The 55,279-nt window shown below is 58.5% G+C and carries 60 protein-coding genes and 2 tRNA genes (2 of these 62 running past the window's edge); 31 read left to right on the forward strand and 31 right to left on the reverse strand.

Annotation, left to right across the window (positions count from 1 at the left end; translation table 11 throughout):
- The 3 genes from AABB31_RS07245 to AABB31_RS07255 form a co-directional block, all read right to left on the reverse strand.
- Positions 1-327 carry the start of a hypothetical protein gene (locus AABB31_RS07245; RefSeq protein ID WP_342078773.1) on the reverse strand. The gene continues 528 nt to the left of window position 1, outside the view, so only the first 327 of its 855 coding nucleotides appear in the window; it begins with the start codon at positions 325-327; the stop codon falls past the left edge of the window.
- A 155-nt stretch (positions 328-482) separates the two neighbouring features.
- Positions 483-559: transfer RNA gene (locus tag AABB31_RS07250), tRNA-Arg, on the reverse strand.
- A 178-nt stretch (positions 560-737) separates the two neighbouring features.
- The gene (locus tag AABB31_RS07255; protein ID WP_342078772.1) at positions 738-1,481 is read right to left on the reverse strand and encodes a MipA/OmpV family protein; all 744 of its coding nucleotides are present in this window, start codon (positions 1,479-1,481) and stop codon (positions 738-740) included.
- 117 nt (positions 1,482-1,598) lie between these two features.
- On the opposite strand from AABB31_RS07255, the gene AABB31_RS07260 reads away from it, so the two are divergent.
- From AABB31_RS07260 to AABB31_RS07280, 5 genes are all read left to right on the forward strand, one after another.
- On the forward strand, positions 1,599-2,390 hold the full coding sequence (locus AABB31_RS07260; RefSeq protein ID WP_342078771.1) for a 23S rRNA (adenine(2030)-N(6))-methyltransferase RlmJ: 792 nt from the start codon (positions 1,599-1,601) through the stop codon (positions 2,388-2,390).
- Positions 2,391-2,396: 6 nt separating this feature from the next.
- Positions 2,397-2,831: a TerB family tellurite resistance protein gene (locus AABB31_RS07265; RefSeq protein ID WP_342078770.1), complete on the forward strand. Its 435-nt coding sequence runs from the start codon at positions 2,397-2,399 to the stop codon at positions 2,829-2,831.
- Positions 2,828-3,577 carry a PhnD/SsuA/transferrin family substrate-binding protein gene (locus tag AABB31_RS07270; protein WP_342078769.1) on the forward strand — a complete coding sequence of 250 codons (750 nt, stop codon included), beginning with the start codon at positions 2,828-2,830 and terminating at the stop codon, positions 3,575-3,577. Before AABB31_RS07265 ends, AABB31_RS07270 begins: the two co-directional genes overlap by 4 nt.
- Before the next feature lie 88 nt (positions 3,578-3,665).
- Positions 3,666-4,436, forward strand: coding sequence for an amino acid ABC transporter ATP-binding protein (locus AABB31_RS07275; protein ID WP_342078768.1), 771 nt, complete (start codon positions 3,666-3,668; stop codon positions 4,434-4,436).
- A gap of 22 nt (positions 4,437-4,458) precedes the next feature.
- Positions 4,459-5,181: a transporter substrate-binding domain-containing protein gene (locus AABB31_RS07280; protein WP_342078767.1), complete on the forward strand. Its 723-nt coding sequence runs from the start codon at positions 4,459-4,461 to the stop codon at positions 5,179-5,181.
- 62 nt (positions 5,182-5,243) lie between these two features.
- On the opposite strand, the gene AABB31_RS07285 is transcribed toward AABB31_RS07280, so the two are convergent.
- On the reverse strand, positions 5,244-6,317 hold the full coding sequence (locus AABB31_RS07285; RefSeq protein ID WP_342078766.1) for an FAD-dependent oxidoreductase: 1,074 nt from the start codon (positions 6,315-6,317) through the stop codon (positions 5,244-5,246).
- A 114-nt stretch (positions 6,318-6,431) separates the two neighbouring features.
- Between AABB31_RS07285 and AABB31_RS07290 the strand changes: the two genes are divergently transcribed.
- The 5 genes from AABB31_RS07290 (at position 6,432) to AABB31_RS07310 (ending at position 10,993) form a co-directional block, all read left to right on the forward strand.
- Positions 6,432-7,316, forward strand: coding sequence for an ABC transporter permease subunit (locus AABB31_RS07290; protein WP_342078765.1), 885 nt, complete (start codon positions 6,432-6,434; stop codon positions 7,314-7,316).
- Complete coding sequence (locus AABB31_RS07295; RefSeq protein ID WP_342078764.1) at positions 7,313-8,119, forward strand: amino acid ABC transporter permease; 807 nt, start codon at positions 7,313-7,315, stop codon at positions 8,117-8,119. The genes AABB31_RS07290 and AABB31_RS07295 overlap by 4 nt, the downstream gene beginning before the upstream one ends.
- Before the next feature lie 65 nt (positions 8,120-8,184).
- Positions 8,185-8,868: a type 1 glutamine amidotransferase gene (locus AABB31_RS07300; RefSeq protein ID WP_373635578.1), complete on the forward strand. Its 684-nt coding sequence runs from the start codon at positions 8,185-8,187 to the stop codon at positions 8,866-8,868.
- Positions 8,865-10,217 carry a glutamine synthetase family protein gene (locus tag AABB31_RS07305; RefSeq protein WP_373635579.1) on the forward strand — a complete coding sequence of 451 codons (1,353 nt, stop codon included), beginning with the start codon at positions 8,865-8,867 and terminating at the stop codon, positions 10,215-10,217. Before AABB31_RS07300 ends, AABB31_RS07305 begins: the two co-directional genes overlap by 4 nt.
- The gene (locus AABB31_RS07310) at positions 10,214-10,993 is read left to right on the forward strand and encodes a hypothetical protein (protein WP_342078763.1); all 780 of its coding nucleotides are present in this window, start codon (positions 10,214-10,216) and stop codon (positions 10,991-10,993) included. Before AABB31_RS07305 ends, AABB31_RS07310 begins: the two co-directional genes overlap by 4 nt.
- On the opposite strand, the gene AABB31_RS07315 is transcribed toward AABB31_RS07310, so the two are convergent.
- Positions 10,984-11,424 (reverse strand): GFA family protein, encoded by a 441-nt coding sequence (locus AABB31_RS07315; protein ID WP_342078875.1) that lies wholly within the window; start codon positions 11,422-11,424, stop codon positions 10,984-10,986. The genes AABB31_RS07310 and AABB31_RS07315 overlap by 10 nt on opposite strands.
- A 121-nt stretch (positions 11,425-11,545) precedes the next feature.
- Between AABB31_RS07315 and AABB31_RS07320 the strand changes: the two genes are divergently transcribed.
- Positions 11,546-12,850, forward strand: a complete 1,305-nt coding sequence (locus AABB31_RS07320; RefSeq protein WP_342078762.1) for an FAD-binding oxidoreductase — start codon at positions 11,546-11,548, stop codon at positions 12,848-12,850.
- A gap of 79 nt (positions 12,851-12,929) precedes the next feature.
- Positions 12,930-14,117 carry an aminotransferase class I/II-fold pyridoxal phosphate-dependent enzyme gene (locus tag AABB31_RS07325; RefSeq protein WP_342078761.1) on the forward strand — a complete coding sequence of 396 codons (1,188 nt, stop codon included), beginning with the start codon at positions 12,930-12,932 and terminating at the stop codon, positions 14,115-14,117.
- Positions 14,118-14,127: 10 nt separating this feature from the next.
- On the opposite strand, the gene AABB31_RS07330 is transcribed toward AABB31_RS07325, so the two are convergent.
- The 5 genes from AABB31_RS07330 to phaC form a co-directional block, all read right to left on the reverse strand.
- Complete coding sequence (locus tag AABB31_RS07330; protein WP_342078760.1) at positions 14,128-15,087, reverse strand: LysR family transcriptional regulator; 960 nt, start codon at positions 15,085-15,087, stop codon at positions 14,128-14,130.
- A gap of 76 nt (positions 15,088-15,163) precedes the next feature.
- The gene (phaR, locus tag AABB31_RS07335; protein ID WP_342078759.1) at positions 15,164-15,703 is read right to left on the reverse strand and encodes a polyhydroxyalkanoate synthesis repressor PhaR; all 540 of its coding nucleotides are present in this window, start codon (positions 15,701-15,703) and stop codon (positions 15,164-15,166) included.
- 76 nt (positions 15,704-15,779) lie between these two features.
- Positions 15,780-16,511, reverse strand: coding sequence for a class I SAM-dependent methyltransferase (locus tag AABB31_RS07340; protein WP_373635580.1), 732 nt, complete (start codon positions 16,509-16,511; stop codon positions 15,780-15,782).
- A 203-nt stretch (positions 16,512-16,714) separates the two neighbouring features.
- Positions 16,715-17,164 carry a phasin family protein gene (locus AABB31_RS07345; protein ID WP_342078757.1) on the reverse strand — a complete coding sequence of 150 codons (450 nt, stop codon included), beginning with the start codon at positions 17,162-17,164 and terminating at the stop codon, positions 16,715-16,717.
- Positions 17,165-17,312: 148 nt separating this feature from the next.
- On the reverse strand, positions 17,313-19,109 hold the full coding sequence (gene phaC, locus AABB31_RS07350; protein ID WP_342078756.1) for a class I poly(R)-hydroxyalkanoic acid synthase: 1,797 nt from the start codon (positions 19,107-19,109) through the stop codon (positions 17,313-17,315).
- 65 nt (positions 19,110-19,174) lie between these two features.
- Here phaC and phaZ point away from each other — a divergent pair, with 65 nt between their 5' ends.
- Entirely contained in the window at positions 19,175-20,449 is a 1,275-nt protein-coding gene (gene phaZ, locus AABB31_RS07355) for a polyhydroxyalkanoate depolymerase (protein WP_342078755.1), read from the forward strand.
- Positions 20,450-20,484: 35 nt separating this feature from the next.
- Here phaZ and AABB31_RS07360 read toward each other — a convergent pair whose 3' ends face one another.
- The 4 genes from AABB31_RS07360 to AABB31_RS07375 all read right to left on the reverse strand — a co-directional run bounded on the left by AABB31_RS07360 (position 20,485) and on the right by AABB31_RS07375 (position 24,332).
- Complete coding sequence (locus AABB31_RS07360; protein WP_342078754.1) at positions 20,485-21,207, reverse strand: alpha/beta hydrolase; 723 nt, start codon at positions 21,205-21,207, stop codon at positions 20,485-20,487.
- Between the two features lie 71 nt (positions 21,208-21,278).
- On the reverse strand, positions 21,279-22,166 hold the full coding sequence (locus AABB31_RS07365; protein WP_373635581.1) for an alpha/beta hydrolase: 888 nt from the start codon (positions 22,164-22,166) through the stop codon (positions 21,279-21,281).
- Positions 22,159-23,496: an MFS transporter gene (locus AABB31_RS07370; RefSeq protein ID WP_342078752.1), complete on the reverse strand. Its 1,338-nt coding sequence runs from the start codon at positions 23,494-23,496 to the stop codon at positions 22,159-22,161. Before AABB31_RS07370 ends, AABB31_RS07365 begins: the two co-directional genes overlap by 8 nt.
- 80 nt (positions 23,497-23,576) lie before the next feature.
- Complete coding sequence (locus AABB31_RS07375; protein ID WP_342078751.1) at positions 23,577-24,332, reverse strand: alpha/beta hydrolase; 756 nt, start codon at positions 24,330-24,332, stop codon at positions 23,577-23,579.
- 90 nt (positions 24,333-24,422) lie between these two features.
- Between AABB31_RS07375 and AABB31_RS07380 the strand changes: the two genes are divergently transcribed.
- Together AABB31_RS07380 and AABB31_RS07385 are read left to right on the forward strand one after the other, a co-directional pair.
- Positions 24,423-25,166 carry an SRPBCC domain-containing protein gene (locus tag AABB31_RS07380; protein ID WP_342078750.1) on the forward strand — a complete coding sequence of 248 codons (744 nt, stop codon included), beginning with the start codon at positions 24,423-24,425 and terminating at the stop codon, positions 25,164-25,166.
- 12 nt (positions 25,167-25,178) lie between these two features.
- Positions 25,179-25,613, forward strand: coding sequence for an MAPEG family protein (locus AABB31_RS07385; protein WP_342078749.1), 435 nt, complete (start codon positions 25,179-25,181; stop codon positions 25,611-25,613).
- On the opposite strand, the gene AABB31_RS07390 is transcribed toward AABB31_RS07385, so the two are convergent.
- Positions 25,610-25,855, reverse strand: a complete 246-nt coding sequence (locus AABB31_RS07390) for a hypothetical protein (RefSeq protein ID WP_373635582.1) — start codon at positions 25,853-25,855, stop codon at positions 25,610-25,612. The two genes, AABB31_RS07385 and AABB31_RS07390, sit on opposite strands and share 4 nt — an antisense overlap.
- A gap of 261 nt (positions 25,856-26,116) precedes the next feature.
- Here AABB31_RS07390 and thrS point away from each other — a divergent pair, with 261 nt between their 5' ends.
- The 5 genes from thrS (at position 26,117) to AABB31_RS07415 (ending at position 30,871) form a co-directional block, all read left to right on the forward strand.
- The gene (gene thrS, locus AABB31_RS07395) at positions 26,117-28,111 is read left to right on the forward strand and encodes a threonine--tRNA ligase (RefSeq protein WP_342078748.1); all 1,995 of its coding nucleotides are present in this window, start codon (positions 26,117-26,119) and stop codon (positions 28,109-28,111) included.
- A 230-nt stretch (positions 28,112-28,341) separates the two neighbouring features.
- Entirely contained in the window at positions 28,342-28,644 is a 303-nt protein-coding gene (locus tag AABB31_RS07400; RefSeq protein ID WP_342078747.1) for a DUF2282 domain-containing protein, read from the forward strand.
- A 67-nt stretch (positions 28,645-28,711) separates the two neighbouring features.
- A complete protein-coding gene (locus AABB31_RS07405) occupies positions 28,712-29,566 on the forward strand; it encodes a DUF692 domain-containing protein (protein WP_342078746.1) in 855 nt (284 codons plus the stop codon).
- Positions 29,563-30,300, forward strand: coding sequence for a DNA-binding domain-containing protein (locus tag AABB31_RS07410; protein WP_342078745.1), 738 nt, complete (start codon positions 29,563-29,565; stop codon positions 30,298-30,300). The genes AABB31_RS07405 and AABB31_RS07410 overlap by 4 nt, the downstream gene beginning before the upstream one ends.
- A 13-nt stretch (positions 30,301-30,313) precedes the next feature.
- Entirely contained in the window at positions 30,314-30,871 is a 558-nt protein-coding gene (locus AABB31_RS07415) for a DoxX family protein (RefSeq protein WP_342078744.1), read from the forward strand.
- On the opposite strand, the gene AABB31_RS07420 is transcribed toward AABB31_RS07415, so the two are convergent.
- Positions 30,865-31,194, reverse strand: coding sequence for an ArsC/Spx/MgsR family protein (locus tag AABB31_RS07420; protein WP_342078743.1), 330 nt, complete (start codon positions 31,192-31,194; stop codon positions 30,865-30,867). The two genes, AABB31_RS07415 and AABB31_RS07420, sit on opposite strands and share 7 nt — an antisense overlap.
- 152 nt (positions 31,195-31,346) lie before the next feature.
- Between AABB31_RS07420 and AABB31_RS07425 the strand changes: the two genes are divergently transcribed.
- Complete coding sequence (locus tag AABB31_RS07425) at positions 31,347-31,556, forward strand: cold-shock protein (RefSeq protein ID WP_342078742.1); 210 nt, start codon at positions 31,347-31,349, stop codon at positions 31,554-31,556.
- Positions 31,557-31,592: 36 nt separating this feature from the next.
- Here the strand turns inward: AABB31_RS07425 and AABB31_RS07430 are convergent, their stop codons facing one another.
- The gene (locus AABB31_RS07430; protein WP_342078741.1) at positions 31,593-31,760 is read right to left on the reverse strand and encodes a hypothetical protein; all 168 of its coding nucleotides are present in this window, start codon (positions 31,758-31,760) and stop codon (positions 31,593-31,595) included.
- A gap of 362 nt (positions 31,761-32,122) precedes the next feature.
- Positions 32,123-32,208 (reverse strand) — tRNA-Leu (locus tag AABB31_RS07435).
- 82 nt (positions 32,209-32,290) lie between these two features.
- Between AABB31_RS07435 and lipB the strand changes: the two genes are divergently transcribed.
- Entirely contained in the window at positions 32,291-32,968 is a 678-nt protein-coding gene (gene lipB, locus AABB31_RS07440) for a lipoyl(octanoyl) transferase LipB (protein ID WP_342078874.1), read from the forward strand.
- 257 nt (positions 32,969-33,225) lie between these two features.
- Here the strand turns inward: lipB and AABB31_RS07445 are convergent, their stop codons facing one another.
- Entirely contained in the window at positions 33,226-34,866 is a 1,641-nt protein-coding gene (locus AABB31_RS07445; RefSeq protein ID WP_342078740.1) for a hypothetical protein, read from the reverse strand.
- A gap of 291 nt (positions 34,867-35,157) precedes the next feature.
- Here AABB31_RS07445 and ctaD point away from each other — a divergent pair, with 291 nt between their 5' ends.
- Entirely contained in the window at positions 35,158-36,831 is a 1,674-nt protein-coding gene (ctaD, locus tag AABB31_RS07450; protein WP_342078739.1) for a cytochrome c oxidase subunit I, read from the forward strand.
- 44 nt (positions 36,832-36,875) lie between these two features.
- On the opposite strand, the gene AABB31_RS07455 is transcribed toward ctaD, so the two are convergent.
- Genes AABB31_RS07455 through AABB31_RS07465 form a run of 3 tightly spaced genes read right to left on the reverse strand, consistent with a single transcriptional unit; the run spans position 36,876 to position 40,217 of the window.
- Complete coding sequence (locus AABB31_RS07455; RefSeq protein ID WP_373635583.1) at positions 36,876-37,682, reverse strand: SDR family NAD(P)-dependent oxidoreductase; 807 nt, start codon at positions 37,680-37,682, stop codon at positions 36,876-36,878.
- Positions 37,682-39,337, reverse strand: coding sequence for an FAD-binding dehydrogenase (locus tag AABB31_RS07460; RefSeq protein ID WP_342078737.1), 1,656 nt, complete (start codon positions 39,335-39,337; stop codon positions 37,682-37,684). Before AABB31_RS07460 ends, AABB31_RS07455 begins: the two co-directional genes overlap by 1 nt.
- A 19-nt stretch (positions 39,338-39,356) precedes the next feature.
- A complete protein-coding gene (locus tag AABB31_RS07465; protein ID WP_342078736.1) occupies positions 39,357-40,217 on the reverse strand; it encodes a bile acid:sodium symporter family protein in 861 nt (286 codons plus the stop codon).
- A 425-nt stretch (positions 40,218-40,642) separates the two neighbouring features.
- Here AABB31_RS07465 and AABB31_RS07470 point away from each other — a divergent pair, with 425 nt between their 5' ends.
- Positions 40,643-41,143 carry a DUF2244 domain-containing protein gene (locus AABB31_RS07470; RefSeq protein ID WP_373635584.1) on the forward strand — a complete coding sequence of 167 codons (501 nt, stop codon included), beginning with the start codon at positions 40,643-40,645 and terminating at the stop codon, positions 41,141-41,143.
- A 35-nt stretch (positions 41,144-41,178) separates the two neighbouring features.
- Here the strand turns inward: AABB31_RS07470 and AABB31_RS07475 are convergent, their stop codons facing one another.
- Positions 41,179-41,640, reverse strand: a complete 462-nt coding sequence (locus tag AABB31_RS07475) for a GatB/YqeY domain-containing protein (protein ID WP_342078735.1) — start codon at positions 41,638-41,640, stop codon at positions 41,179-41,181.
- 160 nt (positions 41,641-41,800) lie between these two features.
- Between AABB31_RS07475 and carA the strand changes: the two genes are divergently transcribed.
- Together carA and AABB31_RS07485 are read left to right on the forward strand one after the other, a co-directional pair.
- Entirely contained in the window at positions 41,801-42,937 is a 1,137-nt protein-coding gene (gene carA / locus AABB31_RS07480) for a glutamine-hydrolyzing carbamoyl-phosphate synthase small subunit (protein WP_342078734.1), read from the forward strand.
- A gap of 82 nt (positions 42,938-43,019) precedes the next feature.
- Positions 43,020-44,924: a glycosyltransferase family 2 protein gene (locus AABB31_RS07485; protein WP_373635585.1), complete on the forward strand. Its 1,905-nt coding sequence runs from the start codon at positions 43,020-43,022 to the stop codon at positions 44,922-44,924.
- On the opposite strand, the gene AABB31_RS07490 is transcribed toward AABB31_RS07485, so the two are convergent.
- Entirely contained in the window at positions 44,878-45,531 is a 654-nt protein-coding gene (locus AABB31_RS07490) for a GntR family transcriptional regulator (RefSeq protein ID WP_342078872.1), read from the reverse strand. The genes AABB31_RS07485 and AABB31_RS07490 overlap by 47 nt on opposite strands.
- 102 nt (positions 45,532-45,633) lie before the next feature.
- Between AABB31_RS07490 and AABB31_RS07495 the strand changes: the two genes are divergently transcribed.
- Both AABB31_RS07495 and AABB31_RS07500 read left to right on the forward strand, forming a co-directional pair.
- Entirely contained in the window at positions 45,634-46,278 is a 645-nt protein-coding gene (locus tag AABB31_RS07495; RefSeq protein ID WP_342078732.1) for a pyrimidine 5'-nucleotidase, read from the forward strand.
- A gap of 42 nt (positions 46,279-46,320) precedes the next feature.
- Positions 46,321-47,511, forward strand: a complete 1,191-nt coding sequence (locus AABB31_RS07500) for a UbiH/UbiF family hydroxylase (protein WP_342078731.1) — start codon at positions 46,321-46,323, stop codon at positions 47,509-47,511.
- 6 nt (positions 47,512-47,517) lie between these two features.
- Here the strand turns inward: AABB31_RS07500 and AABB31_RS07505 are convergent, their stop codons facing one another.
- Positions 47,518-48,645, reverse strand: a complete 1,128-nt coding sequence (locus tag AABB31_RS07505; RefSeq protein ID WP_342078730.1) for an aminotransferase class V-fold PLP-dependent enzyme — start codon at positions 48,643-48,645, stop codon at positions 47,518-47,520.
- A 104-nt stretch (positions 48,646-48,749) separates the two neighbouring features.
- Positions 48,750-49,433: a GGDEF domain-containing protein gene (locus AABB31_RS07510; protein ID WP_373635586.1), complete on the reverse strand. Its 684-nt coding sequence runs from the start codon at positions 49,431-49,433 to the stop codon at positions 48,750-48,752.
- A 223-nt stretch (positions 49,434-49,656) separates the two neighbouring features.
- Here AABB31_RS07510 and AABB31_RS07515 point away from each other — a divergent pair, with 223 nt between their 5' ends.
- Complete coding sequence (locus AABB31_RS07515; protein ID WP_342078728.1) at positions 49,657-50,097, forward strand: RidA family protein; 441 nt, start codon at positions 49,657-49,659, stop codon at positions 50,095-50,097.
- 15 nt (positions 50,098-50,112) lie between these two features.
- On the opposite strand, the gene AABB31_RS07520 is transcribed toward AABB31_RS07515, so the two are convergent.
- On the reverse strand, positions 50,113-50,565 hold the full coding sequence (locus AABB31_RS07520) for an Lrp/AsnC family transcriptional regulator (RefSeq protein ID WP_342078727.1): 453 nt from the start codon (positions 50,563-50,565) through the stop codon (positions 50,113-50,115).
- A complete protein-coding gene (locus AABB31_RS07525) occupies positions 50,562-51,017 on the reverse strand; it encodes an Lrp/AsnC family transcriptional regulator (protein WP_342078726.1) in 456 nt (151 codons plus the stop codon). The genes AABB31_RS07520 and AABB31_RS07525 overlap by 4 nt, the downstream gene beginning before the upstream one ends.
- A gap of 132 nt (positions 51,018-51,149) precedes the next feature.
- On the opposite strand from AABB31_RS07525, the gene ilvC reads away from it, so the two are divergent.
- Positions 51,150-52,172: a ketol-acid reductoisomerase gene (gene ilvC, locus AABB31_RS07530; RefSeq protein ID WP_342078725.1), complete on the forward strand. Its 1,023-nt coding sequence runs from the start codon at positions 51,150-51,152 to the stop codon at positions 52,170-52,172.
- Between the two features lie 92 nt (positions 52,173-52,264).
- Here ilvC and AABB31_RS07535 read toward each other — a convergent pair whose 3' ends face one another.
- A complete protein-coding gene (locus tag AABB31_RS07535) occupies positions 52,265-52,429 on the reverse strand; it encodes a hypothetical protein (RefSeq protein WP_342078724.1) in 165 nt (54 codons plus the stop codon).
- A 128-nt stretch (positions 52,430-52,557) separates the two neighbouring features.
- Here AABB31_RS07535 and AABB31_RS07540 point away from each other — a divergent pair, with 128 nt between their 5' ends.
- On the forward strand, positions 52,558-53,460 hold the full coding sequence (locus tag AABB31_RS07540) for a DMT family transporter (protein ID WP_342078723.1): 903 nt from the start codon (positions 52,558-52,560) through the stop codon (positions 53,458-53,460).
- A gap of 6 nt (positions 53,461-53,466) precedes the next feature.
- Here the strand turns inward: AABB31_RS07540 and glmM are convergent, their stop codons facing one another.
- Both glmM and folP read right to left on the reverse strand, forming a co-directional pair.
- Positions 53,467-54,810, reverse strand: a complete 1,344-nt coding sequence (gene glmM / locus AABB31_RS07545) for a phosphoglucosamine mutase (protein WP_373635587.1) — start codon at positions 54,808-54,810, stop codon at positions 53,467-53,469.
- Positions 54,807-55,279 carry the 3' portion of a dihydropteroate synthase gene (folP, locus tag AABB31_RS07550; RefSeq protein ID WP_373635588.1) on the reverse strand. The gene runs 541 nt beyond the window's last position, so the window shows 473 of its 1,014 coding nt (coding positions 542-1,014); the start codon falls outside the window, past its right edge — the gene reads right to left on this strand; its stop codon occupies positions 54,807-54,809. The genes glmM and folP overlap by 4 nt, the downstream gene beginning before the upstream one ends.

Consider the following 55,279-nt stretch of genomic DNA (forward strand, 5'->3'; position numbering starts at 1 on the left):
GTCCACTGTGGCCCCCGTCTCGATCTCGGGCTCAGCGGTGAGTTCGAGCGCCTCGATCCGGGTCAGATCGATCCGGTAAACGACCGTGAATCCGTTCTTGCACCCCCGCGCGCCGGTCTCGACCAGGATGCCTTCCTTCAGGAAGTCCCGGATCGTCCGCTTGACTGTCGTCTCCCCCAGCTCCGTGTGCCGCTGGATCGTCCCCTTCGAACACCAGATGCCCGAGCCATCATCAGACGCCTTGTCGGCTAGAAACATGATGATCTGCTTGCGCGTCGCACTCCCGAACTTCCGCTCTGCACACGCATTCGCCACACGCCAGCTCATCGGATCGCCTCAAAAGCCGCACAGACGTGCGAAATTTGTACAGGTTTTGTACGAGATTTCGCTCGTTTTCGGAGAATTCGGCGGAAAACGAAACGGGCGTTTCTGCACGCTTCCGCACAACGCCTTGCAAATAAGCCATATTTTTCAGGTGGTTTTGGCGACCCCGGCAGGATTCGAACCTGCAACCTGCCCCTTAGGAGGGGGCTGCTCTATCCAGTTGAGCCACGGGGCCTGTCGCCGTTTTATGGGGTATTCCGGACCCGGGCTTCAAGACCCAATAGGCATTAGCCCGAACACCCGATCAGTATTGCTTTCGGTGACAGACAAGCATGCCAATGTTGCAGGTTGACGAATACCCGTTGCATGCGGCTCAGCCGGAGGCACGCACACCAGCCAACGCGGCGAAATCGCTAAAATCCAAGTGTGATTTTGCGCGTCACCAACAGGCTGCCGGTGAGTTGATCCTCGGATTGGGTGATCGGGCTGTCGGCTGCAGCGTCGCGTAGCTGGTCGTACCGGATTTTGCCCGTCACGCCCCAGGTATCGTTGAAATCATAGGTGGCTTCGGCTTCGATACCCTGGCTCAGGATACCGCCGCCAGCCTCGAACGCGTCCAGACCGCTTGCACCGCTTTCGGCATCAGTCACGCCAAAATAGGTCTGCGCGTAGTCATCACTGCCCCACAACACGCGTGGTCCCGCGCTCAGGGTGATTTGCGAGGTCGGGCGGTAGATGACGTCGCCACCCAGTTCGCCCACAAGGGATTCGTGCCCGATCACGCCGTAGCGCAGATTGGCAAACATCTCAAAACCGGGCTGGGTAAAACGAAGACCACCGCCAAGCTCCAACGACGGGTCGATATCTTCCAGACCGGACAATTCGCTATAGTCATCCGCGCTGCGTTCTTTCACGAAACGCAATGATCCGCCAAAACCAAGGCCCGTGCGCTCCCCGCCGACGCTCAGATCACCGAATTGCAAACGCTCCAACTTGAAACTGCCGGCGACGCCCAACGCGTTATCTTCGGCGCCGAAATATTCCGGCGATGATTTCGGGCCAACCCCAAGCCGGAATGTCACGCCATCACCACCCTCTTGCGCGGCAAGCGGTGCAGGGGCGGCAAGGGCCAGCATCAGGCAGAGTTTTCGGACCATTCCAGATGGCTCCACATTGTTCTGAACCCAACCTACCCCATCCCCGCTTATCCACAAGCCCCTTGGCGGCAGGTCGCTTTAACGTTACCTGCACCCAAAACGCAGGAAAGGGCCGGAATGCTTTCTTATCAGCATGGATTTCACGCCGGCAATCTGGCCGATGTACACAAGCACAGCCTGCTGGCATGGGCGCTTAACTACATGGTGCAGAAAGATAAACCGCTGAGCTATATCGAGACCCACGCAGGCCGCGGGCTGTACGACTTGCAAGATACGCAGGCCCAAAAGACCGGCGAGGCCGCCACTGGCATTGATATTGCCGCCGATTGGTTTTCGGGCGATCACCCCTATCGGGCTGTGCTGACGCGCGTGCGCGATGCAAACGGGCCCAGCGCCTACCCCGGATCGCCGGTTGTCGCCGCCGAGATCCTGCGCCCGATGGACAACATCCATCTGTCGGAGCTGCACCCGAAGGAATATGCCGCCCTGCAGGACAATATGCGGCCATATGGCGGTGTCATCCGGCAGCGCGACGGGTGGGAAATGGCCATGTCAACCTGTCCGCCAGACCCCCGCCGGGGATTGATGCTGATTGATCCATCATTTGAGGTAAAGGCCGATTACGAAACCATCCCCAAGACCATCGCCAAGCTGCACCGGAAATGGCCCGTGGGGGTGATCATGCTGTGGTATCCGATCCTTACCGACGGGCCGCATCGCCAGATGACCAGCGCGTTGCGCGCCCTTCTTGCGGACGGTTTCAAACACGAGGTCACATTTCCCCCTGCCCGCCCGGGACATCGCATGATTGGGTCCGGTCTGTTTGTCCTCAATCCGCCCTATGGTCTGACAGAAGAGGCCGCATCTGTTGCCCGGCTCTTTCAAGATCGGATCAAGACGCCTATGTAGGCTTTCATGTTTGGAGATCTTCTAAAGCGGCTGACCGCACATGAACCTGTTACGCTGCCCGACGCGGATGCTCGGCTGGCCCTTGGTGCCCTTCTTGTTCGGATTGCCCGGACCGATGGTGACTACGCAAAAGTCGAGATAGAGCGCATCGACCGTGCCCTGATGTTGCGCTATGATCTGACGTCATCCGAGGCCGCATCATTGCGTGCCGAATGCGAGGCGCTGGAGGATGAGGCCCCCGACACCGTCCGCTTTACCCGTGCCATCAAGGACGCGGTTGAACATGCCGACAGGCTCGCCCTGGTCGAGGCGATGTGGTCGATTGTTATGGCAGATGGCAAACGCGATGATGAGGAAGACAGCCTGATGCGCATGGTCGTGTCCCTTTTGGGCGTCACCGATCAGGAAAGCCACACAGCCCGGTTGCGTGTCACCGAATGATTGCCAGCCTGCCGATGTATGCGCGCCCCGTAAACCGGGCCGCGCATGACCTGTTGTGGGAACTGATCCGCGACGGCCTGCGCCGGCATGGCATCGCCGCCCCCGACAGGCTTGATCACGACATCAACTATTTCAAAAGCTGGGGCCGCCCCGATCTGGTGCTGGGCCAGATCTGCAACCTGCCCTATCGGGCGGTGTTTCACGACAGTGTCACCCGTATCGGGGCTGCGGACCACAATCTGCCCGGCTGCCCGCCGGGGTATTACAACAGCGTGATTGTGATGCACCAGGACCGCGAACCAACTGGCGCAACACTGCTTCGTTTTGCGTGCAATGATCTGTTGTCGCAATCAGGCCATGTGGCGATGCGAGACTGGGCCGCTGAAAACGGGGTCACCCTGAAACCGCCGATCATCACGGGCAGCCATCACCAGAGTGTTGCAGCAATTGCAAATGGCACGGCCGATATCGCCAGTATTGATGCCAATACATGGATCATGGAATGTGCTGATGGTACCGCCGCAACGCAATGTCGGGAAATCGGCCGCAGCGCCCCCTCGCCCGGCATGACGTTCATCACCCGCAGCGGCGAAGATCCAGCCCCCTATTTCAAAGCAATTTCCGCCGCGATCCACGCCCTGCCGGGTGAGGCGCGCGTAACGCTCAACCTGCGCGGGATCGTCGCCTTGCCGGATGCTGCATATGGGGCGCCTGTGCCGGATGATATGCAAACTGCCCCAGCGTAACTTGGCCCGGTATAATGGGAGCGCATTGCAAAGGCCCCCGAAATAGGCCCTAATCCTCACCGGGATAAATGAACAAAGCTGCCAACACGTGACCGACCCTGCGCCTGTGATCGAAATCCGCGACCTGCATAAGTCTTACGGGGCTTTGGAGGTGTTGAAAGGCGTGGATATCGTGGCCCCTGCCGGCCATGTTGTCAGTCTGATTGGATCGTCAGGATCGGGCAAATCAACCCTGTTGCGCTGCGCCAATCTGTTGGAAGACAGCCAGCAGGGCGATGTGCTGTTCTGCGGCGAGCCGGTCAGCTGGAAAGGCGCGGGGCTAAACAGGCGCCCCGGTGATCATGCGCAAATGATCCGCATCCGCACCAACCTGTCGATGGTGTTTCAGCAGTTCAATCTCTGGGCGCATATGACGATTTTGCAAAACGTGATGGAGGCGCCAGTTACCGTGCTGAAACGCGACAGGGCAGAGGTTGAGGACAAGGCCCGCACCTATCTGGACAAGGTCGGGATCGGGGATAAATGCGGCGCGTATCCCGCGCAGCTGTCCGGCGGCCAGCAACAGCGCGCGGCCATTGCCCGCGCGCTATGCATGGAACCCAAGGCGCTGCTTTTCGACGAACCGACCAGCGCGCTGGACCCTGAACTGGAACAGGAAGTTGTCAGAGTGATCAAGGATTTGGCCGCCGAAGGCCGCACCATGATCATCGTGACCCATGATATGCGGCTGGCCGCAGATGTCAGCGATCATGTTGTCTTTCTACACCAGGGCAAAATCGCCGAAGAGGGCCCGCCTGACGCCGTTTTCGGACATCCGAAAACCGAACGACTGCGCGGATTTCTATCCGCCACACAATAATCATCAAACGGGAGAACGACCGATGAAAAACCTGATCCTTTCCACTGCAGCACTTGCGCTGCTGGGCTCCATGGCAATGGCTGACGGCCATGCCGTTGTGCGCCTTGGCACCGAAGGCGCCTACCCTCCGTATAACTTCATCAACGATGCGGGCGAAGTTGACGGGTTCGAGCGGCAGGTCGGCGACGAGATTTGCGCACGGGCCGAGCTGACCTGCGAGTGGGTGACAAATGAATGGGACAGCATCATTCCCAACCTTGTCTCGGGCAACTACGATGTGATCATCGCCGGCATGTCCATCACCGATGAGCGTGACGAGGTCATCGACTTTTCCGAAGCCTACACCCAGCCTGACCCATCGGCCTATCTGGCCGCGTCAACCGATGTCGATCTGGCCAATGGCGTGATTGCCGCGCAGACCGGCACAATTCAGGCTGCATTTGTGGCGGCCTCGGGTGCAACCCTTCTGGAATTTGCCACACCGGATGAAACCGTTGCTGCCGTCAAAGCCGGTGAGGTTGATGCGGTTCTGGCTGACAAATCCTTCCTTGCGCCCATCGCCGAAGCCGATGGCGAGGTCGTTTTGCTGGAACAGGAAGAACTGATCGGCGGCGGTGTTGGTCTGGGCGTGCGTGAAAGCGACGGCGAATTGCGCGAAAAGCTGAACGCTGCCATCGTGTCGATGAAAGAAGACGGATCGCTGAACGCCCTGATCGCCGAATGGGGCGTGGGCGCCCAGTTCTGAACGGGTCCATATCCGCAAATCAAAGGGTCGCCCACGGGGCGGCCCTTTTTCATGCCGCGCGATCAGAACCGATCCGGACGATAAGGGGCCAACAAGGCCTGATCTGCATTGCTCAGACGCCCGCCGATATCTTTTGAAATCAACTCGCCCATGATCGGTCCCAGCGTGATCCCGGAATGCATGACCGCCACGTATACGCCATCGGCAACGCTTCCGACGATTGGCAAATCATCGGCAGGGACAGGGCGTTCGGCGCGGATGATCTCAGCCCATGCCAGATCGTCCAACCCCGCGAAATGGGTTTGCAGCCGGGCCAAGGCCCCCTCTGCCGCCGCGACCGGGTCTTGCGCGAGGACCTCTGATTGATCGGCCTGATGCGCCACGGCGACCGGCAGCAGGAACTGGCCTGACGGTTCTTGCCTGATCTCGCCACCAGGGGTCGCCAGAATGTGCTGTAACAGATGCGCGTGCGGGGTCGTGCGCAGAATATAGGCAGGGCGCGGCACCAACGGCACGTGGCACTCGATACTTTCAGCGATGGCAGCCGTCCCGGTTCCGGCAGCGATCACAACATGATCCGCCTTGATCAGCCCTTGCGTGGTTTCAACCCCGACCGCCCGGCCAGCCTGCATCCTGATGCCGGTCACGCGAATATTCCTGATCAGCCTTGCGCCCATGTCCTGGGCGGCGGCCAGAAACTGCCCTGCAATCTCGGCCGACGATGCGGCCCCTTCGCGCGGAAAGAACAACGCCCGTCCGGGCCCATTGCGCAAGGCGGGCACAAGAGCCGCGATTTGGGCCGCGTCGTACAATTCCACGGGGTAGTTGAATGCCCGCAATCGCGCGTAAGTCTTATGCATCTGCGCATCAGGCAGATCCCAGCAAAGACAGCCCTGCCAATCCACGCTCAGCGGCAAATCCGACATCGCCCGACGCCATGCGGCAAGGCCTGCGACACGCAGGACATGATGATCTTCATTGATGAAAAAGCTGGCATTGATCCAGCCAAAGGCCGCGCTGGTCGCATCTGCCTGGCCCGCGCTGATCACGATGACGCGCTGCCCGGCCTTGCAAAGCTGAAATGCGGTTGCGGCACCGATGATGCCCGCCCCGACAACAATATGTGTTTGCACCATTTTTGACACCTCTGCCGAAATTCATTTGCGGTCTGACCGCTATACTTGGCCAATGCGTTGACACAGAACATGAATTGATGGACGGATAAACCGTGAGGCGCCACAAGACGATTGATGTTCAGTTTCTGCACAGACCCCAGCATACTTGAAGGCTACCAATGGCTAAGCTGCTACCTGACCACAGGCAAGCACATGTCGATGTATTGGGCGGTCGGCACCGTGCTGTTGTTGCTGGCGATCACCGCACCAACCGCTTTGGCGTTCGGGTTTGGCGGGGCCGCGGCCGCTCGCAGTCATATCCCGCCACTGCGGTGGTTCGGGAAAACCTATATCTCGATTGTGCGCGGGATTCCGGATATTGCGTTCTTTTTGTTTTTCGTCATCGCGCTTGATCAGGCCTTTGAATATCTGCGCCATCAGGTGAAATGCCCCGACTGGTCTGAACCGATCCGGCAAGGCAGCGACTTTGTCGTCTGTGCGGCGGCCAAATTGCCATTGGGCAACGCGCCGCAATGGGTGCATGAGGTTTACGGGTTTTCGCTGGCCATTCTGACATTTGCCATCGTCTTTGGGGCCTTTGCCGCCAACGTCCTGTTTGGCGCCATGCAGGCCGTGCCCAAAGGGCAGCTTGAAACGGCCGAGGCTTACGGCATGTCACGCCGGCAAACCTTCTGGCGCGTTCTGGTGCCGCAAATGTGGGTTTACGCCCTGCCCGGCCTGTCCAATCTGTGGATGGTCCTGATCAAGGCGACGCCCCTGCTGTTTCTGCTGGGGGTCGAAGATATCGTCTACTGGGCCCGCGAACTGGGCGGCGCGAAGCAGCCGCAATTCACCGACTATCCGCATCCAGACTGGCGTATGTGGTACTTTCTGGCGCTGCTGATTTTCTATCTGTGCTTCACCAAACTGTCCGAGGTGGTGCTGGCCAAAATCATGGCGCGCCTGACCCATGGTCAGGCGACCGCAGCGGGCGAAGCCCAGCGCAGGGCAGCCGCATGAGCTGCTGGGAGACAATCATAGACTACGGGCTGCGCAGTCAGGGCATCGGCGAACGCCTGTTGCCCCGCAGTGATTTCACCCTTTGCCAGCAATTCACCCTGATCGGGTCGGGAATGATCTGGAATATCTATTTTGGCATTTTCGCCCTGTGCAGCGGCTTCTTTCTTGCGACAGCCGTCGCCATGGGCAAGGCCGCCAGGCACCCTTTGATCCGCAAGCCTGCGGAGTGGTTCATCTTTATCTTCCGGGGTTCGCCGCTCTTTATCCAGTTCTTCTTTGCGTATTTCGTGTTTCTGAGCCTCAAGGGCGTCTATCCGGTTTTCGGCCCGCTTACCTCGGCCTGGGCTGGCGCGCTGCTGGTGTTGTTTCTGAATACGGCCGCCTATTCGGGTGAAATTTTCTACGGCGCGCTTCAATCCATTCCCAAGGGCGACACGGACGCCGCAGATGCCTATGGCCTGTCGGGCTGGCCGCGCTTTCGGCGGGTGATCTGGCCAACCATGCTGCGCCTTGCCTGGCCTGCCTACACGAATGAGGCGATTTTCCTGTTTCACGCGACAACGCTTGTGTTCTTTTCAGGCTTCCCCGCGCTGCAGCAGCGCGGCGATGCGCTATATTATGCCAATTACTTTGCGGATAAGACCTTTAACCCGTTCATCCCCTATCCGATCCTCGCGGGCTATTTCATCCTGCTGACGCTCTGCGTCATCTGGATTTTCGGGCGGGTCAACAACCGCTTGAACAGGCATCTGCCGCAGGATCGGCGCAAACGGCTGAAACTGCGCCCGCAAGTCATCCGCTAGCGCCTGCTTGCGGTGCTCCACGGATAGGAATAGCGTCAGCTACATTATTGGCTGCTTGGTGATCCATGAGAATCGGGATTTTGCAGACCGGACATGCGCCTGACGCACTGAAACCGGATCACGGGGATTTTGCGACCCTTTTCAAGGCACTGCTCGACGGGCATGGGTTTACATTCACGACGTTCAGCGTCGTTGATATGGAACTTCCAGAGGACCGCGCAGCCTGCGATGGCTGGCTGGTGACCGGGTCAAAACACGGCGCCTATGAGGATCACCCATTCATTCCCCCGCTGGAGGCGTTGATCCGCGACATCTATGACGCGGATATTCCGCTTGTGGGCGTCTGCTTTGGTCACCAGATCATCGCCCAAGCCCTGGGTGGCAAGGTTGAAAAGTTCAGCGATGGCTGGGCGGTTGGGCGCCAAACCTACGATTGGGCAGGCGAACAAGTGGCGCTGAATGCATGGCATCAGGATCAGGTCGTGGCCCTCCCCCCGGATGCCAAGGTGCTGGCCAGCAATGATTTTTGCCAAAACGCGGCCCTTGTGTATGGCCGTAGGGCCTTTACGGTTCAGCCACACCCGGAATTCGACAATCGTTACGTGGCCGGGCTGGCCCGGCATCGTGGCCCCGGCGTCGTCCCCGAACCATTGCTGCAGCAGGTCGCGGACAACCTCGACGCACCAATCGACAATGGCAGACTGGCAGACGACATTGCCCGGTTTTTCAAGGAAAGGCGCGTCGCATGAGCTGGATGACTGCAATCCCCGACGCGGCCAAGACCTATCTGGAAACCAAGCGGCTGGACGAAGTCGAATGCGTTATCGCCGATCTGCCTGGCATCGCCCGTGGCAAGGCCGTGCCAGCCATCAAATGGGACAAGCAGGCCCATTTTCATCTGCCCAATTCGATCTTCTTCCAGACCATTACCGGCGACTGGGGCGAGGCCGCAGGGCCGGATGGTTTTCTGGAACCGGATATGATCCTGAAACCCGATCTTGGGACCGCAACCGCAGCCCCCTGGGCCGGAGACGGGACATTGCAAATCATCCATGACGCCTTTGATCAAAAGGGCGCGCCGGTTCCCTTTGCCCCCCGCAATGTACTGCGCCGGGTGGTCGATCTATATGCGGCCGAAGGCTGGACCCCTGTGGTCGCCCCCGAGATGGAATTCTATCTTGTGGCGCGCAATATCGACCCGGCCAAAGCGATTGAGCCGATGATGGGGCGCACCGGACGCCCGGCGGCTGGCCGGCAGGCCTATTCGATGATGGCCGTTGATGATTATGGCCCGGTGATCGACGATATCTATGAATTTGCCGAAATACAGGGCATCGAGATTGACGGGATCGCCCAGGAAGGCGGCGCCGGACAATTGGAGATCAACCTGCGCCATGGCGATCCGATCCAACTGGCTGATCAGGTGTTCTTTTTCAAACGACTGATCCGCGAGGCCGCGCTGCGCCATGATTGCTTTGCCACCTTCATGGCCAAACCAATCGAGGGTGAGCCGGGATCGGCAATGCACATCCACCATTCCGTCCTTGATACCAAGGGGCGCAATATCTTTACCGGGCCACAGGGTGGTGAAACGGACGCCTTCTTTCACTTTATCGGCGGTCTGCAGGATCACATGCCAAGCGTCATCGCGATCATTGCGCCCTATGTGAACAGCTTTCGGCGCTATGTGCGCGACCATGCAGCACCCATCAACCTCGAATGGGGGCGCGACAACCGCACGACAGGTATTCGTATTCCAATCTCTGATCCATCGGCCCGCCGGATTGAAAACCGTCTGGCTGGCATGGATTGCAACCCCTATCTGAGCATCGCCGCCTCGCTGGCGTGCGGCTACCTGGGGATGAAGAATGAAATCCGCCCTGACAAGCGCTGGAACGGGGATGCCTACGAGTCCGACGATCAGATCCCCCAAGGGCTCTATAGCGCGTTAGAGCTGTTTGACGCCGCCACCGACATCCACGCGGTGCTTGGCCCTGAATTCGCCCGCGTCTATTCGATTGTGAAACGGGCCGAATATAACGAGTTTCTGCAGGTGATCAGCCCGTGGGAACGCGAGCATCTGCTGTTAAACGTATGATCCGCCACGGCCTTGCCATCATCTTGCTGACCTTGATCAGCCAATTGGGCGGCATCGCCTGGCTGGTGGCGATTGTATTGCGGCCGGTTGCCCGTTTCTGGACGGTCTTTGTGCTTGCCTATCTGGGGCTAAGCGTTGGGGCGCATTATGTTGCACCGGGTTTTGGTCGCGTCCCCCTGCCCTGCCTTGATGCGGGTCCGACCCAGATCGCCGTTCTCAACCCGGTCTATTGCGCGCTGAACCGCAATTATGTGGATCCAGCCCTGAAGTCGCATGCGGACGCGCTGGCCGCCCAGATGCATGATGATTTCCCCGGGACCAGAACACGGGCCCTGGATGCGGGTTTTCCATTTGTCGAAGGCTTTCCGCTGCTGCCGCACCTGTCCCATGATGACGGGCAAAAGCTTGATCTGGCGCTTTATTACACGGATCAGGATGGCACTTATCAGCTTGGGCGAGCCCGGTCGCCTATCGGCTATTGGGCATTCGAACAGCCACCCGCCAATGCAGCAACGCTATGTGACGCGGATGGCGGATTTGGCCTGCGCTGGGACATGGACTGGGCCCAGTCTTATATGCGCCCATGGCCACTGGACGAGGATCGGACCGCAGCAGCGCTGGCTTGGCTGGCCAACAACCCCACAGGCACGGATTATGCCGTTTTCGTGGAACCACACCTGGCCGAAAGGCTGGGTGTGAATGCGGATGTCATTCGCTTTCAGGGATGTCAGGCCGCCCGCCACGACGACCATATTCACCTGCAGTTTCAGCCCTGATCACCCGCCAACCGGCTATTTGGCGCGAACCACAAAACACCCGCATCCTGCGGCGCTGTCGGGTCATCGGCGGGGTGTTGAACCCCGTTATGCACCAGCACCTCTAGAAAATCGAAGGGGCTGACACCATCCAGACAGGCAACATTCACGCCGTATTCATTGGGGTTCGAGCGGCGTTGATGATGGGTGTATATCCCGCAGGTCGGGCAAAAATAGTGCTTGGCTGTCTTTGTCCCGAATTGGTACAGCGCCAGATGCTTTTCGCCCTGCAGAAACCGGATACCGTCAAGCGGGGCGGTGACCGCAACAGCGCCGCGCATCCGGCAAAAAGAGCATGTACAGCGGCGCGCAGAACCAAGACCCTCGCTGAGGGAAACTTCAAACTGTACCGCGCCGCAATGGCACGCCGCGGCGAATTGGGTTTGTGACATGTCCATGACGGCGCTCCTGTGCTTTTGCGCAATTTAGTGGAATTTGCGTCGGTTGAAATACCACTGTTTCTTCCGGGTCTGAGGACGCATAATCCCGCTATCGCCGTGGATGGATTGCCAGATGAACCCGCTATATCGTAACGACCGCCCCGGCCAGTTTCCACGCAGCTGGTATGCAGCCAGCACTGACATACCCCCTGAACGCCCCCCGCTGCATGGCGCAACAACGGCCGATGTCTGCGTCATTGGCGCAGGCTATACCGGGCTGTCCGCCGCGCGCCATCTGGCCGCTAGGGGGATGGATGTGGTTGTGCTGGACGCGCATCGCGCGGGGTTTGGCGCCTCGGGGCGCAATGGCGGGCAGGTTGGGACGGGTTTCAATATCTCGCAACAAAGGCTCGAGGCGAAGTACGGGGGCGCGCTGGCCAAGGATCTGTGGCTGCTGGCCGAAGAGGCAAAGCAGGACCTGCGGGACTTTTGCACAGCACATGCCCCCGATGCCCGCTATATGCCCGGGGTTGCCCATGGGTGTTATAGCAAAGCCGAGGCCGCCGAAGAGACCGCCATCGCCGAACATCTTGCAACGCATTACAACTATCCTCATATCAGCTCGCTCGATAAGGATGGCTTTGCCGATATCGTCAAATCCCCCCGCTATCAGGGCGGCACGCTGGATATGGGCGCGGGGCATCTGCATCCGCTGCGTTACGCCTTGGCGCTTGCCCGCGCGGCCGAGGCCGCAGGCGCCCGGATTTATGATCGGTCCGAAGTGCATGATGTGGCACCGGGCGATCCGTCTGAAATCAGGACAAATCGCGGCCGGGTCCATGCAAGCCATGTGATCTTTGCGGGCAACGGATATCTGCCACATATCAACCGGCCCATTGCCGCCAAGGTCATGCCAATCAACAGCTTTATCTGTGCCACGGCACCGCTGGGCGACAAGGCCGCCGAAATACTGACCCGCGACATCGCCGTGGCGGACAGCAAGTTCGTGGTGAATTACTTTCGGCTGTCCGAGGATCACAGGCTGCTCTTCGGAGGGCGGGAAAGTTATACCATCGCCTTTCCAAAGGATATCCAGACCGCCCTGATCAATCGGATGACGGGTCTCTTTCCGCAGCTTGACGGGGTCAAGGTCGACTACGTCTGGGGCGGAACCCTTGCCATCACGATGAGCCGCCTGCCCGCCATTCAACGGGTTGGGCCAAATATGGTGTCGGGCGCCGGATTTTCCGGCCACGGCGTGGCGCTATCGGGTCTTGCGGGCAAGGTCATGGCCGAGGCTGTTGCAGGTCAGGCGGGCCGGTTCGATACGCTGAACGCATTGCAAATACCCAACTTCCCGGGCGGCGCAGCCTTTCGTGGGCCGCTGCTGACCCTTGCGATGACATGGTACGCGCTGCGGGACCGGCTGGGAATATAGCCGGCCCGCATGCCCATCATAGATTTGTTACGTCACCCATGTTAGGCTTATCCAAAATACACATTCAGGAAAGCCGAACATGCAGCCAGTACCGAACGTTTATGACGCCGAACCCATCCCGCCAGCCGCCATGGCGGAGGTTACACGCATCCTCAGCACGGGCGATTTGTTTCGCTACACGTCTGACGCCTCGCCTGTCGCGCTGCTAGAGGCCGAGTTTGCCGCATTGCTGGGCGCAAAATACGCGCTGGCTGTATCGTCCTGCTCGGCCGCGCTGTTCTTGTCGCTCAAGGCGTTGGGGCTGCCACGGGATGCCAAGGTGCTGATCCCTGCCTTCACCTTTGGGGCCGTGCCGTCGGCGGTTGTGCATGCTGACTGCGTGCCAGTGTTGTGCGAATGTGGCGACACTTACCGGCTTGATATGGATGACTTCGCCGCAAAACTGCCCGATGTGGATGCGGTGATCATCAGCCATATGCGCGGACATACATCCGACATGGACAGGGTCATGCAGCTTTGTGATGCCGCCAATATCCCGGTGATCGAAGACGCGGCACATTCGCTTGGCACCACCTGGCATGGCCGGAATATCGGCACTATCGGCAAGGTCGGATGTTTCAGCTTTCAATCCTACAAGCTGCTGAACGCCGGCGAAGGCGGCATCATGATCACGGATGATGCCGATCTGATCGCACAGGCCGTCATCATGTCCGGCGCCTACGAGCATAACTGGAAAAAACACCCCGTCCTGGCAAGCGCGTTTGCGAAATGGCAGAACAAGCTGCCGCTTTATAATCAGCGGCTTAACACAGTTTCAGCCGCGATCATTCGGCCGCAACTGGATGCGCTGGCCTCTCGCGTCAGCAAAGGCAGGCGCAACCACGATCATGTTGCCGCACAACTCAACACCTCGCCCTGGCTCTCGGTCCCGGACAAAATGGCAGCAGAGCGGCGGGCGCCTGACTCAATTCAGTTCAACCTTGTCGGCCTGACAACGTCACAAATCGCAGCATTTGCGACCGCCGCCGGGGATGCGGGCCTGAAAGTGCAGGTCTTCGGCCAAAGCACAGATAATGCGCGGGCGTTCTGGAACTGGCAGTTTCTCAAGCACATCCCTGATCTGCCAAAGACCCGCGCCATGCTGATGCGCGCCTGCGATGTGCGGCTTCCCGCGCGGCTAAGTCTGGCAGAGTGCGATATCATCGCAGCGGTCATTCTGGAGGCCGTCAGCGATGTGATGACGCCGCCCAAAGCCTACGGGACCTAGGGTCCTGACCCTAGTAAATCCGCAACCCATCTTTCAGCCATGGATAGCTCTGCCCGGCCGGATCAACGATCATATCCCGCAAAAGCGGTTTGATCCGGGCGGTGATTTTCTTGGGCATTTCACCCAGGATATCCTGCCGGGCGGTCAGGGATATCGTGCGCGACAATGGTGCGAATGGCAGCGGCCAGAGATCAACGGCCTCGCGGAACCGCCCCGCCCGCAGCCATCCCAGCGGGGTCAGGATTGTCCAACCGGCCCCTTCGGCGACCATCGCCATGATGGCGTGATAACTATCAAGCTCGAACCGATGGGTCAGACGCAGGTTCTGCCGCGCCAGATGACCCGCGATGACGCGCCCCATATGGTGGCGCGTCGTGTATTGGATCAGCTGTAGCCGGCGCAGCTGGCGGGCCACATCGCCGGGCGCAATCATGCCTTTGGGGGCCGCGACCACAAACGGCTCTTCCATCAGTTGATGTACTTCCATCCCGGCAAGCGACTGGCCCATATCAGCGGCAACGATGACATCCAGCGCCCTGCTGTCCAACAAATCGAACAGGCGATGTGACGCCCCGGTTTCCAGCAGGAACTGGCAATTCTTCAGTTCCGTGCTGAGCTTGGTCAGCAATCCGGGTGTGACATCGGCATCAAAATCCTCGATCATGCCCAGCCGGAACCGGGTCAGCCGGCTGAAATCCGCCATGGCCAGTTCGGCCTTGGCCTGATCAGCCTCATTCAGGATCGTGTTGGCCCGGCGCAGAAACATCTCGCCCGCAGGGGTCAGCGTGACGGGCCGTTCACCGCGGTTAAGCAGGGTGGTGCCAATAGCCCCTTCCAGATTTGTGATTTGCTGGCTGACGGTTGCGGCAGAACTGCCAAGACGGCGGGCCGCAGCAGAGATTGACGCCTCTTCCGCCGTCGCCACGAAGACTTCAACACCCCAAAGCGTTATTTTTCCGGTGGTCGCCAATACATGCTCCCTCGGGCCGCAGGATTAGCCTGCTGCGATGCGCCTTGGCGCATCACGGCTGGGCAGTCAGCCAATCCTATTTCCCCATCTTGGAAAGTTTTTCCTGCAACGCGGATAGTTGGTCCTTGATTGCATCAAGATCATCGTCGGATTCTTTCGTGGCATTATTTGCGCCCGGGATCAGACCGCCGGTCATCGCCTTGAAGAATGCCTCTTGCTGCGCGCGCATTGCATCAAACCCTGGCATGTTTGCCATTGGGTTCGCCTTGCCCATATTCTCCATCGCCTTGGATTGCCCTTCGCGCAACATCTCAAAACTGGCCTGCAGAAACTGCGGCACCACGGATGCAGCCTGACTGGTATAGCTGCGGACCAGATCGGTCAGCACATCAACAGGCAATACACTTTCGCCGCGGCTTTCGTGTTCTGCGATAATCTGCAACAGATATTGCCGCGTCAGATCATCCCCCGATTTCAGATCGACGATCTGCACTTCGCGTCCTTCGCGAATGAAAACGGCGATATCTTCCAAGGTGACATAGTCGCTCGTCTCGGTATTATAGAGACGCCGGCTTGCGTAGCGCTTGATCAGCAGGGGTTTATTCGTGTCTGCCATGGCCGGTCCCTCCCAAGGCATGTTGCGGTGCAGAGAAGCCTAGGCTGCGCCTGCACAAAAAGAAAGGGGGTGCATGTCACGAAGGTACCAACGTCACAATGATTTCAGGGCTATGTGGCGTCAGCACGCTGCGATCCCAATCGCCATGGACCATCTTGACCGCCAATCCTGCCTTGCGCGCGAGGGCCGTCAGCCGCGCAAGATCAGCAAAGCGCAGGGTGCTGTGCGACACAAGTTTCCGCCCCCCGACCTGATAGGTCGAGGTGAATGATACCAACTCACCCGCCACGGCAACCAGATCATGTTCTTCGGTGACAACGCCCCCATCCGACATCGTCAATTGCCGCCGCGTGGTTTCAGGAACCCATCTGGTCCATACGCGGGCGGCGGGATTGCGGGTCTCGAACACAAATCGTCCGTCGGGCATAAGCAGGTCGCGAATGCGGACAAAAGCGGTCTCGATTTCGGCATCGGCGATCAGGCACTGGAATGCATGCCCGGTCATAAAGATCAGATCAAACGGCTGATCCACACAATCGCTCAGCGTCCCGCAGACCCAGGTCACAGTCTCGCCCGATGGCCGGCGCCGCCCGTAGTCAAGCATGGGCCGGGCCGGATCAAGCCCGGTGACATCATGGCCCTGCCGGGCCAGCGCGCGGGCAACCAACCCCGTCCCACATCCGACTTCCAGCACACGGGCCGGGCGGCTATGCGGCAGGCTCAGATAATAGTCGCGATCAGCGCTCCACCCGTTGAACGCATCGTAGATCTCGACAAGTGCGGGATCGGTATAGTGCAGGTCTGGCATGGCGTCAGAATGCGCGGCGGGATGACAAAAAGATACAGTGATCGCGCAGCGATCTCATCTTGGTTGCGCAATCGTCACCTAGGGTCAGAACCCAGTCAGGCGGTGGATCGGGTGCGGTCTTGCAGCACAACAAAAAACGGTCCGCGATGCGGACCGTTTTAAGAAAATCAAACCCTCAGGGAGGCAGGGCGATTTAAAGTCACTTACTTGGCAGCTGCAGTTGCTTTCTTGGCAGCAGCAGTCACTTCGTTTGTTGCTTTTTTCGCAGCAGCAGTCATGTCCTCGGACATGTCTTTGCCAGCAGCCAGAACCAGTTCCATGGTCTGTGTCTGCACTTTTTTCGCGATTTCAGCGAAAGCAGACATGTGCTCGGCAGCGGACTCAGCTTGTGCAGATGCGAAATCTGTCATTGCTTTGGCGTAGTCAGCAGGCTCTGCCTTTGCTTTGGACATGGCTTCCACTTTTGCCAATGTGTCCTGTGTCCACTTTGCAGACAGCTCGGCAGATTTGCCAGCAGCGTCGATTGCAACTGCGGACATTTTTTCAGCAAGCGTTGTCTGGTTCTTGAACTGCTCTTCCATTGCCTTTGTGTCGACAGGGAAGGCGCCCATCATGTCTTTGAATACAGCGGTGAAATCTTGTGTCTTAGCCATTGTCGTAACCTTTCAGGTGTGTGAGTGCGGAGCCCCCTCCGCGTTTCATTCTCTGACAACAATATGCATGCTGCAGCGCAGCATTTCAAGTGTTTTTTCTGCATTGCAGCATAATTTTCTGCGTCCGCGAAAAGCGCTGTGGGAACAGCTACTTAGGCATCACATAAGTTCCCGGTGCAGGCGCCAGAACCGGATGATCGTCACCGCCGGGTTCCCGTGCGGCAACTTTTTTGCCCGCTTTTCCGGACAACCACGAATCCCAGCGCGGCCACCAAGATCCCTCATGTTTGTCTGCGGCGTCGTACCAGTCATCCACGGTCAACCCCAGTTCCGGGTTGGTATAGTGGCCGTATTTGTTCTTGGAGGGCGGGTTGACGATACCGGCGATATGTCCTGATTCCGACAGGATGAAAGTTTTGTCCTTCGCCCCCATCTTCTGCACACCTGCATAACTGCTTTTCCAGGCGGCGATATGATCTGTCTCGCATGCGATCGCACAAAGTGGGACGGTCACTTCCGACAATTTCACTGTCGTCCCGCATATCTCGAACCCGTCCGTTGCGAACCGGTCATCCTGGCACAGGCCGCGCAGATATTCGACGGACATCTTCGCGGGCAGATTGGTGCTGTCGCCATTCCAGTAAAGCAGGTCAAAGGCCGGCGGCGCCTTGCCCATCATGTAGCTTTTGATTGCTGGCCCATAAATCAGGTCGTTGGACCGCAGAAACGAAAATGTCCGCGACATGAAAAAGGAATCGAGGATACCTTTCTCTTGTACTTCCGCCTCAATCCCGTCGACGAAATCATCATCAAGAAAGACCCCCACCTCACCCCGATCTGAAAAATCGGTCAGTGTCGTAAAAAACGTGGCGCAATTGACCGATGTGTCCTTGCGCTGTTTCATCAGCGCCAATGTCAATGACAAGGTGGTTCCCGCAATGCAGTAGCCGACCGCATTCACCTTTTTGACGCCGCAAATCTTCTTCACTTCACCGATGGCCGTCAGATAGCCATCTTCGACATAATCCGACATCGAGGTCTCGCGGTAACCGGGATCCGGGTTCACCCACGAGACGACAAAGACAGTGTGTCCCTGATCGACAAGCCACTTGATCATGCTGTTCTGCGGTTTCAGATCAAGAATGTAGAACTTGTTGATCCAGGGCGGGAAGATGATCAGAGGGGTCGTATGCACCTTGTCGGTGGATGGGGCATATTGGACCAACTCGAACAGGTGGTTGCGAAACACGACCGATCCCGGCGTCGTGGCCAGATTTTCGCCGAGGCGAAAGGCCTTTTTGTCGGCAAGTGTGACCACCAGATCGCCGTCATTCGCCTCTAGATCGGCGATCAGGTTCTCGAGCCCGGCCACAAGGCTTTCGCCTTCGGTTTCGGCGGCAAGGGCAAGCGCCTCGGGGTTGGTCGGCAGAAAATTGGTGGGGCTGATCATGTCCACAAGCTGCTGGCTGAAATAGCGCAGGCGTTTCTTTTCCTCCGAATCCATCGTCTCGATATCATCGACAGCTTGCTGCACTGCAGCGGCATTCATCAGGTATTGCTGCTTGATGAAATTGAAGTACGGATTGGTGTTCCACAACTCATGCGCGAACCTGCGATCTGCGGGTGTCTCGTCGGTTGGTGGTTCAAGCTTGCCTTGCGCAAGAAGATGCTGCGCCTCGACATAATGCTTGACCGACTTTCCCCAGAACTCCACCTGATGTTCAATCAGCTTGGCAGGATTGTGCATCATTTCAGTCATATAGGCGGTTGCCGCCTTGATATACAGCTCCTGACTGGGTCCCTGCAGCGGTGCGGGAACCTGACGCGATTGTCCCATGGCCTTCAACAATCGCTGGGTCAGATCCTCGACCTTTGCCAAATTGGCCTCGAGTTTTGTAACATTGTGGCTGGAAGTAACATCACCCGCTAAATCGTTTGTTGTCATATTAACCTTCCTGTGCCTATGCTGCACACGCAGCATTCCCTGCGCGCCTGTGATCGGAGTTCGTGATGAAGTATATGATGACCTATGACCTGATGGAAAGCGCGCGCAACACAAACCAGTGGCTGGGCGCGACCGCCCACGCCTTTGCATCCTACCCGATGATGTCCTGGGGCGCCAATCCGGCGATGGATTGGCTGAAAGCCTGGGGCGAGGTGACGGAGCGCACCTTTGCCCGCATGGTCGTCAAGCCTGACTGGAACATCCCCCCGATCGCGGGCGAAAAGGGCAAGGACTATCCGGTTGTTGTCGAAACTGTTGTGGAACGCCCCTTTGGTGACCTGATCCACTTTACCATGCCCGGCCGCAAGCCCAGCAAACGCCGCGTGCTGTTGGTGGCCCCAATGTCGGGGCATTACGCCACCTTGCTGCGCAAGACCGTCACCAGCCTGCTGCCTGATTGCGATGTGTTTGTGACTGACTGGCACAATGCCCGCGACATCCCGGTCAGCGCGGGCAAGTTCGATATCGAGGACTACACCCTTTATCTGGTCGATTTCATGCGCGAGCTGGGATCGGACATCCATGTGATTGCGGTTTGCCAGCCTGTCCCCCTCGCCCTTGCGGCCACCGCCTATCTGGCCGAGGAAGATCCAACCGCACAGCCACGCTCGCTCACCCTGATCGGCGGCCCCGTCGACCCGGAGGCAAACCATACAGAGGTCACCGATTTCGGCCGGTCCGTCACAATGGGCCAGCTGGAAGAGACGATGATCCAGCGCGTTGGTTTCAAATATGCAGGCGTTGGCCGGATGGTCTATCCGGGCCTGCTGCAACTGGCATCGTTCATCTCGATGAATGGCGAAACCCACGCGAACGCTTTCCGCGACGAGATCATTCGCGTGGCCAAGGGCGAAGCATCCGAACATGATCGCCACAACGACTTTTATGACGAATATCTGGCGGTCATGGATATGACAGCTGAATTCTACCTCTCAACGGTCGAGCGCATTTTCAAGGGCCGCGAAATTGCCCGCAACGACTTTGTTGTTGCCGGCCACAAGGTCGACATGAGCAAGATCACCACGGTCGCTGTGAAAATCGTGGAAGGTGAGAATGACGATATCTCTGCGCCGGGACAATGTCTGGCTGCTTTGGGGCTGCTGACCAACCTGCCTGACGCCAAGAAGGCGAGCCATGTTGAGCCGGGGGCGGGCCATTACGGCATTTTCGCCGGGCGCAGCTGGCGCAACAACATTCGCCCCTTGGTGCTGGATTTCATTGATGCCAATTCCGAAGCCAGCCCTGCTGCCGCATCCGCCAAGGTTGTGGCACTCAAATAGATAGCGTGATCACCGCCCGTGTAGCTGGCCGCGCCCTAAACCGGGCGTAGCATCATCGGCGCGTCCATGAACTGGCGCAGGATATCCGTTACTTTTTCCGGCGCCTCGATGCTGGGCAGATAGCCTGCATCATCAATGACCTCCAACTTTCCATAGGGGATCATTTCGGTCATGAATTCCTGCCGTTTCAGCGGGAATTGCCCGTCATGCCGGCCACAGATGACAATTGCGGGCTGTTGCTTGATCTGGCGCAGCGTTGCTTGCTGATCCTTGCGCCGCTGCATCGCCCGCGCCTGCCGCACATATATCTTCGATCCCAATGCATGCCCCATCTCCTTGAGAAGCTGGATCACAGCGGCCTTGTCCGTGTCTGGTGCAAGCCAGGTTGAATTCATCTCGTGCTGCAGCACGTCGTCCATACGCCCGGACCGGGCGGCGATGATATGCGGCTCGCGCCCCGCGGCAGTCTCGGGTGTGTCAGCCTGTGCATTTGTGGCGATCAGGGCGATCCGGGTCACACGTTCAGCAGCCCGGCGCATGACCTCCAGCGCGACCATGCCCCCCATGCCCATGCCCGCAAGCGCGAATTTCGGCGGCGCCCAGGTCAGGATCTGGCTGGCGACCTCTTCCATGCGCTCGCCCCGGGTAATGGGGGCGAACATCACGGCGTGATCATTGCCAAGGCTTCTGATCTGATGTTCGAAGATCCGCGCGTCGCAAAGCATCGGCGGTATCATCAATAGTGTTTCACGCGGCATTGGCGGCCCCACCCGACGGCATACGCCGCCATCCTCAAAGCGTTCTTGGTTTTGCCCGTATGTTGCCCGTGTCAGCGGGGCATCGCAAGGGGGCGTTCGCTGTCCAGCTCGGCCAACCAAGCCGAAATCCGCCGGGCCAGTGGCCCTGTTTGGGCCGGGCTGAAGATATCGCCAGCCATCACATGACCATAGGCGTCGTCACCGGCCCCGCGCAGCAACAGATGCGTTGCAACTGGCCCACCCCAACGCGCCATGACCGCCCGCGTATCATCCGCGCGCACAACCCTGTCCGCCTCGTTGAATGCAAAAAGCGCGGGCGTCTGAATGGCCGACAGATCCGCCTGCCGCACCGCGCGAACGGCATCTGCCATGGTTGACACGGCCTGACTTGGGTAGCTGGTGGTCCAATAGGCGCTATGCTCTTCGCTGATTGGTTCGAAATTCCGGGTTTTGCCGGCCACAAAACGCCCCCAATGTCGCACGCCGGGCAAATCAAGCAGAAACTGAACCGCCCGATTGGCCAGCCCGAAATTGGGCGACACATGAATAATCGCATGCGCCGCAGCCCCCTCTGCCAGGGCCAGGGTGGCCAATGTACACCCGGTCGAGCACCCCATGATGATCACCCGCTCACCGATGGTTTGCGCGACCTCGATCGCCGCATCCACATCCCGCCGCCAGTCATCCAGGGTTGCCGTGGCCATTGCAGCCCCATCCTGCCCATGCCCCGTCAGCCGTGCGAAATAGATATTTGCGCCCAAGGGTTCCGCCACAAGATCAGGCAGCGGGCGTAGCTCTTCGCCTGTTGCGGAAAATCCATGGATATACAGCAGCACATCCCGCGACCGGGTCGCTGGCAGATCCGCCCAGACGATCTTTCTTTCGCATCCGGGCCGCAGGTTGGGCACCTTGGCCTCGGCGGCTGCAATCGCGGCTTCGATATTGGAAAGATCAGGCAAGGGCACGCACCGCCATTGGTCGGTAGATCACCCCAAGCCCCAGGATCGCAACAACAAGGATACCGGCAGGCACAAGCGTAATGGCCCATTGCAGTGCGACAAGCGCTTCTGGCGATTGGGCGACGGTGCCGTCGGTCGTTTCCTGCCACCCGGCAGCGGCAAGAACAAAACCAAGCACGGCGGGTGCGACGGCATTGGCCAGCTTCTGGCCAAACAGCCAGACAGCCGTAAATGCGCCTTCCACCGTCAGGCCGGTTTCGCGGCGGGTGATATCCATCAAGTCAGGATACATCGCCCAGGGGATTTGTTGATATGCACCATTGGTGACCCCCGCTATTGCAAATAGCCCTGCAATGATAGTGACATTGACCGAGGGCAGCGCCTGATAGAGTACGATCAGCAACACCACGTAAAGTGACAGCCCCAGGATCAAGGCCGGCGCCTTGCCCAACCGATATGACAGCAGCACCCAGATTGCCTGGCTGAGAATCGCGCCCACGACAAAACACGCAAACATCAGGCTGAGCACACTCAACGCACTGGCAGCCCCCGACAAGGCCGTGTTGCCATTATCGACAACCAGATACTGCGTCGCAAATGGCAGACCCGCGGTGATCAACGCAATCGCCAGGGTCATGACGCCATAGATCAGAACCAGCACCACAAAGGCCCGGTTTGCAAAGACAACACCAAAGCTTTCGCGCAAGCTGACGGTTGCGGCATGTTCCACCCTTGGCGCATGTCGGGTCGCCCAGATCGACACCCACACCGCCGCAATCATCAACGGCACCACGGCCGCCGCGGCTTTGGCATAGCCCATCGACACCGCCAGCCCGGGTAAAAGCGCCCCGCCAACCAGAATACCAATGCTGGCAAAGGCCATCCGCCAGCCTGTCATGGCCGAACGTTCCTTTGGATCGGTCGTGATCTCGCCCGACTGGGCGCTATAGGGGATCGCGATCATTGTAAAACCGACAGTGGCCAGCACAAAGAAGGCCACAACCCATGTCAGATTGCCTGCGGTTCCAAAGCCTGCCGGCACCGAGAACAGCCCCACCATGCCCGCCGACATGACCAGAACACCCACAAACATCCACGGTGCGCGACGGCCAAATCTGCTTTGCGTCCGGTCGCTGAAATGCCCGATCAGCGGGTCGGTGATCATGTCAAAGATCAGCACAGCTGTGGTAACAAGCCCGGCCAAACCAACCGGCACGCCGAGGTAGGACGTCAGATACGCCACGATCAGCAGCTGCTTGACGATCACGAATATGACCACCCCCATATCCGCCAGACCCCAGCCTGCCTTTTGTCCCAGCGACAACGCCATTTCACGACCTCCCCGTCACGCCGCTTACGTTAGGCAGCCGATGCTGCAAAGAGAAACAGAAACGTCACGTCAGGCGCGGATCAGGATGGCGCGGTCAGAACATCCTCAACCGATTGCGTGATCAGCCGCAGGCAGGCGTCGTCGGAAAACCGGTGATCGGCACCATCAACCAGCGTCAGGCGCATATCCGCCCCATCCGCGTGATCCAGCAACCGCAGCGCCACCTGCATATCCACATCCGCATCCGCCGTGCCCTGCAGAAACCGGGTCGGGAATGGCAATGCAAGCGGTTCGCGCAAGACAAGCTGTGTGCGCCCGTCTTCAATCAGCCGCCGGGTGATAATGTAGGGCGCTCCGTATTCTGATGGCAGCGCCGTCTGCCCGGCCATGACTTCGGCCTTTTGCGCATCGGTAAAGCTGGCCCACATACTGTCTTCGGTGAAATCAGGCGCTGCCGCAATTGTCACCAACCCCGCAATCCGTTCGGGCATTTGCCGCGCGACCAACAGCGATATCCACCCGCCCATCGACGACCCGACCAGCACAACCTGCCCGGCAAGCAGGCCGATTGCCGCGCAGGCATCCGCGAACCAGTCACTGATCGCGCCATCGGTGAATTCACCACCGCTCTGTCCATGGCCGGAATAGTCGAACCGCAGAAAGGCCCGCCCCGAATCGCGGGCCCATTTTTCGAGAAACACAGCCTTGGTTCCGGCCATATCCGACTTGAAACCGCCAAGGAACACAATTGCGGGCGCCGTTCCATCGGTCAAATGATAGGCCAGGCGGCGTCCCTGCGGCGTTACCAGAAATTGAGTTTCATGCATATTTTCCATGACGTTACAGCATCACAAAGGGTTCGGCGCTGCAAGTTTATTCAGGTTACCATATTGTCACGTGACTATATAGTAACTTATAGACGATGCATGGATGGTATTTTCAAAGCCTTGAACGACCCTGCACGCCGCGCCTTGCTTGACAGCTTGCGCATGAAGGACGGGCAATCGCTCAGCGATCTGGAACAAGTGCTGCAGATGTCCCGCTTTGGGGTGATGAAGCATTTGCGCATTCTCGAAGACGCGAACCTGATCGTGACGCGCAAGGTTGGGCGTTTCAAATACCACTACCTGAACGTCCTGCCATTGCAGGAAATGATGGATCGCTGGGCGGCCCCCTTTTTGCAGACGCAAGCCCGGGCGCTGAGTGAATTGAAACTCAAACTGGAAAGAGACACGAAGATGGGAAAACCCGATTTCATGATGCAGACCTTTATCCGCTGCACGCAGGACGCATTATGGGCCGCGCTGACCGAAGCCGATCAGATGGCGGCCTATCATTTTGCCTGCAACGTGGTCACCGGCAACGCCGTCCCGGGCGACACCACAACGTTCCTTTTTCCTAACGGAGAGGCGATGCTGAAACAGGTCACAACCGCGCTTGATCCCAAGACCCGCATCGAAATGACGTTTGAGCCGTTGTTCATGGGCCCCGACGCCCCTGCGTCGAACATGGTCTACATCGTCGAGCCGCAGGGTGACATGTGCAAATTGACCATCGAGCATTACAACATGGCCGCCGGTCAAGAAGGGTTTGCCGAAGGCTGGGCCCGTCTGGCGTCATCTCTGAAGACATATCTTGAAACCGGCACCGGCCTCAAAGCCGCAATGTAAAGGAGCCTGCAAATGGAAACCTTCCCAACCGAACTTGGTATTCTCACCTGCCTTGGGCTGTTCGCGGCCTCGCTCTGGATCCCTTATATTGTGGGTGCGGCCAGTGCATCCCCCGATAGCCTTCCGGCTGATGCCCCCGACGGGTTCATCCGGATCGCCAATCCCAGGCTGCACAAACCGTGGGTGCAGCGGGCCTATCGGGCGCATCTGAACCTGCTGGAGCAGCTGGTCCCGTTTGCATTGCTGGTACTTTTGGTGGACCGGTTCGACGGGTTCACGGCACTGACCTACTGGACGGCCATCGCGTTTTTCTGGCTGCGCGTCGCACATGCCGTGGGCTACATCACCGGTTGGGCGGGCTTTCCGGTCCGGCCGATCCTGTTCACGGCTGGTTGGGTCTGCTGTCTGCTGATGGGATATGCGGTCTTCGCCGCAGCGCTAGCCTAACCGCTGACGTAAACTGACGTCTTGGGCCGGTAGAATATCTTTTGATCATGCAGCCGGCCCAACAGCGCCTCATTCTCGCGCTGATCCTGCTCAAGAACGCGGATCGATTCCATATGGGCCGGGTTTTCGTCATGCAAAGCCCGGCGCATACCGCAAAGCTCGCGACCACGTGCGCGCAGCGCCTCCTCGATCATGTCGATATCGGCAATGCTTAGATCAAATTTGCGGTTATAGCTTGGCATCGGACCCCCTGCGCGGTGTTTCATATCGGAAACTTGTGTCGTATTTAACGCCCTACCCGTCGCATGCAAGGTCTATCTGGGTATACAATCAGGCAACCGACACGATCTGCGCACATCGTCACAATGTCGTCGGCGCCACCTTTTCGCTATTGGCAGTGCGACCACCGAATTGACATTGGCCGCAAAATAGCGGACGCAGCCCCGACATAACCCGCAACCGGGCGTTCTGTGGGCGCCAAACCGACGAGGAGCTTGAGGCTGATGGCCCAGATTTCCCTGACTTTCCCTGATGGCAACGCACGTGAATATGCCGCCGGCGTGACGGCTGCTGACGTGGCTGCAGATATCTCATCCAGTTTGCGTAAAAAGGCGATCAGCGCGACCGTGGATGGCCAGCATTGGGATTTGCAATGGCCGATCGAGGCGGATGCAACAATTGCCATCAACACCATGAAAGATGCGGAACCTGCATTGGAACTGGTCCGTCATGACCTGGCCCATATCATGGCCCGCGCCGTCCAGGAGATCTGGCCGGACACGCAGGTCACTATCGGGCCGGTCATCAAGGATGGCTGGTACTATGACTTTGACCGCGCCGAGCCGTTCACGCCCGACGATCTGGGCCTGATCGAAAAGAAGATGAAAGAGATCATCAACAAACGCGACGAGGTCCGCACAGAAATCTGGGACCGTGCAAAGGCGATCCAGTATTATCAGGACCGGGGCGAGCCCTATAAGGTCGAATTGATCGAAAGCATCCCGGGTGACGAGCCATTGCGCATGTATTGGCATGGCGACTGGCAGGATCTGTGCCGCGGTCCGCATTTGCAGCATACAGGCCAGGTTCCCGCCGATGGGTTCAAGCTGATGTCAATTGCGGGCGCCTATTGGCGCGGCGACAGCAACCGCGCGATGCTGCAGCGTATCTATGGTTGCGCATTCACCAATAAGGAAGATCTGCGCAAGCATATGAACATGCTTGAGGAGGCCGCCAAACGTGACCACCGCAAGCTGGGCCGCGAGATGGACCTGTTTCACATGCAGGAAGAAGCCCCAGGTCAGATTTTCTGGCATCCCAATGGCTGGACCATCTTTACTGAGTTGCAGGATTTTGTCCGCCGCAAACAGCGCAGCGGTGGCTATGTCGAAGTGAACACACCGCAGGTGGTTGATCGCAAGCTTTGGGAAAAATCCGGCCACTGGGAGAAATTCCAGGAATCCATGTTCATCGTCGAGGTTGACGAAAGCCGCACCGAGGATGGCGAGAACGCGCAGAATTTCGATGAACGCGTCAATGACCCCCGGCACACCCGGGTCAATGCGCTGAAACCGATGAACTGCCCGTGTCACGTCCAGATTTTTAACCAGGGGCTGACATCCTACCGTGATCTGCCGTTGCGCATGGCGGAATTCGGGTCTTGCGCCCGGTATGAGCCATCGGGCGCATTGCATGGCATTATGCGGGTCCGCGGGTTCACGCAGGATGACGGGCATATCTTTTGCCGTGAAGATCAGATCGAAAGCGAAACAGCCGTGTTTATCGACTTTCTCGCCTCGATGTATCGCGATCTGGGGTTCAAGGAATTCAAGGTCAAATTCTCGGACCGCCCGGCCAAGCGCGCCGGTAGCGACGAGACATGGGACAAGGCCGAGGCCGCACTTCTTGCCGCGACCCGCGCCGCCGGGATCGAACCAGAGCTGAACCCCGGCGAAGGCGCATTTTACGGCCCCAAACTTGAGTTCGTCCTGACCGACGCAATCGGCCGCGATTGGCAATGTGGGACACATCAGGTTGACTTCGTCCTGCCAGAGCGCCTTGACGCAACCTATATCGGCGAGGATGGCGGCAAGCATCGCCCGGTCATGTTGCACCGCGCGACGCTAGGATCATTCGAGCGCTTTATCGGTATTATGATCGAGGAACATGCCGGAAAGTTGCCATTTTGGCTGGCCCCGCGACAGGTGGTCGTGGCGACAATCGTGTCGGATGCCGACGACTACGCCCGCGAAGTTGTTGCCGCCCTGCGCGCGGCCGGGGTGCGGGCAGAGACCGACCTGCGCAATGAAAAGATCAATTACAAAGTGCGCGAACACTCTGTCGGGAAGGTGCCTGTCATCCTGGCACTCGGCGCGCGGGAAGTGACCGAAAAGACGGTGACATTGCGTCGGCTGGGCGAAAATCGCACATCCGTGACAGCGCTGGACGAGGTAGTCACACTGCTTCGCCAAGAGGCGACGCCACCAGATCTTTTGTAACATTACGCCTGGGTGATCTGAAACAATGATGCCCGGAGTGATGGGCGACATCGTCTCGTTTGACTGAAATCGCAGGGAAATCGTAGCATCCGTCCAGCGGGCCGGTCACAGGTTCTCACGGAAACGCGATGCACAGGTCTGTGAATGGCAAAGACAATCGCGATCCGTGTAGTCTTTGGTCACGCCGTGATACGGTTAATGAAATACCCAACCTGAAAAAAGGATTTCCCATGTCGAACGCCACAAAGACACTTGTCATTGCCAGCGCTGTCGCCTCTGCGCTGACAGGCCTGACCACCAACGCAACCGCCGCAGAAAACGTCAAGTGCTATGGCGTGTCGCTTGCCGGCGAGAATGATTGCGCCGCTGGCCCCGGCACAACATGCGCGGGCACGTCAACTGTTGATTACCAGGGCAATGCATGGACACTGGTCCCTGCAGAGACTTGCGAAACCATGGAACTGCCTACAATGGCAGACGGCACAGCCCGCGCCGGCTCGCTGGAAGCGCTCGCGCGCGACTTGCCAGCATAAGCGGCAATCTGCAATGGTGGGATGGGTTAAAACCCATCCTACGACAATAGCGCAATGAGACTGACCCATGCTTGATGCCAGTAAATTTGATGCGCTCCCGTCGCGCCCCGGCGTCGGCTACAAACCCCAACATTTCAACGAGATCCTCAGCGATCCAGGCCCGGTCCGGTGGCTGGAGGTTCATGCAGAAAACTACATGGGCGATGGCGGTCGCCCCCTTGCCCAGTTGCGCCATCTGGCCGCGCAGTTTGCCATTTCGGTGCATGGCGTCGGCCTGTCGATCGGCGGCGAGGCCCCGCTGGATGTCGCACATCTCAAACGCCTCAAGCAGCTGATCGACTGGCTGCAACCTGCAAGCTTTTCCGAGCATCTCGCCTGGTCCACCCATGACAGCCATTTTCTGAACGACCTGCTTCCCCTGCCCTACACAAAGCAAACCCTCGACCGCGTTGCCGCGCATATTACCCAAGTGCAGGACGTCCTGGGCCGTCAGATGCTTTTGGAAAATCCATCCAGCTATCTGGCATTCGCGGAATCAACCATGGCAGAGACCGATTTCCTCGCCAGACTGGTGCAAATGACCGGTTGCGGCCTGTTGCTTGACGTCAACAACGTCTTCATCAGCGCGACAAATCTGCGCACCACGGCGCAGGATTACATTGATGCATTCCCGCTTGAGGCTGTCGGTGAAATTCACCTGGGCGGTCACGATGAGGATGCGGATGAAACCGGCGCGCCCCTGCTGATTGACAGCCATGCCAAACCAGTGGTCGACCCGGTTTGGGCGTTGCTAGATTACACGCTGGCCCGATCCGGTCCAAAACCTGTTCTGATAGAATGGGACACTGATATTCCCGACTGGTCCACCTTACGCGACGAGGCCAACAGGGCAGACGCAGCGCTGGGTCTGGTCACATCATGACAGTGACCCAATCCGCGTTTCGGGCTGCGGTTCTTGACCCGCAACAGCCCGCGCCAACCGGCCTGCAAAACCCTGACGGCGTTCCTGCGACCAAACGGTTTGACGTCTACCGCAACAATGTCGCCGTCAGCTTGTCTGAGGCTCTGGAAACCGCGTTTCCCGTGATCCGCAAGCTTGTTGGTGATCCGTTTTTTCGGGCGATGGCCGGTGTTTATCTGCGCAAACATCCGCCCAGATCCCCGCTGATGATGTTCTATGGCGACGCAATGCCGCAATTCCTTGGTCGGTTCCCACCGGCCAAGACCCTGCCCTATCTGCCGGATATCGCTCGCCTGGAACTGGCTATGCGGCATGCGTATCATGCGGCCGATGCGACACCGATTGCCGCAGACGCACTTGGCGCATTGACCCCGGATGCGTTGATGGGTGCACGCCTTTTACTGGCACCGGCCGTGCGCGCGCTAAGCTCTGCCCATCCGATCCATGGGATCTACCGCGCCAACACGACCGATGATGCGGATCGCCCGATCATGCAGGCGGAGGCCGTGTTGATCACACGCCCCGGATTTGACCCCGAAATACACCATGTCACCCCAGCGGCCGCGACATTTATCACGGCATTGACTGACGGACAGTCATTGGGACAGGCCATGACAACCGCGGGCGACATGCTTGATCTGGGCGAGATCCTTGGTCTGCTTCTGCGCCAGAACGCCGTGATCCAAATAGACTGAAAGGCCAAAATACATGAACGCGCTTCTTTCCACCTCGCACCGGGTTGCCGGGTCGCTCAACAGGGCGGGCGATGCAGCACTGCCGTTGCTGGCCCGCTTTGTGTTTGCAGCCACGCTGGTGATGTATTTCTGGCATTCTGGCCTGACCAAACTGGGCGACGGGATCTTTGGGTTTTTACAGCCCTCGCTGGGCGCCTATGCCCAGATCTTTCCCAAGGCAATGGAAGCTGCGGGCTTTGACACCGCGCAATTGACGGCGTTTCATTGGGCCGTCGTAACCGGCGGAACCATCGCGGAATTTGTCTTGCCACTATTCATCGTGATCGGCTTCTTTACCCGCCTGTCGGCGCTGGGGATGATCGGATTTATCGCGATCCAATCCTTAACAGATCTGTACGGTCACGGGGGCATCGCGCATGAGGGCACCCTTGGCGCGTGGTTCGACAGGCTGCCCGACGGGCTGATCCTGGATCAACGCGCATTCTGGACATTGTGCCTGCTTGTGCTGGTTTTCAAAGGTGCCGGCGCGCTGTCAGTGGATCGCTGGCTGCTGCGGCGCCCGATCTACTGACCCAGATATTTCTGCTGCACATCAGCCTTCCACCCCAGCGTCCAGACGCCGTCCATGACGATCACCGGTCGTTTGAGCAATGTGGGATGGGCCGCGATCAATGTCGCCGCATCCTGCGCTTTGTCACCGTCGCTGAGGCCGCGCCAGGTGGTTGATGCCTTGTTCACCGCCTGATCGTCGAATTGCGCGACGATCTGATCAAGGTCGCCCGGGTCGATGCCATCGGCCCTGACGTCAATGATTTCCGGGGCAAAGCCCGCCTCTTCGAGGGCCTTGCGCGCCTTGCGGCACGTGTCACATGTTTTCAGTCCCCAAAAGCGCATGGCTTACCTCCGCCGATCAGCCGCCCCTGCGGCGACATGTCATTTGCCTTTTTCATAAAACACCTAACTCTGTAGGTGAAGGCCAAGGCGACAATCTGAAACCGAACGGCCGCGACGCCCGGCGACGGGCACAATTGAAGGAGAAGACGACAATGCCAAGCGGCACCGTGAAATGGTTCAACACAACCAAAGGCTTCGGGTTCATTGCCCCAGACGATGGCGGCTCAGATATTTTCGTTCATATTTCGGCCGTCGAACAATCCGGGTTGACCGGATTGGCAGATGATCAAAAGGTGACATTCGATCTCATCGACGGGCGCGATGGGCGTAAGATGGCAGGCAATCTGGCCAAGGTCGAGTAATATACGACCTGACCGCCGCCTGCCGATTTAAGCCTCTCAGGCAGCGAGCTTTCGTGTCGTGTCGTCAGCGGTGCTGATGCCGTGCGCCTGCGTGATGCGATCGCAAGTGCGGGTCAAACGGTCTACCAGATCATGGTGGATCGGCGTAAATGCCCTGATTTTCTGGTCTGTCGTATCGCTTAGGATCGTCCTTGCATTGGTCATGTTCTTGTCCCCAGTGAGTGGCAGTGACAGACCTATAACTTACTATTCCGTTACCGTCGCAGGGGAACCTAGCGTCAGCTTTCCCCCAGTGACGTTGGGTCATATTTTTAATATGTTTTATTTCAGTCAGTTAAGGCTGCCCGACGCCCCAGCGCACAGCAATTTCCCTTCCATCAGACCCGGCTGAATGTGACCTTTTAGTCGCATTTTTTGAGGCTTACCAACAGTTGGCACAAATCAACACCTCACAACCGTTGGATGCACGACACCGGACCAACCAACACTGCCTCTTTCGGCAGACACGGGCCAAACGCGAACCCATATCTGGCAACCAAAGTGCATGAACTGTTGAGATGAAGATATGGTGCGGTCGGGGGACTCGAACCCCCACGAGTGTTACCTCACAGCGACCTCAACGCTGCGCGTCTACCAATTCCGCCACGACCGCTTGTCCAAGGCTGGTAAGTGCCGACCTCATAGACGAGCCGCTTTGCGATGCCAAGAGGGGAAATCGTCCTCTTGGCAACCTGCTGTTGCAACGTTACCCAAAGCCCATGGTTGAATGGATCCAAAGTGACGGGCTGACCGAATATCCCGATGCGCTTGCCTTTATGGAAGAACGCGTCGACGCGATTATTCGCGGTGCCGCTGAAGAGGCCGTCTGGCTGGTCGAACATCCCCCGCTTTACACGGCCGGGACATCTGCAAAACGCGCTGACCTAATCGACCCGCATCGCTTTCCGGTCTATGACGCCCGCCGGGGTGGCGAATACACCTATCACGGCCCCGGGCAACGCGTCGTCTATGTCATGCTGGATCTTGGCAAACGCGGCCGCGATGTCCGTCGCTTTGTGCAGGACCTTGAGGCTTGGGTGATTGGCACCCTTGATACGTTCAACGTCAAGGGTGAGGTTCGCCCCGGCCGTGTTGGTGTTTGGGTGGAACGTCCCGAAAAACCAGCGCAGCCGGATGGTACGGTTGCGGAGGACAAGATTGCTGCCTTGGGGATCAGATTGCGCAAATGGGTCAGCTTTCATGGCCTGTCGATCAATGTTGATCCCGATTTGCGCCACTTCGATGGGATCGTACCCTGCGGCATCACGGCCCATGGGGTGACCAGCCTTGTTGATCTGGGCCTTCCGGTGTCGATGCACGACCTGGACGTGGCACTAAAGCATTGCTTTGAAACAACGATGCAGCACCCATAGGGCCAAAGGCCCCAAGGAACGCGCGATGCGAGCCTGTCCCCGACCCGCACCGCGCACTGCAAGCGCCGCATAGTGCACGATCATCAAGATCGTACCGTGAGTGAAGGCAAATGCAGCGTTGCCCACGGGCGCAAACTGCGTCCGGTGATCGGGATATGGTGTGGCAGGGGGTCTCGGCGAAAGGATCAGTGGGGTTAGTCACATGTTACAAAACCGCCAGGTCACTGATACTAATCAGTATTCTCAGATTGTCACCGTTACAGACGGCCAGTCATTTCTGCCGCCAGATCTTTGTAGTTCTGAATAAACTGCAACCCGTCCGGCGATTCCTGACATAGGCGTGGGATCGTCACAGTTGCAAAATGGTCCGGCGAGATATCGGGCCAGTTTGTTTGTTGCTGCCGGATAATCGACGCGGCCTGATCAGTTTGTCCCAGTTTGTTCAACAGCATCGCATGCCGCATGAAGGTGTAGGGTATCTCGAAAATCAACGCGGCCTGTTCCTCTGCCGCAAGCGCCAGATCGTATTCGCCGCGATGCGCATGCAACCATCCCGTCCAGGTCAGGGTCAGCCATCGGATCGGATTGTCGGCAGAAAGTGACAGATCAAATGCGATCGCCGCGGCCAGTACATCGTCAGGCGGTGCCTGACAGGAATAGGGGATCACCAAAGCCAGAAACCTGGCCAGATCATGCCCAGGGTCAAGCTCCAACACCCGGGCCATCGTCGTTTCAGCCGCGCCGATCATGCCCGCATGCCATTGCGACTGCGCCACATTGAAAACCACGTCGGGGTCCAGCGGGGCAAGTTCCATCGCCCGCTTTGCGTGGCGAACAGCCTCGTCGCGCAATGCCGGGGTGTTGGACGGCCCCGAAACATTTGCCAGATAGGCCAGCTTGTCGGCCATGACGGAATGCGCCGCCCCAAAGTCAGGGTCTTTTGTCAGGGCCAGACGCATCAGCCCAACCCGCTGCAATTCCCATTCCACCGCGTTCATTGATGGGCCAGGCACCCATGTCGCCATGACAAATAACTGCTCGGGCGACAGGGTTTGCGGATCGCGCCCGGCAAGTTGGGCCTTGGATGCACCCAACAGGCGCACCCGCAATTCGTTGCCAAAGGATTGCGCGATCCGCTGGTCAAGATCAGGCCCGTTCGCCACAACAAGTGATTTCGCCCAGACCAGCCTGTCGGTGGCCGGAATGATTAGCTCTGCGTCAATCCGGTGCCCCTCGGGGTTTTCTTCCCCAACCCAACCGCGCAAGGCGAATTCGGCCGTCGGTCGTTGCCGGCTGCCTGTGGGGTTTGAAAGTACCGTGACCTGCTGCATCCGTGCCAGCCCTTGCCGCAGCACGGAACTGACGGCGGCGGCAATGTCGGGATCACCCTGAAAGTCGACCAGAGCGATCCGCACCGCCCGTTCGGGTTCGACGACCTGCATGGGGGCATCGAAGGCATAGTAAATTCCCATCACCGCGACACCAAGCAGGGCAACCATCCCACCAATCACCGGCCATTTCCGGGTAGGGGCGGGCGTTTCCGGTATCGTTTCGACAATAAGGGCCAGCTCCAGCACCGGCCGGTATGATCCGACCGGGATATCGACACTCAGCGGGATTTGCGCATGTGAACTTGCATTGAACACCGCGAGCGCTGATCGCAGTCGCCCCATCTCAACCCGGACACTGCTGTCGGTGGACGGGTCAAAATCATCCGGCTTGTCAAAAACGTCGAGCCCGATTGCATAGGCCTTGAGGGTATCGCCCTGCCCGGCGACTTCGGTCCGGATCAGGTATTCAAGCAACCGTTGTCGCCGCGCACTTTTGCCCAGCACGCCTGACGCCTGCACGGCGTCAAGATAGGTCGAAATATCGTCGTCTGAAATGCTTTGGGTCATCAGTGGCAGGTTACCTGAATGCGCAGCGATCCACACGCCCAAGTTTATACCGGCCTTGGGATGCAATCAACTTTGGTGCCGCATTGCCGCCGGCCCGCACAAGCCGCGACAAACAAACGCAAATACGTGCCATGCAGTCGTGAAACCAAAACAGCCCTGCGCCAATTTAACCCAGCTTCGGCCTTGCATCCTTTGTTGCTCCTTCTGACGCAAGCGACTAGAACCGGTGCAAATTTGGGGCGCAGTGAATCGTCCCATCCGTGATAGTAGCCAATACGAGGAGAGCCAAAAATGGCAGATGCAGCCATCCACGGCGACGCACATGAGGACAACAGGGGCTTCTTTACCCGCTGGTTCATGTCCACAAACCACAAGGATATCGGGATCCTCTACCTGTTTGTTGCAGGTGTGCTTGGTTTCATTTCCGTAGCGTTTACAGTGTATATGCGCCTGGAATTGATGAACCCCGGCGTCCAATACATGTGCGTCGAAGGCGCGCGTTTCATTGCGGATGCGTCTGCGGAATGTACGCCAAACGGGCATTTGTGGAACGTGATGATCACCTATCACGGCGTCCTGATGATGTTCTTTGTGGTTATTCCGGCGCTCTTTGGCGGCTTTGGCAACTACTTCATGCCGCTGCAGATCGGCGCGCCTGACATGGCGTTCCCGCGGCTGAACAATCTGTCGTTCTGGATGTTTGTCGCCGGTGCTGCACTTGGTGTCGCTTCAATGCTGGCGCCGGGGGGTAATGGGCAGCTTGGCTCGGGCGTGGGGTGGGTGCTTTACCCGCCGCTTTCCACGTCAGAAGGCGGGATGTCCATGGATCTCGCGATCTTTGCGGTTCACTTGTCCGGTGCCTCCTCGATCCTGGGCGCGATCAACATGATCACGACCTTCCTGAACATGCGTGCCCCAGGCATGACATTGCACAAGGTGCCGCTGTTTGCATGGTCGATCTTCGTGACCGCCTGGCTGATCCTTCTGGCCCTGCCCGTTCTGGCGGGTGCAATCACCATGCTGCTGACAGACCGGAACTTTGGCACGACCTTCTTCCAGCCCGAAGGCGGCGGCGATCCGATCCTGTACCAGCACATCCTGTGGTTCTTTGGCCACCCGGAAGTGTACATCATCATTATCCCGGGCTTCGGGATTATCAGCCACGTCATTGCAACCTTCAGCCGCAAGCCTGTCTTTGGCTATCTGCCGATGGTCTATGCGATGGTCGCGATTGGTGTTCTGGGCTTCGTCGTCTGGGCGCACCACATGTACACGGTGGGCATGTCCCTGACCCAGCAATCCTACTTCATGCTGGCAACCATGGTCATCGCGGTGCCGACGGGTGTGAAAATCTTCTCATGGATCGCCACCATGTGGGGCGGATCGGTTGAGTTCAAAACACCGATGCTCTGGGCTTTCGGGTTCCTTTTTCTGTTCACCGTTGGTGGTGTCACAGGGATTGTACTGTCGCAGGCAGGGGTCGACCGGGTCTATCACGACACCTATTATGTGGTTGCGCATTTCCACTATGTGATGTCGCTTGGCGCGGTATTCGCCATCTTTGCGGGGATCTATTTCTACCTGCCAAAGATGTCGGGCAGAATGTATCCTGAATGGGCGGGCAAGCTGCACTTTTGGGCGATGTTCATCGGGGCCAACCTGACCTTCTTCCCACAACACTTCCTGGGTCGTCAGGGCATGCCACGGCGTTACATCGACTATCCGGACGCATTTGCATTGTGGAACTACGTGTCCAGCTGGGGGGCGTTCCTGTCCTTCGCATCGTTCCTCTTCTTCATCGGGGTCCTGTTCTACACGCTGGCCAAAGGCAAGCGGGTGACAGAAAACAACCCATGGAATGAATATGCGGACACGCTGGAATGGACGCTGCCCTGCCCACCGCCAGAGCATACGTTTGAAACGCTGCCCAAACAGTCGGATTGGGACAAGCAACCGGCCCACTAGCGGCAGACAAATAATCGCGCAAAGCCCCGCCTTGGCGGGGCTTTTCATTTTGGTGAACAGGCCATGCGTGCATCCAGCTTGCGGATATCCTTGCGCATCCGCACCATATAGCGCTCAAACGGCAACCAGCGTTTCAGCCGCAAGGCGGATTTCGATTGCGGATGGGTCAGGATATGCGCGTCCCCCCCAGACATTCCCGCAATGATCGCAGCCGCAATATCGTCTGCATCCAGCCGCGACCTCTCCACCAGTCGTTTTGTCATCTTCTCGGCCATGTCGTCAGCGGCACGCATGTTCCGCGCCAGATCAGTCCGAAAGAATGCGGGACATGCGACCTGCGTCCTGATCCCGGCATCCTCCAACTCCAGCATCATCGTCTCGGACAAAGCGACAACCGCGGCCTTGGTCGCATTATACGCCCCCGCATTCGGTAGATACAAAAACCCTGCCATCGAGGCGATATTCAGATATCGGCCATGCCCCTGCGCGCGGAACAGTGGTGTAAATGCCTTTACCGCGCGCACAATGCCAAGAAAGTTGATATCAACAATCCATTGCCAATCATCCAGCGGCGTCTTTTCCAGCGGTCCCATTTGCGCGACACCGGCATTGTTGATCACCAGATCAACGCCGCCCCATTCCTGCTGGACCCAGACAACGACCTGTTCAAAGTCAACCGCCTGACGCACGTCGCAAGCGATGAAGGACACCCCCAGTTCATCTGCACAGGTCTGCCCTGCAACCAGATCAACATCCCCAATCAGGACCTGCCACCCGTCTGCAACAAGCCCCTTCGCCAAGGCCCGGCCCAATCCTGCGGCCCCACCTGTGATAAATGCGCGTTGCGGCATCAGGCAATCTTGTCGGATCGACCGGCTCTGCGCCCCGAGAAGATGCACCCCCCAAGAAAGGTGCCTTCCAGCGCGTTATATCCATGATAACCACCGCCACCAAAACCCGCCACCTCGCCCGCCGCAAAAAGCCCCGGTATCGGCGTGCCTGCTGCATTCAACATCTGACCATCAAGGTCCGTCTGCAGCCCCCCCAAGGTCTTGCGGGTGATGATATTCAGCTTCACTGCAATCAGCGGCCCATTGGCCGGATCAAGGAATTTGTGCAGTTTAGCCGTCCGCTGGAATTTATCCCCCCGATAATTGCGCGCCGCATGGATCGCCATGATCTGCGCATCCTTGGTAAACGGGTTATCTGTCTGCGCATCACGTGCGGTAATCTCGGCTGTGATCTTGTCCAGCGGCAGCAGATCGTCCCCTGTCATCGCATTCATCTTTGCCACAAGGTCAGGCAAGGTTTCGGCCACAACAAAGTTCTCGCCATGCGCCTTGAACGCCTCGACCGCCGGGGTCGCTTTCTTGTTCAGAATGCGTTGGCGCAGAACCTCCTTCCAGGATTTCTGGGCAAAGTCCGGATTCTGCTCGGACCCGGACAGGGCAAATTCCTTTTTGACGATTTTCTGGGTTGTGATGAACCAGGAATAATCAAAGCCGGTATCAAGGATCATTTTCAGCGTTGCGAGGCTGTCAAATCCGGGCAGCGCAGGCGGTGGAAAGCGGTTGCCTCTTGCATCAAACCACATTGACGACGGCCCGGGCAGAATACGAATTCCGTGATTGGGCCAGATCGGATCCCAATTCTTGACCCCTTCGGTATAGTGCCACATCCGGTCACTATTGATCAGATGCCCGCCGGCTTGCTGACTGATCCCCACCATGCGCCCGTCAACATGGGCCGGAACACCTGCAATCATCTCTTTTGGTGCGGGGCCAAGCCGGTCGGTCGGCCATGATTGGCGCACAAGGTCAAAATCCCCACCAATCCCGCCAGAGCTGACCAGCACCGCGGCGGCGCGCAATTCAAAATCACCAATAATCTCACGGTTGGTTTCCTGCCCCCGCAGGCTGTCATCAGGGGCCAGTATTTCCCCGGCCACCCCCTTTGCGGCACCGTTTTCCATGATGATCTGCGAACAGCGATGCCGAAACATCAGGCGAATGCGCCCGGTTTGGCTATGTTCCCGCACCCGGCGCTCGAACGGTTCTTGCGTTGCCGGGCCGACACCCCATGTCAGATGAAAGCGCGGGACAGAGTTTCCATGGCCCGACCCAAAACCGCCCCCGCGTTCGGCCCAGCCAACGATAGGAAACCAGCGCATGCCCATCGCATGCAGCCACGGGCGCATGTCACCTGCGGCGAAATCAACATAAGCCTCGGCCCATTTACGGGGCCAGTGATCTTCGGGCCGGTCAAACTGTGCCGATCCCATCCAGTCGGCCAAGGCAAGATCGCGGCTGTCCTTGATCCCCATGCGCCGTTGCTCGGGTGTGTCGACAAGCATCAACCCGCCAAGCGACCAGAACGCCTGCCCGCCCAGAAAGGACTCGGGTTCCTGGTCGATAATCGTGACCGCCTTGCCACGATCTGCAAGCTCTGCCGCGGCAACAAGTCCGGCCAGCCCGGCGCCCACCACAATGACATCCGATTGGTCCATGCCTCCCCCTCCCCGGCAGCTAGTCCATGCGACGATATAACAGCACCGCAGGCACAACGATCAGATACATGACCACGCCATAGATGGCCGATGGCAAGGCATACCCGGTAAAGCCGGCGCCCCCATCAACGATCAGCGCTGCAATCGCGATACCAAGTGTTCCATTCTGGATGCCGGTTTCGATGGAAATCGTCTTGGCCTCGCGCAGACTGCGCCCCAGAATGCGTGGCAGCAGGAAGCCAAGCGTCGTCAGCACCGCCAGCAGCGCAAGGGATGCAGGCCCCAGCGTCAGCATATTGGCGGTGAACAAAGCCCAGTTCGCGCCCACCGCGGCAAGCACAATCACCACAAACAGAATGACGGCTGCAAATGACAGCCCTCTCTCGACCCCGGCGATGGCCGCCGGAAACATCCGACGCACGGCCATGCCCACCGTGATGGGGACAACAGTCAGTGCAAACATCGTGATTGCGGTTCTGGTGATATTCACGTCAGGCGCGTTTTCGGCCATGAATGTGGTGATCGCAAAGCCCAGGATCAAAGGCACTGTGATCACGCTGGTCAGACTGATCACCGCTGTCAGCGAAACAGACAAGGCAACATCGGCCTTTGCCAGACGGGCGATAATATTGCTGGTCACCCCGCCCGGGCAGGCCGCTAAAATCATGAACCCAACTGCGAGTTCGCCGGTCAGACCAAATGAAATAGCGACCATATAGGCCACAGCCGGCAGCAGGATGATCTGGTTCAACGCGCCCACGGTAAATGCGAGCGGCCGTTGACCCACACGCAGGAAATCCGCAGGCGTCAAACCCACGCCGAGCGAAAACATGATAAAGGCCAAGCCCAGCGGCAAGACAACCGACACCAAAATATCCATGGACATCCCCTTCCCCGACCGCGTGAAATTGGGCGCGACCTTTGACGGCAGAAAACCACGCTTCGGTCGCCGCGCCTAGGGTCACGACCGACTATTTCCACGCCGCCAGCGCAGATTTCACCAAATATCAGCGGTTTAGGACGCGCAGACCATAGGTGTTCTACGGACAAGCGGCCCGTGCCGCTGAGGTGAAGTGAAATCCGCGCCCAAGGGGTTTGACTGATTTCGGCCGTGATCAGCGTTACATCCCCTTGAAATAGAACCACTATTGCGGCGGGGCTGCGCCTCGTCACGACCAAAATCAGTCAAACTGGCGACGTGGCATGAATGGGTCCTGACCCTCGTCAAAACGCACGAGGTCTGTGTCACAACCCGCGACACCAGTACGCATTTTCCTGGCCGCAGCAATCAGCTAAGTGGTCGACATGCCCTACGAATGGACGCCCGAACCACCACATGCCCAGCCTGACTGGCAGCTTTGCCTCTGGCCTTACAGATCCCTGTTGCGCAAGGATTTCGTCCTGTTTATCGGGGCGACCGCGCTGATCGTGACACTGCCTTTGCTGACGGTGCTGGGGACAGCGATCCTGTGGGGATTGTTGCCGTTCTTTGCCCTGATGCTCTGGGGGCTGTGGACAGCGCTCAGCATCAGCTACAAGCGGGGCGAGGTTCTCGAAGAACTCACCGTGACCGATAGCAAGGCGCACCTGACGCGGCACAACCCCAAAGGTGGCAGGCAGGAATGGGAGGCCAACCGGTATTGGGTCACCGTGCATCTCCATCCAACCGGCGGACCGGTGGAAAACTACATCACGCTGCGGGGTGGGGACCGCGAGGTTGAAATCGGCGCGTTTCTCGACGCGCAGGAACGGCTGGCACTCTATGATGATCTGCGTCAGGCTTTGCGTCTTGGCGCTGCGCCGTAGGATGGGTCTTGACCCATCCTGACGGCAACAGGCGGTCAGCCCAACCTGTCTTTGACCATCGGACCGGCTTTGCCAAAATCCATCTGGCCGGTGTATTTGCCTTTCAACACGGCCATGACCTTACCCATGTCGCGAATGCTCTCGGCACCGACCTCGGCGATCGCATCATCAACGGCCTGCGCACTTTCCTCGGGCGAGAGTTGTTTGGGCAGGAATTCTTCAATGATCTTGATCTCGGCCAGTTCCTTTTCCGCCAGTTCCAGGCGGCCGCCCTCTTCGTACGCGCGCGCGCTTTCCTGACGTTGTTTGACCATCCGTCCCATGATGGCCAGAATGTCGGCGTCTGAGACGCCTGCATCCTCGTCAGCGCTGCCACGCAGGGCAATATCCTTGTCCTTGATCGCTGCATTGATCAGCCGCAGGGTCGACAAACGGTCAGCCTCTTTCGACTTCATCGCATCTTTCAGGGCCGCATTGACCCTTTGGCGCATGTCCATGAATACTCCCGTTCATGACAGTAAAAACAGGCCGGACCTTAGCTTGGGAATTGCAGTAGTTCAAGCGGATCAGCCCTTATTTGCAAGGGGGCAATAACGCCTTGACCATCACCGGGGCGGCCCTTAAACCCGGGCCAATTTGACCAAAAGGAGACGCGCGATGACTGGGACCCCTACCGCCTGCCTGGCTTTGGCTGATGGCACGATCTTCTACGGTATGGGTTTTGGGGCAACCGGCGAAACCACGGCCGAACTTTGTTTTAATACTGCGATGACCGGATATCAGGAAATCATGACCGACCCGTCCTATGCCGGGCAAGTGGTCACATTCACCTTCCCGCATATCGGCAACACGGGCGTGAACCCCGAAGATGACGAAACCGCGGAACCCGTCGCCGCCGGCATGGTGGTGAAATGGGACCCGACCCGCGCCTCTAACTGGCGCAGCGTCGAAGAACTGGGGCCATGGCTGGCCAAGCGGAACCGGATCGGCATGGGCGGCGTGGATACCCGCCGATTAACCCGGGCGATCCGCCAGCAAGGTGCGCCGCATGTGGCCCTGTCCCACCGGGCGGACGGCAAGTTTGATATCGCCGCATTGGTTGCAAAGGCGCGGGCATTTCAAGGGCTTGAAGGGCTGGACCTCGCCAAGGAAGTGACCTGCGCGCAATCTTACCGCTGGAACGAGATGCGGTGGGCCTGGCCGGATGGCTACACCAGTCAAGACAACCCGCGTCACAAGGTTGTCGCGATTGATTTTGGTGCAAAGCGCAACATTCTGCGGTGCCTGGCCAGTGCGGGATGCGATGTGACCGTCCTGCCCGCCACCGCAACCGCACAAGATGTGCTGGCCCTCAAGCCCGATGGCGTCTTTCTGTCAAACGGCCCGGGCGATCCGGCCGCAACCGGCGTCTATGCTGTGCCCATGATCAAAGAGGTTCTGGCAGCAGATCTGCCCGTCTTTGGCATTTGCCTCGGCCATCAGATGCTGGCCCTCGCCCTGGGCGCCAAAACGATCAAGATGAATCACGGCCATCATGGGGCCAATCACCCCGTCAAGGACCGCGAAACCGGCAAGGTGGAAATCACCTCTATGAACCACGGGTTCACCGTCGATAGCCAGACCCTCCCCGCCGGGGTCACGGAAACGCATGTTTCACTATTTGATGGCAGCAATTGTGGGATCCGCGTTGCCGGCAAGCCGATTTTCAGCGTGCAATACCACCCCGAGGCCAGCCCCGGCCCACAGGACAGTTATTATCTGTTCGAACGCTTTGCCGAGGCCATGCGCGCGTAAAACCGCGCCAACACTGTTATCCTTAACGTGCTGTTAAGCGAGATGGCGGATGCTCGGCCCCAGGAATTCGGGGAACGGCATTTTGGCACTTGGGCACGCAAACAGACAGGTTGACCGTGGATTGGCGGATGCCCGGCATGGCGGGTTCCTAAGTCCCGCGCTGGTCAGTCGCGGCCTCGTGTCCGACGAACTTGCCAATGCCGCAACGGTCAAGGCGCAACGCCTGGGTCTGGCGCTTGATGATGTCTACGCGCGCAGCTTTGCCGTCTCGCCCCTATCCATCGCGCAAACCGTCGCAAATCACCACGGCGCGCAAATCATTAACCCGCTGGAAGATGTCCCCGACCTGGCGCTGGTGCGCCAATTCGGGCCTGCGAAATGCCTGCAACATGGCATCATGCCGTGGCGCCAGATCGGCGGTGATACGATTGTCCTGACCGCGCGGCCAAGCCAGTTCATGCGCCACGAGGCCGCCCTTGCCGGTCGCTTCGGCCGCATCCGCATGGCCGTCACAACCGAAGATCAGCTTGCCCAGACCGTCACCCGGTATTGCGGCCATGTTCTTGCACAAGAGGCGGAAAACAAGGTTCCCGCCGCCGAAAGTTGCCGCGACTGGAACCCGCGTTTTGCGTTAATTTGCGGCGCGCTGGCGCTGCTTGGTGCCATGGCCCTTGCCATTGCCACCCCGCAGGTTTTCTTTGCGGCACTGACGGGTTGGGCCATCATCGTGCTGGCACTACACACGGCGTTGAAGGCCACCGCGGCCTATATCGGCTGGCGCAATGTACCGCCCTCGCCACATTCGGTGGTGCCGGCCCGTCTGCCGGTGATCACGATGCTGGTCCCGCTCTATAATGAAACGGCCATTGCCGAACATCTCCTGACCCGTCTGAAAGCCCTCGACTATCCGCGCGAGCTGCTGGATGTCTGTCTGGTTCTGGAAGCTGATGACGCCACGACCCGGGAAACATTGGGGCGGACGACGTTGCCCACCTGGATGCGCGCCATCGTCGTCCCCAAAGGCACAATCAAGACCAAGCCGCGGGCGCTGAATTACGCATTGAATTTCGCGCGCGGGGCGATCATCGGCATCTGGGATGCCGAAGATGCACCCGCCCCGGACCAATTGCATATTGCCGCAAACCATTTCGCCAATTGCGGCCATGACGTCGTCTGCCTGCAAGGCACGCTGGACTATTACAACGCCAGCGCAAACTGGTTAACCCGCTGCTTTACAATCGAATATGCAAGTTGGTTCCGGGTGATACTGCCCGGCCTGCAAAAACTGGGGCTGGTCATTCCGCTGGGCGGGACCACGCTTTTTTTCCGGCGCGATGCGATTGAGGTTCTGGGCGGATGGGACGCACATAACGTCACCGAAGATGCCGATCTTGGCGTTCGGTTGGCCAGACATGGGTATCGCACCGAACTGATCCGCACCGTCACCGAAGAAGAGGCGAATGGACGCGCCTGGCCCTGGGTCAAGCAGCGTTCACGCTGGTTGAAGGGCTATGCGATCACTTACGGTGTTCACATGCGCCATCCACGCAAACTGTGGCAGGATTTGGGGGCATGGCGTTTTTTCGGTGTGCAACTGCTGTTTCTGGGGACTTTGTCGCAATTTGTGCTGGCGCCGGTCCTGTGGACCTTTTGGCTGCTTCCGTTCGGGTTTTCGCACCCGCTGTCGGATATGGTTGCCCCTTGGGCGTTCTGGGCTTTGGGCGGGCTGTTCATCACGTCGGAAATTGTGGGGTTTGCCGCCGCGACAGTAGGGGTTCGCAAAGCCGGGAAAGGTTGGCTGATCAAATGGGCGCTGACGCTTCAATTCTATTTCCCGCTGGCGGCACTCGCTGCCTATAAGGGCCTTTACGAATTGGCGACGAAGCCATTTTACTGGGACAAGACCGCGCATGGGGTGCTGTTGCCCACCGGCTGGCAGGCTACTCCGCCGCCTCAACAGCCGCCGCATCAAGCTTCAGGCGGGTGACAAACGCCTTGGAAATATGATCGCGCAACGCCTGATCAGCCGCATCACCATCCCCTGCCTCAATCGCGGCCACGATTTCTGCATGTTCCTCCAACGTACCGGTTGTCCGCCCCTCGGCGGCGAGCGATGTTGTCGCAAGCAACGCCATCGACCGATGAACAAGGTCCAGTTGGCGCACCAGAAACCGGTTATGCGATGCCAGGTGGATCTGCTTGTGAAACCGGCGATTGGCCCGGCTAAGCGCGTTGGGATCACCGACCAGCTTTTTATCCGCCTCTAGCATGTCGCGCAGCACTTTGACTTCTTCGGGTGTCGCATGCCGTGCAGCCAGCCGGGCGGCCAACCCTTCCAACTCGCCTCGGACGACATAGAGTTCGGACAATTGCGAATGATCCAGTGACGCGACAATCAGCGACCTGCCGTCACGGGTCAGCAAAGACTGGGTTTCCAACCGTTGCAACGCTTCGCGAATGGGGGTGCGCGACACGCCAAACCGCTCGGCCAGTTCACTTTCGACAAGCCGGTCACCGGGCTTGTAGAGATGGCTGTCAATGGCCTCCAGGATCAGCGCATAGGCATCTTTTTGGGGCGTGCGGGTATCTTGCATGGGGCGAATGCCTTTCAGGTCTGCCCGAGCATACGCGGCCCATGCCACGGCAATCAAGTCATTGCGATTGCGCAAGGCGGGTCGCAGGCCTAGAACCATGCCATGGTCGCTGCAAATTTCGCACATGTTGATAGCTGGGTCTTTGATCTGGACAACACGCTCTATCATCCATCCGCCGATCTTTTTGGCCAAATGAACAAGACCTTCGCGGCTTATGTCATGCGGATCACCGGGCTTGATGCGGCTGGCGCCCATGACCGTTGTGTCGCCTATTGGAAAAGCCATGGGTCAACGCTTGTCGGCCTGATGCAGGATCACGACGTCGACCCGCATGACTTTCTGGCAAAGGTCCATGATATCGACATCTCGCATCTGGAACCTGATCCGGCGCTCGCCGCACGGATCAAGGCACTGCCCGGCCGCAAGATTGTCTATACAAACGGGTCACACAATCACGCAAAACGGGTGCTTGCGGCGCGCGGCCTCAGCCTGTCTTTTGATGCGGTCTATGGGGTTGAGCAGGCCGGATTTCGCCCCAAACCAAGTGCAGGCGCTTTCGAGGCGGTCTTTGCGACCGATGGGATCGCCCCGAAACGGGCCGCCATGTTTGAGGACGAAGCCCGCAATCTGGCCGTGCCGCATCAGATCGGCATGAAAACTGTCCATGTGCATGATACGCCTGAAACGGGCGATCACATTCATCATCACACCAGCGACCTTGCGGCTTTCTTGTCGCAGTTGGCCTAAGCGGCCTTTCCGACCGGCAGATGTCGCCATATGTGTGATGTCATGGAACGCGAAAATACCGATATCCTGATCGCCGGTGGCGGCGTCGCCGGATTAAGCGCGGCAGCGGCGTTTGGTACGGCGGGTTTCGACGTGATCCTAGTGGATCCGACCCCGCCTGTGACCAACCGCGACGCGGAAGGGGCGGATCTGCGCACCACCGCATTCCTCCAACCTGCACAACGTTTTTTGCAAGATGCGGGACTGTGGGACAGGCTTGCAGGCGATGCATCCGCCCTGCAGGTGATGCGCATTGTCGATGCTGCCGCCGACCCCGCGGTGATCCGCGACTTTGACGCTTCCGATATCTCTGATCAACCTTTCGGTTGGAACCTGCCCAACTGGTTGCTGCGCCGCGAGATGGTCGGACGGCTGGATGACCTTCCCAATGTCGATTTTCGCCAAGGGACCGGTTTTGCCAGAATGGTCGCCCGCAGCGCCGCTGCGCTGGTGACGTTGACGGATGGCCGTCAGGTCAATGCCAGGCTGGTGATTGGTGCGGATGGTCGCAATTCGGCCGTGCGGCAGGCCGTTGGGGCAGGCGTGAAAACGACCCGCTATGGGCAGAAGGCCCTGACATTTGCGGTGACCCACGCGGAACCCCATCACAACATTTCAACCGAAATCCACAAATCGGGCGGCCCGTTCACCTTGGTGCCCCTGCCCGATCACGACGGGAAACCCTGTTCCGCCGTTGTCTGGATGGAAAGCGGCCCCGTCGCCGCAAGTCTGCAGGAAATGAACGAAGACCAGTTCGAGATCGCAGCCACAGAGCGTTCGGCCTATCAATACGGCCCGCTAAAACTGGCCTCGCGCCGAACGGTCTGGCCGATTATCAGCCAGGTGGCCGAACGAATAAGCGGCCCCCGCACGGCCCTTGTGGCAGAGGCTGCACATGTGATGCCACCCATTGGCGCGCAAGGGTTGAACATGTCACTTGGCGATCTTGCCTGCCTGCTGGATCTAGCGGCAGCGGCACCCAACAGGATCGGTGACCGGGATATGCTGGATCGCTACGCCCGCAGCAGACACGCCGATATCCGGCTGCGCGTGGCCGGTATCGACGCGCTGAACCGGGCGTCAATGGCAGGTGATCCGGGCCTGCAATCATTGCGGGCGGCCGGCATACGCGCGCTTTTTGGCGTTACCCCTTTGCGCCGAAAGGTCATGGAAATGGGGCTGGGCGCGGGCTGATCCGGCTCAGAGCACCTTGTCTAGCACTGGTTGCAAGCGGGCCAATGTCCCATCCACGTCATATAACTTGTCCAGCCCAAACAGCCCCAATCGGAAGGTCTTGAAATCCGCAGGCTCGTCGCATTGCAGCGGAACGCCAGCCGCAATCTGCATCCCTTCTGCGGCAAATTTTGACCCGTTCTGGATCAGCGGGTCGTCGGTATAGCTGACCACGACACCGGGCGCGCCATAGCCGTCGGCCGCCACCGATTTGATCCCTTTGTCAGCCAGGTTTTGCCGCACGGCATTCCCCAACGCCCATTGCGCATCCTTCAGCTTGCCAAAGCCAAAGGCCTGCGTTTCGACCATGGTGTCCCGAAAGGCGCGCAAGCCATCCGTCGGCATGGTTGCATGGTAGGCGTGACCGCCATTTTCATAGGCCTGCATGATGCTGTGCCATTTTTTCAGATCAACCGCGAAGGAGTTTGCGCTGGTCTCGGCCATCCGATCCACGGCCCTTTGCGACATCATCACCAAACCGGCGCATGGGGTTGATGACCAGCCCTTTTGCGGGGCCGAAATCAACACATCAACCCCGGTTGCTTTCATATCGACCCAGACACAGCCGCTGGCGATGCAGTCCAGCACCATAAGCGCGCCAACCTCATGTGCGGCGGCGGCAAGTTCGGCCAGATACTCATCTGGCAGGATAATTCCGGCAGAGGTTTCGACATGGGGGGCAAAAACAACGTCCGGTTTTGCGGCATGAATGGCGGCCACTACATCCGCGATCGGGGCCGGCGCAAATGGCGCGCGCGCTTCATTGCCTGACTGCCGTGCTTTCATCACCGTGGTCTTGGCCGTGAACTGGCCCGCATCGAAAATCTGTGTCCAACGAAAGGAAAACCAGCCATTTCGCAGGATGAAGGCGTGCGCATCCGCGCCAAACTGACGGGCCACCGCCTCCATCCCGAAAGTGCCGCCACCGGGCACAAGGGCCACGTGATCGGCGTTATAAACATCTTTCAGCATGCCCGAGATATCGGTCATCACGCCCTGAAACTGCTTGGACATGTGATTCAAAGACCGGTCGGTAAACACCACCGAGAATTCCATCAGCCCGTCAGGGTCAATCGGATTTGCTGCACCGTCCATCATCATCCTCCTCAAATGTCTGAAGACGGGCTAATGCCGAAGTCGGACAAAATCAAAGTATATCTGTGCATACATCCCCGGGGGTCAGGACGCAGACGACCCGATCAAGAGGCCAGTGTTTGCCGGTCACTTGCAATACCGGCAAAAACCGTCCTGTTGCGCCCAAGGCTTTTGGCGCGATAAAGGGCCTCGTCAGCCTCCTTGATTGCGGTTGATATCGCCGCGACCCGTTCTTTGAGCGAGCCACCGATGGACACCGTGACCGAGATGTCGTGCCCTTCTGCCGAAATCAGCGCCTCTTCAATCGCAAGCCGCAATCGTTCGGCCACATCATAACCGTCGCGGATCGTGTGATCGAACAGAAAGACGACAAATTCCTCGCCCCCGAACCGGCAAACAATGTCCTGCGCACGGGTGTGTTTTCGCAAGGCCGCCGCAACCGCCTGAATAACCGCATCACCAGCCAAATGCCCGTAGCGGTCATTCACCGCCTTGAACCAGTCAATATCCACCATCAGCGAGACCCCATAGGCGTTTGGCTCTGCCTCCATCCGCGAAAAGAAATAGTCCCGTGTGGCCACATCAGTCAGCCGGTCGCGGTTCAGCAATTGTTGCAATTGCGCGCCCAGCTTGGCGTTTTCATACATCTTGGAACCGACAAAAAGGCAAATGGGCATCGTCACGACAACCACGATGACCAGCGTGCCGGTCATCGTGGTACGCAGCAATTCGGGTGGAAAAAGAAGGACATTCAGGATTTCGGCACAAATCAACGAAATCAGGGTCACGGACACCGAAAACCCCCAAACTCGTAATTTTGAATCGATGACCATGGGCCCTCTCACCTAAGAGGCGAAAGAATGAACCGAAAAGGTTGCAGATGTGTTAACCTTTTCACGGCAGCACCAAAGGTCATTTTCCGTGCCAAACAGAGATGGAGGCCTTCATCTGCGGATCATGTCACGTCAAAGACAGTCTAACGACGGCCATTTCCGGGAACAGGGACACACCATGGCGAAGAGTTTCGATCCACCCAATATTTGGCCCCCGTTTGGCGCCTTCTCCCAATCCGTCATCGCGGGCGATGGGCAAACAATTTACCTCAAGGGGCAGGTGTCGCTGGGTCCCGACGGTGAAATCATCGGTGAGGGTGACATGGCCGCGCAAGTGACACAGGTTCTGCAAAATATTTCCGACATCCTCAGCACAATGGGCGGCCGGACCAGCGACATCATATCGCTCCAACAATTCACGACAGATATTCAGGCGTTCATGGGGTGCGGCGACGTCCGCGCGCGATTTTTCGCAGCACCTTATCCGGTGACCACCACGCTGGAGGTTGCATCACTCTACGATCAGCGGTTGCTGGTCGAGATTACCGCGATTGCAGAAATCCCGCTGGACCGTTTCATCATGCCCGAAACAGCGCAAGACATGCATCAATCGCGCTGATCTGCCATGTGAAACTCAGATCGGTCCCGGCAACCGCTCTTCACTCAGCAGCACATTCGCCTCGACATCCCCAACCCCGGGAAGTGTCATGATCCGCCGCCGCAGAATCCGTTCGAAATCGGCCAGATCACGGGCAACAATGCGCAGCCGGTAATCATAAAGCCCCAGCACGTGGTCAACCGTCTGGATTTCGGGGATTGCGGTTAATGCCCGCTCAAAATCCTCAAGACTGACGCGCCCCTTGGTGGCCAATTTCACCCCTAGGAAAACAGTCACGCCAAAGCCCAGCTTTTCCTGATCAAGCTGCAGCCTACGGCCAGCAATGATGCCGGCATCCTGCAACCGGCGCACACGACGCCAGGTTGCCGGCTGGCTTAGCCCAAGTTTTTCCCCCAACCGGCTGGTAGATTGATCCGCGTTGGCACAGAGCGCGCGCAGCACGGCCCGGTCAATTTCGTCAAGTTTCATAGCGGCAGGTTTTCATCGGATTTCACAGAGGCGACAGTCATCAGCGCCTCAATATCGGCGATATGTGGCAGGGTCAGTATCTCATCACGGTAGACCCGCTGATAGTCGGGCAAATCCTTTGCCACCAAATGCAGCCGCACATCGACCCGCCCCAGAAACGTTTGTATCTCAATCACTTCCCGGACATTGCGCGCAGATTGAATAAACTCATCAAATGCCCGCGACACTGTCTTGTCCAACGTGATGCGCAGGCTGACCCCAACGGTAAAGCCCAGACGCGGCCAGTCGATTATCGCCGTGCTTCCACGCAAGACACCATCTTCGCGCAATTTATCTAACCGGCGGGCAACGCGCGCCGCCGTCGACCCCACCCGCGCGGCCAATTCGGGCGTCGTCAGGCTGGGGTCGTCCTGGAAACAGCGCAAGAGGGTACGGGATTCAGCATCAAGCATAACAAAACTGATAAACCACAGAATGACGCATAACAATTACAAAATGAGCGAGAATTTGAACAAAATACACCTCTCGTTGTCGGATATATTGCGCTACACATCGCCAAACCCATCAAACAAAGGAGCGCCGATATGCGCGTTTATTATGATCGCGATTGCGATGTGAACCTGATCAAGGACAAGAAAGTGGCCATTCTGGGCTATGGTAGCCAAGGCCATGCGCACGCGCTGAACCTGCGCGACAGCGGTGCGAAAAACCTTGTGGTCGCCTTGCGCGAAGGATCGCCATCAGCCGCCAAAGCCGAAGGTGAAGGCCTCGAGGTCATGGGCATCGCTGAGGCCGCCGCATGGTGCGATGTCATCATGTTCACAATGCCCGACGAATTGCAGGCAGAGACCTACAAGAAATATGTGCATGACAACCTCAAGCCCGGTTCTGCCATCGCATTTGCCCACGGGCTGAACGTGCATTTCGGCCTGATTGAACCGAAAGAAGGCGTGGATGTGATCATGATGGCGCCCAAAGGCCCCGGTCATACTGTGCGCGGCGAATATACCAAAGGCGGCGGCGTGCCTTGCCTTGTGGCCGTTAACACCGATGCATCCGGCAAGGCGCTGGAAATCGGTCTGTCCTATTGTTCTGCCATCGGTGGTGGGCGGTCCGGCATCATCGAAACCAACTTCCGTCAGGAATGCGAAACCGACCTCTTTGGGGAACAGGCTGTCTTGTGCGGCGGCATTGTCGAGCTGATCCGGATGGGGTTCGAGACATTGGTCGAAGCAGGCTACGAGCCCGAAATGGCCTATTTCGAATGCCTGCACGAAACCAAGCTGATCGTGGATTTGATCTATGAAGGCGGCATCGCCAACATGAATTACTCCATCTCGAACACGGCCGAATATGGCGAATATGTCAGCGGGCCGCGCATCCTGCCATATGCTGAAACCAAGCAGCGCATGAAAGACGTGCTGACCGACATCCAGACGGGCAAATTCGTGCGTGACTTTATGCAGGAAAACGCCGTTGGGCAGCCTTACTTCAAGGCCACCCGCCGGATCAACGACGAGCACCAGATCGAACAGGTTGGCGAGAAACTGCGCGCAATGATGCCATGGATTTCTGCCGGCAAGATGGTCGACAAGGCCAAAAACTAAACAACGGTCGTAGGATGGGTCTTGACCCATCTACGCACAAAGGCGCCCCACGGCATGGGGCGCCTTACTCGCTTGGGACATGTATCTTCAGTTCAACGGAAGGGCTGCGGGCCGGGACCATCCTTTGCAAGGCTTGACTTCAACGCGTCAGGATCATCAAGCTTTTCGTCTGTTTTCCGTTTACTCCACAACCCCACCAAGATGGCGGCGAACAAGGTCGTTAGCGCCAGTGCGGGAATTAACAGGAAGTCGTTCATCGGTCGTGCCTCCTAAACATTTATCTCGTAGAACCAACGCGCGCAGGCTCGTTTGGTTCCATATATGTTTCCCGACGCTGCATCTCTCAGCCACCATCAAGATGCGGCGCCCGACCACATAGGTTTGCATGACCACCCAACCAACCCTTTCAAATTGGCTATCAATCCTGGCGCTGGGGCTGATCTGGGGCGGGACCTTTATGGTCGTTTCGGTTGCACTTCGCGGCTACGGGCCTTTGACGGTGGCCTGCGCAAGAACCAGTTTGGGCGCGATTGCATTACTGTCATTGATGGGGGCGATGGGGCGCCCCCTGCCCCGGTTCACGGGGCGCATGGTCAAATATCTGCTGGTGATTGGCGTATTGAACACCGCCCTGCCCTTTGCGTTGCTCAGTTGGGGGCAACAATTTGTGCCCTCCGCCTTTGCAGGGATTTCCATGGCCGCCTTGCCGCTTTTTGTGCTGCCACTGGCGCATGTGTTCACGGATGAAAAGATGCGCGCGCGCAGTCTGATTGGCGTCGTGCTGGGGTTTGTCGGGGCCGTTGTGCTGATCGGGCCGGGTGTGTTGCGCATTGGATCGGGCATGGAACCGCTGGGCCAATTGGCCTGCATCGGCGCCGCCCTGTCCTACGCAATCTCCAGCATCATGACCCGACGCTGCCCACCGATTGATCCGATCGTCATGGCAGCCCTGTTGCTGCTGGTGGGCGCCATACCGCTGATCCCCGCCATGCTCTGGTTCGAAGGCATCCCACATGTGGCCGACCGCACGACATTGTCAGCCATTCTGTTCCTGGGCTTCGTGCCGACAGCGTTGGCGGCGTTGATCCGGGTCTACACGATCCGGTCTGCGGGGGCGGTATTCATGACACTCGTCAATTACCAGGTCCCTCTCTGGTCGATGATCTTCGGTGTCCTGATCCTGTCCGAAGCCTTGCCATTGCGGTTCTTTGTGGCCCTCGCCTTGATATTGCTGGGGCTGGCAATCAGCCAATGGGAAAGCCTGCGCCGGATTGTCCTCCAGCGGTGATGCGGGTCAGACGGCTGCCTCAACCTCGGCGACAATGTCATCCACCACATGCCCCAGCAATGCGTCATCCTCGCATTCAGCCATCACGCGGATCAAAGGTTCGGTCCCTGATTTGCGGATCAGCAGACGCCCCTTGCCGGTCAGTTTCTCTTCGGCATCGGCGATCGACTTTTGCACGCCAGCTGCGTTCAACGGGTCCTGCCCTGTCGCAAAGCGGACGTTGCGCAACATTTGCGGGACGGTCTCGAACTGCCGCGCAAGGGTGCTGGCCTTGGCGCCCGTATCAATCATCGCGGCCAGAAACTGCAGCCCTGCCAGCAACCCATCGCCGGTTGTGGCGTAATCGGTCATGACGATATGACCCGATTGCTCACCCCCAAGGTTGAAGCCATTGGCGCGCATTGCCTCGACAACGTAACGGTCCCCAACGGCGGTGCGTTCAAGATGCAATCCACGGGTCTGCAGATGACGTTCCAACCCCAGATTTGACATCACCGTCGCGACCAGCGTGTTCCCATTCAGGCGGTCATCATCCGCCCACCGCCCGGCCATCAGCGCCATGATCTGGTCGCCATCCGCGACCTGCCCTGTTTCATCCAGGATCATGACACGATCCGCGTCCCCATCCAGACAGATACCAACATCGGCACCCTCGCGCCGGATGACATCGGCCGCCAGCCCGGTATTGGTCGACCCGCAACCATCATTGATATTGAAACCGTCAGGTGAAACGCCGACTTCGATCACGGTTGCGCCCAGTTCCCACAACACGCCGGGGGCCACCTTGTAGCCCGCCCCATTGGCGCAGTCGATCACGACCTTCAGACCGTCCAACCGCATCCCTGCCGGGAACGTTGATTTGATCCGCTCGGCATAGCGGAACCGGCCATCGTCAATACGCCGGGCCCTGCCGATATTCTGCGCTTGTGCAGGCTCAATCGGCTGACCGATCAGCGTCTCGATCTCGGCTTCTGCCGCATCCGACAGTTTGAAACCGTCAGGACCAAAGAATTTGATGCCATTGTCGTGGTGCGGATTGTGGCTGGCGGAAATCATGATCCCAACATCCGCGCGCATCGAGGTTGTCAGCAGCCCCACGGCAGGGGTCGGAACCGGCCCCAGCAACAAGACGTTCATGCCGGTGCTGGTCAGACCTGCGGTCAGCGCGTTTTCGAACATGTATCCCGAAAGACGTGTATCCTTGCCGATCACGACCCGATGCCCGTTCGAGCCATCATTGCGAAAAAAGCGTCCGGCCGCCGCACCGATCTTGATGGCCATATCCGCTGTCATCGGATAGGTATTTGCCTTTCCGCGCACCCCGTCCGTGCCAAAGAGTTTACGTGTCATGCCAGTGCAGCCCCCGTTATCGCCTGTTCCAGGTCAAACGCCTGTTTTGTCGCAAATATATCGTGAACCCGCAGGATTTGCACCCCTTGCCGCAGACCATGCAATGCAACCGCGACAGAACCTGCCACCCGGTCGGTGGGATCCCGCCCGCCGCCAATCGTTCCGATAAAGCGCTTGCGCGAAGCCCCCAACAGGATCGGGCATCCTAGCCCGTGAAACAGCGATAGCCCCCGCAATAGCGCCAGATTATGCGCAACGGTCTTGCCAAATCCGATCCCGGGATCAACCACAATCAGGTCCCGTTCAATCCCTTTGGAGATCGCGAAGGCGATGCGATCCTCCAGAAAATCATAAACATCAAGCAGCACATTGTCATAAGTCGGGTCGGTCTGCATCGTGGCAGGTGCGCCCTGCGCATGCATCAGGCAGACCGGCAGGCCGCTTTGCGCAACGACATCCGCAAGATCGG

Source organism: Yoonia sp. SS1-5 (assembly GCF_038443705.2).
Classification (GTDB): Bacteria; Pseudomonadota; Alphaproteobacteria; order Rhodobacterales; family Rhodobacteraceae; genus Yoonia; species Yoonia rhodophyticola.

Bases quoted from the DNA above. Each gene is read 5' to 3' on its own strand.
- AABB31_RS07520 (WP_342078727.1), bottom strand. From the start codon at position 50,565: ATGAAACTTGACGAAATTGACCGGGCCGTGCTGCGCGCGCTCTGTGCC.
- ilvC (WP_342078725.1), top strand. From the start codon at position 51,150: ATGCGCGTTTATTATGATCGCGATTGCGATGTGAACCTGATCAAGGAC.
- AABB31_RS07305 (WP_373635579.1), top strand. From the start codon at position 8,865: ATGAGCTGGATGACTGCAATCCCCGACGCGGCCAAGACCTATCTGGAA.
- ctaD (WP_342078739.1), top strand. From the start codon at position 35,158: ATGGCAGATGCAGCCATCCACGGCGACGCACATGAGGACAACAGGGGC.
- AABB31_RS07375 (WP_342078751.1), bottom strand. From the start codon at position 24,332: ATGGAAAATATGCATGAAACTCAATTTCTGGTAACGCCGCAGGGACGC.
- AABB31_RS07390 (WP_373635582.1), bottom strand. From the start codon at position 25,855: ATGCCAAGCTATAACCGCAAATTTGATCTAAGCATTGCCGATATCGAC.
- AABB31_RS07445 (WP_342078740.1), bottom strand. From the start codon at position 34,866: ATGACCCAAAGCATTTCAGACGACGATATTTCGACCTATCTTGACGCC.
- AABB31_RS07340 (WP_373635580.1), bottom strand. From the start codon at position 16,511: ATGCCAGACCTGCACTATACCGATCCCGCACTTGTCGAGATCTACGAT.
- AABB31_RS07380 (WP_342078750.1), top strand. From the start codon at position 24,423: ATGGATGGTATTTTCAAAGCCTTGAACGACCCTGCACGCCGCGCCTTG.
- AABB31_RS07420 (WP_342078743.1), bottom strand. From the start codon at position 31,194: ATGCGCTTTTGGGGACTGAAAACATGTGACACGTGCCGCAAGGCGCGC.
- AABB31_RS07285 (WP_342078766.1), bottom strand. From the start codon at position 6,317: ATGGTGCAAACACATATTGTTGTCGGGGCGGGCATCATCGGTGCCGCA.
- AABB31_RS07385 (WP_342078749.1), top strand. From the start codon at position 25,179: ATGGAAACCTTCCCAACCGAACTTGGTATTCTCACCTGCCTTGGGCTG.
- AABB31_RS07430 (WP_342078741.1), bottom strand. From the start codon at position 31,760: ATGACCAATGCAAGGACGATCCTAAGCGATACGACAGACCAGAAAATC.
- AABB31_RS07315 (WP_342078875.1), bottom strand. From the start codon at position 11,424: ATGTCACAAACCCAATTCGCCGCGGCGTGCCATTGCGGCGCGGTACAG.
- AABB31_RS07515 (WP_342078728.1), top strand. From the start codon at position 49,657: ATGGCGAAGAGTTTCGATCCACCCAATATTTGGCCCCCGTTTGGCGCC.
- AABB31_RS07345 (WP_342078757.1), bottom strand. From the start codon at position 17,164: ATGGCTAAGACACAAGATTTCACCGCTGTATTCAAAGACATGATGGGC.
- AABB31_RS07490 (WP_342078872.1), bottom strand. From the start codon at position 45,531: ATGCAAGATACCCGCACGCCCCAAAAAGATGCCTATGCGCTGATCCTG.
- AABB31_RS07310 (WP_342078763.1), top strand. From the start codon at position 10,214: ATGATCCGCCACGGCCTTGCCATCATCTTGCTGACCTTGATCAGCCAA.
- AABB31_RS07320 (WP_342078762.1), top strand. From the start codon at position 11,546: ATGAACCCGCTATATCGTAACGACCGCCCCGGCCAGTTTCCACGCAGC.
- AABB31_RS07540 (WP_342078723.1), top strand. From the start codon at position 52,558: ATGACCACCCAACCAACCCTTTCAAATTGGCTATCAATCCTGGCGCTG.
- AABB31_RS07475 (WP_342078735.1), bottom strand. From the start codon at position 41,640: ATGGACATGCGCCAAAGGGTCAATGCGGCCCTGAAAGATGCGATGAAG.
- AABB31_RS07370 (WP_342078752.1), bottom strand. From the start codon at position 23,496: ATGGCGTTGTCGCTGGGACAAAAGGCAGGCTGGGGTCTGGCGGATATG.
- AABB31_RS07255 (WP_342078772.1), bottom strand. From the start codon at position 1,481: ATGGTCCGAAAACTCTGCCTGATGCTGGCCCTTGCCGCCCCTGCACCG.
- AABB31_RS07295 (WP_342078764.1), top strand. From the start codon at position 7,313: ATGAGCTGCTGGGAGACAATCATAGACTACGGGCTGCGCAGTCAGGGC.
- AABB31_RS07505 (WP_342078730.1), bottom strand. From the start codon at position 48,645: ATGGACGGTGCAGCAAATCCGATTGACCCTGACGGGCTGATGGAATTC.
- AABB31_RS07415 (WP_342078744.1), top strand. From the start codon at position 30,314: ATGAACGCGCTTCTTTCCACCTCGCACCGGGTTGCCGGGTCGCTCAAC.
- AABB31_RS07465 (WP_342078736.1), bottom strand. From the start codon at position 40,217: ATGGATATTTTGGTGTCGGTTGTCTTGCCGCTGGGCTTGGCCTTTATC.
- AABB31_RS07455 (WP_373635583.1), bottom strand. From the start codon at position 37,682: ATGCCGCAACGCGCATTTATCACAGGTGGGGCCGCAGGATTGGGCCGG.
- AABB31_RS07265 (WP_342078770.1), top strand. From the start codon at position 2,397: ATGTTTGGAGATCTTCTAAAGCGGCTGACCGCACATGAACCTGTTACG.
- AABB31_RS07410 (WP_342078745.1), top strand. From the start codon at position 29,563: ATGACAGTGACCCAATCCGCGTTTCGGGCTGCGGTTCTTGACCCGCAA.
- AABB31_RS07525 (WP_342078726.1), bottom strand. From the start codon at position 51,017: ATGCTTGATGCTGAATCCCGTACCCTCTTGCGCTGTTTCCAGGACGAC.
- carA (WP_342078734.1), top strand. From the start codon at position 41,801: ATGACTGGGACCCCTACCGCCTGCCTGGCTTTGGCTGATGGCACGATC.
- glmM (WP_373635587.1), bottom strand. From the start codon at position 54,810: ATGACACGTAAACTCTTTGGCACGGACGGGGTGCGCGGAAAGGCAAAT.
- phaC (WP_342078756.1), bottom strand. From the start codon at position 19,109: ATGACAACAAACGATTTAGCGGGTGATGTTACTTCCAGCCACAATGTT.
- AABB31_RS07280 (WP_342078767.1), top strand. From the start codon at position 4,459: ATGAAAAACCTGATCCTTTCCACTGCAGCACTTGCGCTGCTGGGCTCC.
- AABB31_RS07495 (WP_342078732.1), top strand. From the start codon at position 45,634: ATGGTCGCTGCAAATTTCGCACATGTTGATAGCTGGGTCTTTGATCTG.
- AABB31_RS07400 (WP_342078747.1), top strand. From the start codon at position 28,342: ATGTCGAACGCCACAAAGACACTTGTCATTGCCAGCGCTGTCGCCTCT.
- AABB31_RS07360 (WP_342078754.1), bottom strand. From the start codon at position 21,207: ATGCCGCGTGAAACACTATTGATGATACCGCCGATGCTTTGCGACGCG.
- phaR (WP_342078759.1), bottom strand. From the start codon at position 15,703: ATGGCAGACACGAATAAACCCCTGCTGATCAAGCGCTACGCAAGCCGG.
- AABB31_RS07325 (WP_342078761.1), top strand. From the start codon at position 12,930: ATGCAGCCAGTACCGAACGTTTATGACGCCGAACCCATCCCGCCAGCC.
- AABB31_RS07500 (WP_342078731.1), top strand. From the start codon at position 46,321: ATGGAACGCGAAAATACCGATATCCTGATCGCCGGTGGCGGCGTCGCC.
- AABB31_RS07425 (WP_342078742.1), top strand. From the start codon at position 31,347: ATGCCAAGCGGCACCGTGAAATGGTTCAACACAACCAAAGGCTTCGGG.
- AABB31_RS07270 (WP_342078769.1), top strand. From the start codon at position 2,828: ATGATTGCCAGCCTGCCGATGTATGCGCGCCCCGTAAACCGGGCCGCG.
- AABB31_RS07535 (WP_342078724.1), bottom strand. From the start codon at position 52,429: ATGAACGACTTCCTGTTAATTCCCGCACTGGCGCTAACGACCTTGTTC.
- phaZ (WP_342078755.1), top strand. From the start codon at position 19,175: ATGAAGTATATGATGACCTATGACCTGATGGAAAGCGCGCGCAACACA.
- AABB31_RS07260 (WP_342078771.1), top strand. From the start codon at position 1,599: ATGCTTTCTTATCAGCATGGATTTCACGCCGGCAATCTGGCCGATGTA.
- AABB31_RS07405 (WP_342078746.1), top strand. From the start codon at position 28,712: ATGCTTGATGCCAGTAAATTTGATGCGCTCCCGTCGCGCCCCGGCGTC.
- AABB31_RS07470 (WP_373635584.1), top strand. From the start codon at position 40,643: ATGCCCTACGAATGGACGCCCGAACCACCACATGCCCAGCCTGACTGG.
- AABB31_RS07460 (WP_342078737.1), bottom strand. From the start codon at position 39,337: ATGGACCAATCGGATGTCATTGTGGTGGGCGCCGGGCTGGCCGGACTT.
- thrS (WP_342078748.1), top strand. From the start codon at position 26,117: ATGGCCCAGATTTCCCTGACTTTCCCTGATGGCAACGCACGTGAATAT.
- AABB31_RS07290 (WP_342078765.1), top strand. From the start codon at position 6,432: ATGTTCAGTTTCTGCACAGACCCCAGCATACTTGAAGGCTACCAATGG.
- AABB31_RS07300 (WP_373635578.1), top strand. From the start codon at position 8,185: ATGAGAATCGGGATTTTGCAGACCGGACATGCGCCTGACGCACTGAAA.